This is a genomic window from Xanthobacter variabilis, from assembly GCF_043831965.2.
In the GTDB taxonomy this organism is placed as follows: Bacteria; Pseudomonadota; Alphaproteobacteria; order Rhizobiales; family Xanthobacteraceae; genus Xanthobacter.
The window spans coordinates 1473003-1526639 of record NZ_CM195533.1; the positions used below are offsets into that span (position 1 = coordinate 1473003).

Genomic DNA, 53637 nt, shown 5'->3' on the forward strand with positions numbered 1-53637 from the left:
CCGGGCGCGCGAACCTCAGCGATAGAGGCGGTTGGGGTGGACATCGAGGTCCGCGTGCAGCTCGCCGTTGCGGACCTGTGAGGGATACTCCACCAGCGTACACAGCCCGCCCACGGTGCACAGGCCGTTGGTGGAATCGAACACCCAGTCATGGGCGCGGCAGGTGAGGTGGCGGCCGTCGAAGCGCGCGTCCATCAGCAGATGGCCGGCATGGGGGCAGATGCCCTGCAGCGCGCGGGGTTCTCCGCCCAGGGGCCACACCGCCAGCACCAGCGTGTAGCCGATGCCCACCGGCAGCATGGCGCCCTCTTCCAGGTCCGCCAGATCACACAGCTTCACATACATCAGGGCCTCATTCGGGTCGGGCCATCACTCTCGGTCTTCGGCCGGCTGTCAATGGGCGGGCTCGAACCCCGCGCAGGGGGCGAAAGACTCACGGGCTCACGTCATAGGCTTTGGGCGTCACAGGGCGAAATGGGCGTTGAAGGCGCTCTGCTTTGCCGCCGTGTCGAGCCCGCCGGCGAGCGGCCAGCCTTGCTGGCTGAACAGCGCCTTCACCGCGCGCGTCAGCTCCCTGCCGTGCAGGTACCAGCGCTCGACCCCGTCGGGTGAGAGGAGGGCGGGGCCGTCGGCGCGATGCACCACCCCGTCCTCCAGCCACAGCTGGGTGTCGATGTAGAGGAAGATCCCGGCCTTGCGGGAGAGGTCGTCCCGGTTGGCGTCGTCCACCACCAGATGTTCGGCTTGTGGCATGGTGGGCTATCCTTGCTGCAGTGAATGGGCTTCGCCGGGCTCAGTTGAGCACGCGGGCGGCGGCGCCCAGATTGGCGGTGTTGTAGCCTTCCTCGCGCAGCACCTGCTGCACGGCACGCCGCTCCAGCAGCCGGCGATAATGGGCGGCGACGTTGGGGGGCAGGGGGATCTGGGTCTTGTCGGCCCAGAACTCCACATAGAACAAAAACGGGTCCGCCACCGAGAAGGTGTCGGCCACATAGTCCCGCCCCTCCAGCACCTTGTCGAGAATGCCGAAGCCCTGGGTGACGATGTCGCGCCCGAGCGCCTTCATGCGGTCCTGGTCGGTGGTGGTGCCAGCGAAGCTGGGGGTTGCAAAGATTCGGGCAAAGCCCTGGCCGTGCACGGTATTCACCACATAGGCCATGGTTTCGAGGGCGCGTGTTTCGGCCTCCAGGTCCGCCGGCCAAAGGGCGGCGCGCGGCTGGCTCTTGCCCAGCCAATAGCCGATGGCCACCATCTCCGTGAGCACGCTGCCGTCGCGCCGCATCAAAGTGGGAATGGTCGACTTGGGGTTGATGGCGACATAGTCCGGCTTGAAATGGTCCCCCGCCGGCAGGTTGACGATATGGGCCTCGAACACCTCCTCCAGCTCCTCGAGGATGATGTGGATCGCCGTCGAGCATGATCCGGGGGTCATGTAGAACTTCATATTCGCCATGGGGCCTGTCCTGCTTTCATCCGGGGGCGAAGGCGGCCGCGGCCGCCGCTCCTGTCCGGCGGCATGGTTCATGCAAATATCGGGTCAATTCGGAGTTTCCGCAGCTTGTCGGGATCACAACCCGACATCGCTGTTCCATTCACGACAAGATTGCCGCAGCCATCGCCACGGGATCGGGTGCGGAAGTTCTGTCTCGCGGACAAGAAGAACAGCAGGACGGGCACCATGTCGGCTGATGAAATCGAGGTCTATGCCATCTGCGAGGTCGAGGATATCGACCCGGGCGAGGCGAAAGCCTTCAACCTGTCCCGCGTGGGCGAGGATGGGGAGGCGCGGCCCTTCCGCATCGTGGTGGTGCGCACCGGCGCCAAGGAGGTGGTGGGCTATGTGAACGCATGCCCCCACCAGGGCACCTGGCTCAATGTCGGCAGCGGCGAATTCTTCAACAAGGATGGCACGATGCTGCGCTGCGGCCGGCACGGCGCCCTGTTCGACATCGAAAGCGGCGCCTGCGCCGAGGGGCCGTGCAAGGACCAGGCTCTGGAGCCGATCGCGCTGGTGGTGGTGGGCGACGATGTCTGCCTGTGCGGCGTGGCGCTGGTGGAGGAAGAGAACCGTCCCTTCCCCTATGACGAGCTGGACGACACCATGGAGATCATGATCTCGCCCGATTGAAGGCACCGCCCCCAAAGCGCGCGTTTTCAAAGTTCAACTGGCGATGCAGGTATTCATGACTTCACGCGACGCGACGGTGCCTGATGCGCCGGAGGAGACGGCGGGCGGCGAGCCCACCTGCCGCTATTTCATCACCTATACTGGCGTGAAGTTGCCCTTCAAGCTGGTGGAACCCATAGCCGAGGAGCATCTCACCCATCGCAACACTTTCATCCGCGCCTATTTTGATGCGGCGGGCCAGCTGAGCGGCTTCGACAAGATGGTGTATGGCGAGGTGGAGCTGGCGCACCGCTATGACTACCACCCCAATGGGGTCCTGCGCCGCGCCGAGGTGACGATGGACGAGGAGACGGTGATCCTCGCTTTCGACGAAGTGGGCGCGCCCCTCTCCGCCTGAGATGGAGGGGCGGCGGGACAAGCCAGGGAGTTGGCCATGACGGTTGCGCAGCTCATCGAGGCCCTGGCCAGGATGCCGGCCGAGGCGGTGGTGCTCATGGAGGCGGATGGAGGCCTCTCCCTCGTCAGTGCCCTGGATTTCGTGGACGGGCAGGGGCCGGGCGCGCCGGCGGAAGTGATCCTGCTGCCCAATATGGAAGAATAGAGCGCTTGCGCGTGAAAGAGGTTGCAAAATCAAAGCGATAGATTGTTTCGGCGTGCCCGCGAAAAGCTGAAACGGTCGAGACGCGGCCGCCCGCCGCTGCGTCGCCGGGCCGCTGGCGCCGGAGTTGCGCCGGAGTTGCGCCTTGGCGCGGGAGCTGGTTTCGTCATACCAACCGGGGCTGGTCCCCGCCCAAAGGTCGAGGAGCAAGATGTCCGAAGCTGTCGCGACCCCCACCATGTTCGAGCGCATCGGCGGCGCGGTCGCCATCGACCGCCTGGTGGAAGAATTCTACGCACGGATGGACCGGCTGCCCGAGGCCCGCGACATCCGCCGGCTGCACGCTCCGGACCTGGGTCCGCTGAAGGTGGACCTGAAGCAGTATCTCACCGAATGGACCGGCGGCCCCAAGCTGTATTCGCCCCACAAGGGCCACCCCCGCATGCGCCAGCGCCACATGCACATTCCCATCGGCAATGCCGAGCGTGATGCCTGGCTGCTGTGCATGCGCGGCGCGCTGGACGAGACGGTGGCCGACACGCGCGCGCGCGATGAACTGTACGGCGCCATTGCCAAGCTGGCCGACTGGATGCGGAACCAGGAAGGCAATCCGCACGACACCGTGGGCCACGCCGCGCATCCCTGACGCCGCGCCGGGATGGGGCGGGCCGGCGGCTGGGGCGTGCGCTACAGGGGCACGCCGAAGAAGTCCTCATCCTCGCCGCCCCAGGCCTTATGCAGCGCGAATGCCTCCTGCCACTTGGCCATTTCCGGCTCGGAGGCGCTGCGGTGGGTGATCTTGCCGTCGGGCTTCTCCGCGAGCAGGAAGGTTCGGCCGTTCTTGATGAAGCGGTTGAGGGCCTTCATGTCGTTGGGGCGCACGACGCACCGGGGCGCTTCGTCGATGAGAATGGTCGTCGGGAGCATCGATCACCTCTGTGCTGGGCGGCTTTCGCCGCGTGAAGGGCGCAAGCGGGGCTGATCCGCTGCATCTCCTCCATTGTGCCGTGCCTCCCGGTGCGAAGCTTTCGCTGGCGCCGACCGGGAGGCGGATACTGTCACGCGCCGCTTTCAGGCGCGCGGGCTTCGGGAAGCGGAATTCCGTTTCGCCCGCAAGGGGCTAGAATCCATCCTCGCGCTTGCCCCAGGGGTGCGAGCCGGGCACCAGAGTGGCGCGGATGCCGGCCTTCTCCACATCGCCCAGGCTCTTGTAGAAGGTGGCTTCGTGCACCAGCGTGCCGGTCTTGGTGGTGATGGCCACATAGCGGGCCACGGTGTCTGTTTCGCACAGATAGCCGCCGCCCGGGTCCACGGTGCTGCGGACATTGCCGTCCCAATCCACAAAGAAGCCTTCCGGGTTCGACATGCACCTTCTCCAGAAAAATGCCCGCACCCGCGGGCCGGATCTGCGGAGCGGAGCAAGGTTCTTGCCACATGCGGGCACGGAGAGGGTGAGGCGCGGTTCATTTCGTCACAGGTGGAAAGTCTACATCAAACCTTTTGATTTGCGACAAATCAAATTTTTTATCTTGAAAGAGCGTGGCCTGCGGCTTAGCTTGCGTGCATTATTTTTGGAATTGTTGGGAGCGCGTGATGGCTGAATTGACTCAGCGCATGGCATGCCTCGCCGATGTGAATGGCATTTGGGGCCTGCTGCGCCAAGTCTGCCAGGACGTTCCCTTCGCCGCCGACAATGAGGGCGAGCAGGAGAGCATCCTGTCGGAGCTGATGGCGTGTTGCACGTCGGGGCTTTCGCCCATCGCCATCGACAATGAGAGGGGGATCGTCGGCGCGCTGCTGGCGCGGCGGGACGATCTGGAATGGGGGCTGCGTAACAGCCCCGCGATCCACGTGGCCTATGCCGCCATGGCGCCGAGCTTCCGGCAAACGGACCTTTTCGCCCGCCTGCTTGGCGAGGTGAAGGGGCGGCGCGTGCCGGTCTTCGCCAGCGTGAAGGCGGGGGAGCAGCAGGGCTTTGCCGCGGCGCTGGGCGAGCAGGGCTTCACCCACGAAATCACAGCCTTGAGCGGCTGGGGCGACCTTTATCAATGGACGCCGTCGGCCGCGAAGGACACCGCACAATGAGCGCTGTGGCGATGACCGCGCGCCGGGTTCGGGCGGTGGCCGGCCGGCTCCGCCTCGCCGGCGGACGACGGGATGTGTTTGTGGCGTAGCCGGATGTCGCGCGGCTCCGGTTCGCCGGAGTTCTGTTCATCCAATGCCTGGGCGGGGGTGCCGTCCAGGTGGCGCGCACCTCGCGGCGCGGAGCTCTCGATCGCGCTCCGCGCCGCCTTTTTATTCGGACCATGGGCCCTGGTCCTCGACCGGTTCCATGGGGGTGCTCGAACGCCGGGCGGGTTTCACCAACCTCCGATGCGTCCAGCGGAGCGGGGCTCAGACGTTCTCCTCATCCGTGCCGGAGAATTGGCTGTGCGCCTCCTCGACGAGTGCCATGGCGGCCTTCAGGCGCCGGTATTCATCCGCATCGACGGTGATGGTTTTGCCGCTCGGGGTTTCACCCGGGGCGGGGCGGCCCGCCAAGACAGCTTCAAAGAGGGCCTTTTCCAGCTGGAAGATGCGCTCGCTCGCCCGCTCCAGATAAGGCAGCGGATTGGCCTGCACATTGGCCTCGTGCAGGGCATCGAGGCTCAGAAGCTGGCGGAACCGCCGCGTGGTGCGGCGCTTGTCGGCGCCGAAGTCATGCGTGATCACACTCATGTCAGGCCTCGCTGAAGCGCATCCAATGAAACGCGGCACGCAACAACTGCCCGGCGCCGGGAATGCGGGCACCAGTTCTTGTGCGTTGCACGCCCGACACGGTAAAATCGCGTTCCGCCGAAATCAAGCCGGCCAATGATGAGTGCGACCGCGTGGCCAAAAGGGCCGCCGCGGGCTTCGTGCATCCGAAAGCCCCTCCCCGAGGGGGCGGAGAGGGGCGGGTTGTCCCGGGCTCGCCGTCAGGACTCCGGCGGGCCGAGATCCTCCCCGGTGCCTTTCTTGGCCTTGCGTTCTGTTTTCGACTGGGCATAGGCCCCGGCATTCTTCAGCTGCACCGGCGGCTGGCCCACCACGTGCTGGGAAATCCAGAACAGAGTGCGCTCCTGGGCGAGCTGGGCGGCATCGGCATCATAAGCCGGGCCGAAGAAGAAGCCGTGGGCGGTGCCGGGATAAAGATAGGTGGACACATCCGGCCGCGCCGCGCGGAACTGGTCGATGTCGCCTTCCGGAAGCAGGGCGTCCTTTTCCGCGAAGTGCAGCAGCGTCGGCACCCGCCGCTTCTCTCGGGAGCCATCCAGCACGCCGTCCGCATAATAGCCGATGGCGCAGGCCACGCCCTTCACCCGGTTCGCGCAGTGATAGGCGAGATAGCCGCCCCAGGAATAGCCCACCACAGCCACCTTGCCGGCGGCTGTCGCCGCGTCGACCGCGGCCTGGATGGCGCTCAGCGACCAGTCGGTGCCCACCTGCGCGGCGAGGGCGCGGCCATCGTTTTCTTGCGCGGGGGAAAGGGTGGTGTCGGCCTTCACCTTGTCGAACAAAGCAGGCGCGATGGCCACATAGCCGGCGGCCGCGAGGTCATCGGCAATCTTGCGGATGTGGTCGTCCACGCCGAACACGTCATGAAGAACAATGACGGCACCCTTGGGCGACCCGGCTGGGTCGGCGCGATAGGCGGAGAAGCTCTCGTCTCCGGCGGAGAGTTGGATCATGGCATCCTCGTTTCTCGAGCGGAATCGGGAAAGGGGCAGGTCCGCTCGGTCTGCCATTCAGCACTGATGTGCCGATGCAGAGACGATGCCAAAGCAAGACGGGAGCGCCGACAGGGCGCTCCTGTGAAGATGTGGTTACGTATTCAGATATGTCAGACGGAAAATATCTTCTCTTTCTGCATGAAACGTCTGGAATAGCTACGCTTCAGCCTGCGGGGCATCCAGCCGCAGGCGGGCCAGCTCCGCGATCTCGGGGACGGGATCCTTGCTGAGGTGTTCGAGATCCGCGTTGCCGGCACGCTCCGCGACGGCGAAGCGCACGCGCATGTCGGGATCATCACGCAGCAGATGCAGGCGAGCGGGCGCCAGCCGCTCGGCCACGATCACGCGCACCATGGGGTCCTCGTCCGCAGCCATGCGGGAAAGCGAGGGCTCTTCCACGCGGCGGGCGATCTCGCGGCGCACCTCCGTTTCCGGATCGCGCAGCGAGAAGGTCAACGCGTCCAGCGGCGCGCGCTGAGCGGCGGCCATGCGGACCCGGTAGTCCTCATCGGAGAGGAACGGCACCAGGGCCGCGCCCTCCAGCCGGTGGGCCACAGCGATGCGCACGGCGGGATCGGGGTCGGCCTTCAGGGGCGCGATGCGGGCCACCGGCAGGCGGCTTGCCGCCATGGCGCGCACATCAGGCTCGGTGTCGCCGAGAAGCGCGGGCAGGGCAAAGACACTGGCATGCTTGGCCGCTAGCACCCGCACCTCGAAATAGGGGTGGGTCAGATAGCGGGCGGCTAATTCGTTGTTGCGGCGGAAGAAATTGTCGATGCGCTTGTGGCGCCGATCCGCCACGCACACCACGCCCAGGTCGCATCGTCCCTCGGCGCGAATATCCTCATGGGGGCAATCCTGGCACCGCAAGGGCCGCCCTTGCCAATCCAGGGCCTCGACCTGCATTTCGCTGCTGGCCACCATCGCCGGAACCTCCTCCGTCACTCCGGAGGGCCGCCTTCTGCGAGCGACCGCATCCGGGCCTCCTCACAGCAAAGCTAGTCACGGTTTCGTCAAAGCGCCAGGGTTGCCGGCTCAGCATGTGATCGCAAAAGCGTGACGGGGCGGTGGTGGTGGGCTTCGCCCCACGCCTGGGGCGGGGCGAAGCCTACGTAGTTGTCCGGATTGTTTCGGCTAAGGGGGTGCCGTAACAACGGAGCGTGCTCTCACGCGGCCTTCGAGTCGAAGGGGGACTTGAATTCCGCAAGCTGCGCCGGATCCAGGCGGAACACGCCACGGCCACCGGCCAGGGCCTGATAGCTCAGGGCAGCGTGCTCGGAGAGGTAGTTGAACCAATCCTGCGGCGAGAGAGCCTCGGGGCGCTCGCTGATCTCGATGACGACGCCGCTCGGGTTGAAGCGGGCGTGGATGATGACCTTCTGATTGTCCATGTGTCGTCTCCGTGGTGGTGGTTCGACGGGTGTAGACTTTGGTACAGCCTCCGGTACGGAGGTGTGTTTTGTCTCGATGCGGCCAAGGCCTTGTCAGGTTTCGGCGCTTTCCAAAAAGCGCCGGCTCGGAAGCCTCCGGGGTTCAGATGGGCCGGCGGGTGCAAGCATCCCGGTGACGGTCCGCGGTCTTAAAATATGCGTGGCGCGGCTGCGGGGGTTGCGCCTCCTGAACGTCTCAGGTTCTTGACGCGAAGCAAGTTCCTGACGCGAAGGGCGCTGAAGCAAAACGCTCTCGACCTTCGTTTCACTCGTGAAGCGGCAATGCGACGGCCCGTAGGGACGGGCAGCGGTCGGTCCCGCAGAAGAATTCCAAGCAAAATCGAGACCAGGGCGATGGCGGCGAAGCTGAATGCGCGCCGACGTTTGTCCGGGGGCGGCTCGACACCGGATCTGGTCCGGCGCCAGGAGCTTGGGCCCCCATAGGAGTCCCGCTCCTGGATACCGGGCGCCTGCGGCGCAAGGCGGTCATGTCAAGTAGCGTGCGGCCCCGATCGGGAGCCATCCGGCTCAGCCGGGGGCGCTTTCGGCGTCCGCCGGCTGGCCTGTCGGAGAGCCGGACTCAAAGGCCGGCGTAGTCGAAGCCGAGCAGCTCCACCGTGACATTCTCGGTGCCGAGCACGGTGATCATCGAGGCGAGGCGAGACTTGGAGCCGACGCCAACGATGGTGTCCAGCTTCTCATTCTCTTCGCGGCTGGTCTTCGAGAGGCCCTTGCGGCCCTCCTGAACGAAGACGTGAGAATAGCTGCCGTCCTTGTCATCCTTCTGGCGGTCGAGCAGGCGCGGCTCGACCGTGGCGAGGATCTCGAACAGGTTCGCGCCTTCGGTGGCTTCGACCGTCTTTCCGAGGGGCATAACCTTAATGCTCACGCTGGACATCAACGACTCCTGTCATTTCCAAATATTATTGGGTGCGTGTTGTTGGTGCCTAGTAGATGGCGGATCCCGCCCCTACGTTGATTGAGGCATCCTTCATCGTTGCGACGATGAACTCGATTTCGTCCTCGGTGAGGTGGGTGTGGAACGGCAGCGCGATGGCGCGGTCCGCGACCTTTTCCGTGACGAGAAAGTCACCCCGGCGATAGCCGAGATCGAAATAGTGGCGCTGGAGGTGCAGCGGGTTGGAATAAGCCGCGGATTCCACCTTCTCGACCTTCAGGTCGTCGACGATGGCGTCGCGGCTGGACTTGGAAAAGCGCGTTCCCAGGTGCACCAGGAACAGGAACCAATGCACCTCGGTCACCTCGGGGGCGGTAAAGGGCGGCTTGATGCCCTCGAAAGACTGCACATACTTGTAGTAGAGGTGCTCCACATAGCGCCGTCGCTCCAGAATTTCTTCCAGGCGCTCGAGCTGGGCCAGGCCGAGGGCGGCGGTGATGTTGCTCATGGGCGCCTGGTAGGGCGCCGTCATGCTCACCACCACCGAGGAGCGCTCGTCGAGGCGGTGCGAGCGATAGCGCCGCAGGGCCACCGCCACGTCGATGTCGTCGGTGACCACCATTCCGCCTTCGCCGCAGATGAGGGGCGAGGGCTGGGAGAAATCGAACACCGACGTGTCGCCGAACGTGCCCACCAGCGCGTCCTTGTAGCGCGAGCCGATGGCCTCCGTGGAATCCTCGATCAGGATGAGATGGTTGGCCCTGGCGAGCTCCTTCAGCCCGTCCCACGCGGCAGGATGACCGTTATTGTTGGAGGCGACGATCGCCTTGGTCTTCTCGGTGATCCGCGCCGCGGCCTTTTCAGGAACCAGGGTGCCGGCCCAGTAGTCGATGTCGGCGAACACGGGCCGCGCGCCGGCGAGGCTGATGGCGTGGGTGGTCTCGCGGAAGGAATAGGGCGAGGCGATCACCTCGTCGCCGGGGCCGATGCCATAGGCGTGCAGGGTCAGCAGGAGGCCCATGGTGCCGCTGGGCACGGCCACCGCATATTTGCGGCCGAGATAGGAGGAAAATGCGTGCTCGAAAGCCTCGACCGTGGGGCCGGACGACAGGCGCGGGGCCTGCAGCGCGAGATTGACCGCCTCCAGCTCGCTAACGGTGATGTCGGGGTCCGACAGGGGAATGGCAGCGGCTTCCGCGCCGCTCTCCTCGGTGTCGTCCGTCAGGTCTGCGACAAGATCGTCGTCCATGTCCATCATCGCACCGGGCTCCTTTGTCCGTTTTTATTGTCAGTTCTTCTTGGCCAGGATGACGCCGGTGGCGCGGCTGGGATCGGTGGTGAGCACCACGCAATGGTCGGCGGTGTCGATGAGGTGGATGTCGTAGACCGGGAAGCTGCGGAACGGCTCCTCGGTCACGTCGGTGGCGTCGCAGCGGGTCCAGGAGAGCTTCGGCAGGCGCTGGCGCAGCTCGGAGAAGGCGGACGCGGTGAGCTCCTCCGCCGTCAGCACCTTTTCGATTTCCGACAAATCGGTGTCGCTCACTGCCATGTCCCAACACTCCGCTGTGGCGGGGAAGCCGCCGGATGGCAACAGGCGGCGCGCCTATTGCCAGAACTTGCGCTCACGATCTTCGTTCAGGAGCTGGAGCAGCTCGATGAGCCGCGCATGGGTGCTGTCGAGTTCCCAACTCTTGCTTTGGTGGTTCTTGCGAAAAAGATGCCAAGTGCCGTTGTCGGCATCGAAGCGGAGCAGGGCGATGTCCACGACACCGCCCTCCGGGTCCACGTTGCGCGAGCAGCAGGCGCTCTCGATGCGGTAGCCCTCGGCCACGGCGAGCACCCGCGGTTCCACATAGCGGTAGCGCTTGCGGCCCTGGATCGTCCGCTCGATCCTCCGGCGATCGAAATCGTTGGGATGAGGGGACTGCGTCATGGCCGCACTCTCGCGCCTCTCTCGCGGTGCGCTTAAGGGGATCGGCCGCTCACGCCGGCTCGATCTCTTCCTCAAGGCAGCCGATCACCATGTTCTCGTTGAACTCCACCAGGTAGATGGGTGTGTTGGTTTCCGTATGGTTGCCCACCTGGACGATCTCGCCCACGGAGCCAAGGCCCACCAGCAGCGCATCCGCCGGAGCATCCGGGAAGGAACCGTCATTGCGCAGCTCAATGAGGGTTTTGACCTTCATGCCCCAGTCATATTTGGGAAGGCGGGTGTCGAACATCATGCGCTGGGTACTCCGGGCAGGGGAATGTCTTCTTCATCCCGCGGGGTGGTGGGCTCAAGCTCTTTGCGCTTCATGCCGACGCGGTTGCCGCTCTCGGTGAATTCGACGCCGTAAATGTAGAACTGCTGGAGAAATGTGCCGATGGAGACGATATAGCCAATCTCGCCCTTGCGGGCGAGGACTTCGCCGATCTCCTTGCCGGCATAAGTGCCGTCGTTGCGGATCACTCGCTTGGCCTTCACCTTCTCTCCGAAGGAGAAATAAGGCGGCTCGGAAATCTCCACAACGTCGCTGTCGCGAACAATATTGCTCATCGTGGCATCTCCTTCATCAGTGGCTGCCCGCCGGCCTGGCGCGTGCGGGCCACTTCACGAACGAAATCGTCGGGGTCTTCCAGGAGCGGCTCGATGTGGTCGAGGCCGATGCGGTTGGCCACCTCATGACGCACCCGCCAATCGGGGTCGCGGATCAGCCCGGAGAGAAGGTCCGCCGGCAGGCGCTGGGCTACCTCCAGACGGACCATGGGATTGGGGTCCGTCATCATGTTCGGCAGCCACTCGGCCGGGAGGCGCTGGGCGACCACCTTGCGCACCTGCTCCTCTTCGTCATTGATGAGGCGCGAGAGCAGAGGCGGGGCGACGCGGCGGGCCACGACCAGGCGCACATAGTAATCCGGATCCGCCAGCATGGGGATCAGCTCGGAATCCTCCAGCAGCGAGACTAGGCGAATGCGCACCTCGCGGTGCGGATCGTTGCGCAGGCGCAGGATCAGGCGCTTGGGCAGACGTCGCGCGGCGTTCCAGCGCACCGTCTCCTCGGGGTCGTCCAGCAAGGGCGGCAGCACGAACACGTCCGCGTGCTTGGCGGAAATGGCGCGCACCTCGAAATGCTCATGCCGGACATAGCCGTTGGCGAGCTCGGGGTTCCAGTTGAAGAAGCGGTCGATGCGCCGGGCGTAGCGATCATTGACGCAGGCGTGCTTCAGGCGGCACTTGCCCGTGGCCAGCATGTCCACATGGGCGCAGCGCGCGCAGTCGATGTCGTCACCGAGCCAGTTCTTGGCCTCGTCGATGTCGTCAGTCATCGTCCTGCTCCGCTCGGGCGGCTTCGGCCCGGTTCAGCACGTCGATCAACAGGCGGGCCCCGATCTTGTCGGAAGGGTCGAGTTCCAGGAGCTTCTCGGCCGCCGCGCGGCCTTCCTCCAGCTCACCCAGGCGCATGTTGAGGTAGGCGTAGCCCTTCAACGTGAACATGAAGAAGCGCGGCATCAGCCGGTCATACCGGTTGAACTCCGCGTCCGTCGGCCGAATGTCGCGCCAGTCGGCCGGCAGGTTGGTTTCGCGCTGAGCCTTGGCAAGGCATTGGCGGGCGACGCCAAGGCACTCCTGCAGCCGGCCCTTGTAGAAATAGAAGCGGTAGAGCCCGATGAGCACCGCCGCATGATCCGGGGCGATGTCCTGCGCCGCCTTCAGATGGCGCAGTGCCACCTCGGACTGCTGGTAGGAGAGCCCGGCCTGTTCCAGGTGCTCCTGCGCCGCGGCGGGCAGACCCCCACCCATCACGGCGCTGGCCAGCAGCGCCTCGGGGGTGAGGGCGTCCGGATCGTCGTCCAATTCGGCCGCCTTCATCCCCATCCTCGTCGATCCGCTGATCCCGCCGCGCTCAGTGCGCGTGCGAGGAGCAGGTGCCGGTGGCCTTCGGGTCGTGGAACACGAGGCCGGTCTTGGCGGGGGTGTCGGTGAAGTCCACCGTCACGCCGTCCAGCAGCAGCCGGCTTTCAGCCGGCAGGAAGAATTTGAGGCCTTCGCGCTCCACCACGGCGTCGCCCGGGGTGGGTTCCGGCAGCACCGCGATCTCGGCATTGAGGCCCGAGCATCCGCCCGGCGACACCGCCATGCGGAACCCGGCGCCGGGGCCGCCGTCGCTCATGATCATGAGGCGGATGAAGCGCTTGGCGGCGGGCGTGAGAGAGAAGTTCATCGGCGCGGGTCCTATGCGGGCGGCTGATAGCGGGGGTAGGAATTGTCGATGATGCAGGTGTCGTCCACGGGGCACACCGCGGCGCACTGGGGCGCGTCATAGTGGCCGATGCACTCGGTGCACTTCGCGGGATCGATCACGAACGTGCCGTTCTTCTCGAAGATGGCCACGTTGGGGCATTCCGGCTCGCAGGCCGAGCAGCTGGTGCATTGCGAGGCGACGATCTTCAGCGCCATGGCTTGGTCCTCTGTTGGCTTTGCGCTGGAGCCGGGGCATTCGCGCGGAATGCCCCGGTCCGATCCGATGGGAAGCTTCAGGCGGCGCTGATGAGGGCGCCCTGGCGGATTTCGGCGTCACCGCGCACGGTGTGCTCGATCTCGCCGCTCTTCACCTTGGCCAGGTAGTCCTTGAACCAGGTGATGGCCGACTTCTCGATGAACTCGTGGGCGAACTGGTCCACGGGCTCGATGCCGGCCTTGATGAGGTCCGCCTTCGGGCAGCCGCCGATCTTCGCCACGAACACCGCGTGACAGTCGTTGATGGCGCGGATGATGGTTTCCAGCGAGTCTTCCTCGCCGTAGCCGCCCTGGCAGTAGAGGTCCACGCGGCGGTGGCCGACGAACTTGGCACCGGCGGTGGAGAGCTCCCACACCTGGAACTCCTTGGCGTGGCCGAAGTGCTCGTTCACCAGGCCCGAGCCCTTGGTGGCGACCGCGACCAGGAGCTTGATGTCGCTCTGCTCGCCGGCGAGGCTCTCAAGCTCCTGCTGCTTGGCGGCCACTTTGGCGACGCGCTCTTCCTCCACCAGGGCCTGGTAGGCCTGGCGGCTCTCAAGGTCGTAATTGACCTCCATGGCCATGATCTTGTCGGTGGTGAACTCGGCCGAGCGGTCCTCGCCCAGGAGGCCCACGGCGTCGGCGCGGCACTGGCGGCAGTGACGCATCATGTTCATCTCGCCCTCGCACCGGTCCTGGAGCGCCTTCAGCTCTTGGGCGGTCGGGCCGCGCTGGCCGTTGAGGCCGAACACCGTGCCGTGCTCGGGCGAGGAGATGAGGGGCATGATGTTGTGCAGGAAGGCGCCGCGCGACTTCACGGCCCGGTTCACTTCAACCAGGTGGTTGTCGTTGATGCCGGGGATCATGACCGAGTTGATCTTGCACAGGATGCCACGCTCGGTGAGCATTTCCAGGCCCTGAAGCTGGCGATCGGTGAGGATCTTGGCCGCCTCGTAGCCGGTATAGCGCTTGTGCTTCCAGAACACCCACGGATAGATCTTCGCGCCGACTTCCGGGTCCACCATGTTGATGGTGATGGTCACGTGGTCGACGTTGAAACCGGCGATGGTCTCCACATGGTCGGGCAGGGCCAGGCCGTTGGTGGACAGGCACAGCTTGATGTCCGGAGCGGTCTTGTTGATCAGCTCGAAGGTCTTGAAGGTCTTTTCCGGGTTGGCGAGCGGGTCGCCCGGGCCGGCGATGCCGAGCACGGTCATCTGCGGAATGGTGGAGGCCACGGCCAGCACCTTCTTGGCGGCCTGCTCGGGGGTCAGCTTCTCGGAGACGACGCCGGGGCGGCTCTCATTGGCGCAGTCATACTTGCGATTGCAGTAGTTGCACTGGATGTTGCAGGCGGGGGCCACGGCAACGTGCATGCGGGCGTAGTGATGGTGCGCCTCTTCCGAGTAGCAGGGATGGTTCTTCACCTTCTCCCAGATCTCGGTGGGCAGGTCGCCCTGGCCGGCGGACGAGCCGCAGCTGGCCTTGCCCGAACCACCGGAGGTGCCGCACCCCTGGTGCTCGGCCTTCGACTGCATGATCTCCGCGAGCTTGTCGGACATGCCAATGGCATCGCCCTCGTGCTGTGTCGTCGCGTCCATGGTTCTGCTCCTTGCTCTCAGCAGGATCCCAAAAACTTATCCTGGGCCTTGTGGAGCAACTCGCGTGCCAGCTTGGACGGCGGAGAATTCGTCTAAATTGTCAGTGGGTTATGTTAAGGCGGCTCTGTCGCGTTCCAAACAGCGGGACAGGGCGGTCATGACATGTTGGAAAAGTTACACGTGCGTCGGAAGTGAACGGAGCGCACGACACTGCACCCTCTACTTCATCGCAAGGCCCGCCGCCATTCCGGGAAAATACGGAGGCGGCCGGCGGGGCCCGAAGGGCGGGCGCCAAAAGAAAGCGGGGCCCGTCTGCGCAGACGGGCCCCGCCATGGAAGCTTCGCGTTCAGACCTTGGCGTTTTCGATGATGATCTCGATGGCGCGGGGCGTGGGAACGGCGATGGGCGTAATGGCGTACTCCAGAAGGAACTTCAATTCGTTCTTGGTGAGCTCATCCGGGTTCACCAGCGCGAAGTGAGGCGTGCGCGAGCGCTTGGAAATCTGCCGCGCATAGTTGCGCAGCATCTGGTCGTGGAAGCGACAGCCAAGGAACAGGAAGGTCCGTTCCGTGCGGCGGTGCTTGATGATGTCGGGGATCGGCGTCTGGATGTCGATCTCGGTCAGAACTTCCACATAGTCCGCGTCGGAGATGAGGTAGTTCTTGGCGGGCGCGACGCTGCCGTGGGGCGTGTAGAGAATGGTGCTCCAGCTCTCGGCGGCATCGCGGTTGGATTCGGCGCCGGCCGCATCGTAGAAGCGATACCAGCGGTCCTCGCCGATGCCGGCGCGGCTGATGCCCTGCACCTCACCCCAGTCCGAGCGCTCGGCGAGCGCCGTGCGCATGGTCCCGTCATACCAGGTGTCCACGATGACAGGCAGCGGAAGCGACGCGAGAAGGCGATGGAGCGCGGTGGGCTCCACCTTCGGCGTGAAGGCTTCCGTCATCAAGGCGACCACGGTGGCCCGGAGCTTCGTGCCCTCGATGTGCTGCGCCGAGGCCCAGGGGTTGCCCTTGGCGCGCTTCGGCAGAGCCACCTTGGTGGCGAAGAAGGCCGCGAGGGCGTCCGGAGTCATGGGGACGGCCGGATTGACGCCCTCGCTGATGGCGGGTCCGAGATAGGGGACGATGTTGCCCGAAGGCAGCTCGCGCGCCACGTCCGCGAGAACCGCTTCCGCATCGGCGAGCTTGAGGATGTCCCCGGGGGGGAGGGGCAGGTTCATGGTGCTTACTCGTCTTCGCCGCGTTTGCGGGCGTTCACGGTGATCGGCAGGGAGGTGTCAGCCGCCATCTCGGGCAGCTCCAGCACCCAGCCGTTGGCGATCTTGATCCAGCCGCCCCACAGGGTTTCGTGCTCGCTCTCCACGATCGGCTCCTCGAGGTCCTTCTTCGGGACATAGATCGACAGACCCATCTCCGGGGAACGGCGAATCATGATTTTCATACGTTGGGCTCCTGGATCGAGTTCAACTCGCCGCTGCGACCATGGCCGGAGCGCGCGGCGCGCCCCTGGCGGTCATTCCGGAAGCGCGCGGTGCCCGTGGAGGCAGGGCCGCGCGCGAAGGGGAAAAGGGGATCAGGCATGGGAGGAGGCAGGCTCGCCCTGCCGGTTCTTCCATGCCGGGGACATGTCCCGAAGCTTGGTGATGATGTCCGGCAGCACCTCCAGCACGCGGTCCACATCCTCCCCCGAATTCTCGCGCGACAGCGAGAAGCGGATGGCGCCGTGGAGCGCGGTGGCGGGCAGATCCATGGCCCGCAGCACATGGGAAGGCTCGGTCGAGCCGGAGGTGCAGGCGGAGCCGGTGGAGGTGGCGATGCCGGCCCGGTTGAGATGGGTGAGGACCGCTTCGCCATCCAGATATTCAAAGGCGATATTGGCGGTGTTGGGCAGGCGGTTGCCGGCTTCGCCATTGAGCAAAGTGTGCGGAATCTGCTGCAGCACGCCCTGTTCCAGCCGGTCGCGCAGGGCCTTCACCCGGGTGGATTCTTCCTCCAAGTGCGCCAGCGCCAGTTCCGCCGCGGCGCCGAGGCCGATGATGCCCGGCACGTTCTCCGTGCCGCCGCGCCGGCCGCGTTCCTGATGTCCGCCGCGGATGAGCGGCTTGAACTTCACGCCCTTCTTCACATAGAGCGCGCCGATGCCCTTGGGACCATGCAGCTTGTGTCCGGAGAGCGACAGCATGTCGATCTCCATGGACTTGAGGTCCATGGGCACCTTGCCCACGGCCTGCACGGCGTCAGTGTGGAACAGTGCCCCCGCCGCATGGGCCATCTGGGCCAGCTCGTTCACGGGGAAGAGGGTGCCGGTCTCGTTGTTCGCCCACATCACCGAGGCAAGGGCTGTGCGCGGGCCGAGGGCGGCCGCATAGGCGTCCATGTCCAGCCGGCCCTGGCGGTCCACGCCGATCTGGTGGACCTTGATGCCGCGCGTCTTCTCCAGGTGCGCCACCACGGCGAGGATGGCCTGGTGCTCCACCTTGGTGGTCACGATCTCGTCGCGCCCCTCCTGACCCTCAAGAGCGGAGAGGAGGGCTGCATTGTCGGATTCCGTGCCGCCCGAGGTGAAGATGATCTCGTGATCATAGGCGGCGCCGAGCAGGGCCTGCAGCTGCTTGCGCGCGGCCCGCAGCGCCTCGCCCACCTTCTCGCCGAAGACGTGGGTGGAGGAGGCGTTGCCGAAATGCTCCGAAAAGAACGGCAGCATGGCCTGCACCACCGCCGGATCGGTCCGGGTCGTCGCATTGTTGTCGAGATAGACGGGCGACACGGCAACTCCCCTCATGATCCTGCGGTGGACGGCCCGGCGCTCACTGCGCCGGGGTCGGGGCCGGGGTGGGGGCCTTCAGGTTCACCAGCGGCTTGTTCAGGCTGCCGGCCACCGGGATGAGGCGCACCAGCTCACCCAGGCGCTCCACGATCTTCGACTGGATGCCCTCGATGGTCTCACTGGCCAGCTTGCAGAAGACACAGGCGCCGGTCATCTTGACCATGACCTTGTTGCCGTCGATCTCGACCAGCTCGCAGTCGCCGCCATCGCGCTTCAGGTTCGGGCGAACCTCTTCGATGACGGCGCGGATGATCGCCTCGCGCTCGGCCTGACGGTCGGACTTGGTCTTGTGCTCTTCGGTCTTGAGCGCCTCGGTCTCGGCCAACATCGCACGGTCCTCTTCGTAAGGGGTTCGTTTCGTTCAGGCTCTGGTGGACGCGCCCGGCGGGGCCGGGCGGCCGGTTCGGGCTCAGCCGAAAGACTTGCCGCAGGAGCAGCTGGAGGTGGCGTTCGGGTTTTCGAAGGTGAAGCCCGAGCCTTCCAGGGCCACCACGAAGTCGATGGTGGTGCCGGCCAGGAGGTCGTGACTGTTCATGTCCACGAACACCTTCACGCCTTCGCGCTCGATCACGGTGTCGTCGGGCTCTCCGTCATTGACGAGGCCCATCATGTACTTGTATCCGGCACATCCGCCCGCCTCGACCATGATGCGCAGACCACCCATGGGTTCTGGGGCGCTGCTGATGGCCTCGCGGACGGCATGCAGTGCGCTGTCGGTCAAATTGATCATCGGCTCGACCTTCGGTGCTTGGTACGCTTTGGGTTGAGGTCAAGCAATCCGCGTGCCATTCGCCAATGAACTGATTTATATCAATTTTTTGGAACACAGCTGTTGCGTTTCCGACGCGTGTTGGGTTTCGGACAGCTCCGGGATGATGCGGCGCGGCGTCCGTGCGAGGCGCGATGTCGCAGCTCGTGCGCGGACGGCGGCGGACCCGAAACCGCGAGCCGGCAAGGGGTTGGCCGCGTGGTGCCGTGTCGTCGGCGGGATTGAGGGGGTGCCCGGTGCGAGTGGGCGGCGTTTTCGTCTTTGCGACATTCGGCTTCGGCAAAGCACTTGCATGAGGATCGCGCTTGCGTCCGCGCAGGCCGTGCGCCGCGCCACCTGTGCCAAGAAGCGTCGTGCGTGACAACTCGGAGACCAGACATGACCGCGATCGACGAAACCCCCCTCGGCCGGCTGGAAAAGGAAGGCCGCCTGCTCAACGCCGTGCTGAAGCAGCAGACGAAGCCGGGCCGTTTCGGCTTCCGTGGGGACATCGCCCTGAAGTTCCAGGCCCAGCTCGCCGATGAGAAGCGCCCGCCGGAAACCGTCATGGAGCAGGTGATCACCGTGGGCGAGGAAGGCAAGGACACCATTCCGGTGCTTGCCGGCTACGTGCAGAACTTCGCCTTCCTGAAGGACGTGGCCGATGTGCTCGGCGACGCGCTCGGCCCCGACGGCAAGTACTTCATCTTCGCCAACAACATCGACCTTCTGAAGAAGTATCTCGTTTCCGTCGGCGACAAGAAGTTTTATGTGCTGCCGTGCGATGAATCCACGGTGTGGAAGGAGATGACCGATCTCCTCAGCATCGACAAGAACGACACCAAGAAGCTCGACACCGCCGGCAAGACCGAGGTGGTGCTGGCCGCCGCGCAGGCCTGGAGCGACAATTTCGAGCCCATCACCTATGAGCAGGGCCTCGCGGTGATGGAGCCGGTGAAGAACCGCAACGAGAACCGGCCGGTCTGAACCACGCCGAAAGCGGTCTCCGACGCGGACGACGGGGGTGCCTGGCACCCCCGTTTCGTTTTAGGCGGCGTGTCGCGAAGGGGGGAAAGAGGGGCGTGCTGTCGGCCGCGGCCGCACCGGAAGTGACGCTGCCTCTGCCGCCGTCATGCCGGCCGGCCTTAGGCCATTCGCGCCTGATATCACATTGACCGCGGACGCTTCCGAGCGAGGTGGGAACCGACGCGCCGGGAATGAAGTGCGGTAAAAAGTCAACGGTTTCAGTATTCATAGAAACGCTGAAACAGCCTGGACGGCCTCGCCGAGGCCTTCGATCCGGACGAGCGCGGCCCATCCGGATCCGGTTCGCGCGGGCGGGCTCAGACGCCGCCGCCCTCATCCGAGCAGGAGGTGATTTCCTCCTCATCGTCGTCATCCACGTCCTCCGCAAGGGGGATGCCGACCACGCAGATGTCGTTGTCGAGCACCGCCAGCGGCACGGGGGTCAGGCCCTCGCCCTTGCAGGGGCCGTCGAGGCAGGTGCCGGTGCCGATCTCGAACAGGGCGCCGTGCTTGCCGCACATGAGGCGGATGCCGTTCGGATCCATGAACTGGTTTCGCTCCCAGTCCAGGTTCACCTGCTGGTGGGGGCAGATGTTCTCATAGCCGAACACCTGCTTGCCCCAGCGCACCACGACGATGTTGAACGGCTGCTCCTGGCCGTTCTCGTCGAGGCGCACCAGTTGAAACCCCCGCGCCCTCTGGCTCGGGATGTCGCTCATGCTGCAGATGGCGTAGGCGACGACTTCGCCCGTGGCTTCGTTCTGTGCGACTTCGGTTTCCATTGCGTCCTCGTTCACGGCTCCGATCCTGTGCGGCTGTGCTGGCGCGTGGGGGTCACGATGCCAGCTCCGGCCGCGCCGCCTGTTCCGTCCGTCCCATTTCGGCCTTGGCCAGCAGGCGGCGATTGGCGGCGAGGGAGAAATCCCGCCATGCGGCGGCGATATCCCTCAAGATTGTCTGCATGTACTCCTTCGACAAGTGGTGCTCGTCCGGGAAATTGGACAGGGCGCAGGAGGTGCGGTTGAACGCCACCACATCGTCGATGAGGGTCTGGATGAAATCGCGGAACGGCTGCTGCACGTCCGGCATCAGCGCCGAGCGGCCCTTGTCCACGCTCACCTCGCGCATGTCGAGGGGCAGGGTGTCCAGCATGTCGAGGGCGCGGTCGTAAATGTCCTCGACCGCGCCGAGGATGGCGCGCTGGGCCAGCTGGTCGCGCTCCTGCGCCGCCAGCGCCCGGTTGAGGCGGACGCGATAGGCGTCGAAGGCGGCATCGTTCTGGCCCGCCACCCAGGCGGCGAACCGGGCGAGGCTGACCGCATTGACGGAGCCGCCGACGGTCGGCAATCCGTCATCCTCCGCTTCCGCGGCGCGCAGGCGCGACAATGAGCGCTCGATCCGCCGGGCGGCCTCGATCGCCCCTTCCAGATAGCCGGCGCCCTGGGTCGCCGTTTCCGATCCGCCGAGCAGCAGCCGGCCGTCCCACAGGGGGCGCCGCAGCAGGGGATTGGAGAAAGCCACGTGCTCGCCCGCCGGCTCGGCCCGGTCGCGGGCGCTGCAGGTGAAGGGCTCGCGCGCCCAGTCCTGGAAGTGCAGCTCGCCGTCGCCGTCGAGGGCGCTGCCGAACACCTGTACCATCTGGCTCTTCATGAGCAGGGGCAGGCCCACGGCGAAGGTCTCGCGCAGCTCCGGGGGGAAAGAGAGGAAGCCGCCGAGGGCGGCCTTGGTGCCGCTGGCATCGCAGGCGTCGAAGATCTCGCCCACCACGGCCTGGTCATGGGTGACGAAGGCGTTGCCCGATTGGCCCGCCTCGCGCCAATGGGGCTTGTTATAGGCGATGGCCACCTTGGCCTGGGCGGCCATCCAGGTGGGGGCGGCGCCCATGGCGTCGCGGGTGGCGGCATCGAGCTCGGGCTCGAAGCGCACGGTTTCCGCCACCAGCCGCGGCGGCAGGGCGATCACCACATGGCGCGCCTCCACCACCATCAGCACGTCGTTGGCACGGAAGGTGAGCTTCACATGGTCGCCGGCATCGGCCACCGCCACCAGCACATGCGAAAGGTGGATGGCCTCTTCGGGCAGGTCCTCCGCCAGGGTGGCAATGAGCCGGCTCACGCCGCCCTCAACGCGCCGGGCGCCGCCATGGACGTTCGGCGTGGCGAGCGGCTGGGCGGCCTTGTCGGCCTCGGCCAGGTGCAGCACCGCGCCCTCGTCATGCTGGGCGAAGGTGGGCAGGCCCAGGTCCGAGAGGAAGGCGGTGATAAGGGGCTGGGTGTCCGGCCAGAACCAGGTGGGGCCGAGATCGAGCGCCTCGCCCGTGGTGGCGGAAACCACGGTGAGGATGCGACCGCCAAGGCGGGGGCGCGCCTCGTAAATGGCGAAATCGCGGTTCTGCCGCTTCAGGTGCCGGGCCAGGGCCAGGCCGCAAAGTCCGCCGCCGATGATCGCTGTGTCGAGCATGGACTGTCCTTCGCATTGCGTCCTTGGAAGCCTTGCAAGATTCGCGCTCACCCGCGCCGGCGGCCGGACAATCGGCGCAAAGCCTTCGCCCGAAAGGGAAACAGGTCCGCCTCCGGTGAGCGCTCCTGACAATGTGGGCGCCGAGGGGCGACAAGCGGACACGGACAACGTCGTATTCTTACGGATTGCGGCGGCTTCCCGACATGGGTCCGGCGCCCGGCGCGGCGCCCGCGCCATGGGGCTGCCGGGCGATGGCCCCGGGTCGCGCCTCGTCCACTCCTGTCGGTGCAAGGGCTCGCGATGGTTCGGCCTCGGTGGGCATGAGGGGCGACGGCGAACTGGCATGGAATTTGATCGTCTGAAGGCGAACCGTTTGCCTTTGGAGAGCAAGATGAACGTCGCGTCCCAATTCGCCCAGAAGTCGCTGGACGAGATCAAGGAGCTGCTGGCTGGCGGCACCTTGACGGTCTATTCCGTGGCCCGCCCCGTCTCCGCCGACATGGCGGTGGACCGTAGCGGCAAGCTCGCCACCTTCACCTTTGCCACTCCGGCGTTCAACACCCCCTCCGAGGATGGCTCCGAGGTTCCCAGCTTTGTCGCCAACCCGGTTCCGGGCCATGACGTGGGCACCCCCGGCTTCGCCCGCGCCACCACCGCCGACGGCACCGTGGTGGCCGATTTCTCCTGTGGCCCGGGCCCGCGCGAGATCAAGTTCACCGAGGTGTCCGTCTCCACCAACGCGCCGGTGAAGGTGGTGAGCTTCAAGTTCAACCCCGAAGGCGGCTGGCCGGAGCGCGCCGATTACTATGACAGCCATCCGCGTCCCGGCTTTGAGATGCCGAAGGTTCGCTGAGGCCAAGGCCCCGCGCCGCTCCTTTCCGGGGGCGGCGCAGCCGCAGTCGTGATCTCCGGCGCGCGCGAAGGGCGCGGTGCCGGCCCGCCGAGAAGGAGCCCGTGATCTCATGACCACCACACTTCCCGGGGCCCTGGTCAGCACTGAATGGCTGACCGAGCATCTTTCGGACCCGGATCTCAAGATTCTCGACTGCACCTGGCACCACGAGAGCACCAATCTCGACGGCCGCACCCAATATCGCGGCCGCCACTTGCCGGGCGCCGTTCATTTCGACATCGACCATGTGGCCGACAAGTCCACGGGCCTGCCGCATATGCTGCCCTCTGCCGCCGACTTCGCCAAGAAGGTGGGGCTGCTGGGCATCGGCGACGGTGACACCGTGGTGGTCTATGACCGCAATTGCGGTGGTTCGGCCGCGGCGCGCGTGTGGTGGATGTTCCGCGTGTTCGGCTACGATAAGGTGGCCGTACTCGATGGCGGCTATGGCAAGTGGACCGCCGAGAAGCGGGCCACCGAAATGTCGCCGGTGCGGCCGGAGCCCAAGAGCTTCAGCGCCACCTTCTCGCCGGAGCTGGTGCGTACCATCGCGCAGATGCGCGCGAACCTTGCCTCCGGAACCGAGCAGGTGGTGGACGCGCGCGGCCCCGCCAAGTTCGATGGTAGCCAGGAAGATCTCTTCCCGGCCAAGAAGCACGGCCACATTCCCAATGCCGTGAATCTGCCATGGGGCGACCTCATCGTACCCGAGACCGGGGAGCTGGTGTCGCCGCAGGCCATTGCGGCGCGGTTCGCGGCGGCGGGCCTCGATGTGGCAAAGCCTATCGTCGTCACCTGCGCCTCGGCGACCGTGTCGTGCGTGCTGGCGCTCGCTCTGTACGTGACCGGGTGCAAGGCGGCGGCGGTCTATGACGGCTCCTGGGCCGAATGGGGCCTGGCCGAGGACACGCCGGCGGCCGCTTGAGGGCGCCGGCAACGGAAGACGCGATCCAAGCCAGCGATGGGCAAGCCGGGAGCGCTGAGATGAGTGGCGAGCAAGGTGATGCTTTGGAGCAGGTTTGCGAAGGGGAGGAGTATTCCCTTCAGGCCAGCGCCGACGGAGCACATTATGTGCTTCGCTTTAAGGCCGAGCAGATGACTGCGGCCATCGAGGGCGAGGACGCGGAACGTTTTCGTTCGGATTTTGATGCCGTGAAGGCGCAATATCCAGATTGGACCTGTGACCAGATGCTGGCTCAGCTCTGGGACCAGGGGGGCTATAGCTGGCTGGCCATTCAAGACGGGTGATCACCATGGCGACTACATTGATCAAGACCACTGCGGATGGACGCAAGCTCGAGGTCGTCGGCCTCGCCATCATGCTGGATGGAACCCTGGAAGCCTTCGACCTCATGGAGGTGAAGCTGCATCCCAATCGCCGCAAGATCTGGGACGTCTCGCCGGACGCCACCCACATGGCCGGCCGGGTGACGCTGACCCAGGAAGAGGCGGACAAGGTGAAGGCGGCTTTCGATCTGGCGGAAGCCGAGATTCTGGCGAGCCCCGCCGCCATCAATGAACGCTTCCGCATCGCCATGATGTGGCGCGCCCGCTCCGAAGGCATCGAGTGAGGCCAGCTGGCGGCGGAGTGCGCTGAGCCGGGCCGCCGTCGCTGACGCGCACGGGCATGGGGCCTTCAGGCGGGGATTGCATCAGCAAAGAGCTGCGATGACTTTGTCGTCGCAGCTCTTTGCATTTCCGTGTCTCGTTTGTCGCGGTGTCGGCGGGCGGAAGGCGCCGACGGTCGAGCGCGGAACATCACCTTGGCCAGGTTTTCAGCGTGGTCTTTGGTCTCGCCTTGGGCGTCGCATTTGGCGTCGCCTGGGGGGCAAAAAAATCAGCCGCACCCGGCGAGGTGCCCGGTGCGGCTGAGACAATGCATGAACGTTTCAATGCAATTCAAATGATCCGCTGCGGTTTGAGACTGAAATAACGGCGTCTCACCGTGATGAGCGGATCGGGCAACTCGACGCCACGCCGCACATTTCAATGGTGCGCGGCGTGGTCTGGCAATGGTGGGGGGCTGGCCGTGTCGGGCTCAGCCAAACTTGAACAGAACGCCGTAGCCACCGCGCGGATAGTTCCACTCGATGTCGCCCGAGGGCTCGCCGATGATGCGGCAGGTGCCGCATTCCACGCAGCCGTCGGCGGTGATCTCCACCTGGCCCTTGTCGTTCAGCTCGTAGCAGCGGGCCGGGCAGGCGGTCAGAAGCGCCTTCAGGGCCGGGGTCGGCTCGGTGTGGGACCGAACCTTGATGTGGGCGCGTCCGGCGTCCACCAGATAGCGGTTCTGGAAGAGTTTGTCCTCGACGCGGACCGCGGGTTCCGTGCTTGCCATGTCCATCTCCCCTAAAGCGTTTTCAAGCGAAGTGGATACCGGTTCGCGAGAAGAAAACGCGTCGTCACAACTGCTGGAGCCGCCGGCGTGAACCGGTTTGAGCGCCGGCTGTTCCAGCTCGTCCGCGCCGGAGGGTTTCGCCCGACGCGGACAGGTTTACCGATCAGCCCCGCCTCAGCGCCACGCCCGGGCGAGCTTGAAGGCATCGCCAAACAGGCCCGCCCAAGACCGCGCGGAGGTGAACGACTTCATCGTCAGCTTCTCCTTCTCCTTCTTCGGCGTGCCGTCGACGCGCACGAAGTTCTGCATCGCCTTGTTGACGAGCTGAGGATATGTGAGGAAGAAGTTCTGCGACTGGACATGCAGAAGCTGCGGCATGTCCTTGTACTTCTTGAGGTCCTTCATGACAAAGGACTCTTCCAGCATCTTCTTGTACAGCGAGAGGTTCGCCGCGGTCATAGGGTCCTTGCGGGACTTGACCTGGAAAATGGCCTCGGCGGCGATGCGGCCGGACGTCATGGCGAGGTTCGAGCCCTCGCGGTGGATGGCGTTGTTGAGCTGGGCCGCGTCGCCAACCACCACCCAGCCGTCGCCGAACAGCTGCGGGATCGCCTTGTAGCCGCCCTCGGGAATGAGGTGGGCGGCATATTCCTTCACCTCGGAGCCCTCAATCAGGGGCGCCACCGAGGGGTGTTTCTTGAACTTCTCCAGCAGGGTATAGGGGCTTTCGCCGCCCTTCTGGAAGTCCGACACCAGGCAGCCGATGCCGAGCGAGATGCACTCCCGGTTGGTGTAGATGAAGCCCATGCCGGTCATCCCCTTGGAGATGGTGCCGGCGGCCTCGATGACCGCGCCTTCATTACCCTTGATGTTGAAGCGCTCCTCGATGACTTCCTGCGGCAGGAAGTGCATCTCCTTCACCGCGAGCGCCACATCGGTGGGCTTGGGGATCTTGCGCAGGCCGGCGCGGGTGCCGAGCAGGCCGCTCACGCCTTCGGCCAGCACCACCACGTCGGCATGGATCTGGCCGCCGCCGCGATCGGTCTTGACGCCGATCACCTTGCCGTAGGCGTCCTGCACCAGCTCGGTGACGGTGGTCTCGCACACCACCAGGGCGCCGGCTTCGCGGACCTTGGAGGAGAACCACTTGTCGAACTGGGCGCGGATGATGGTGTAGCGGTTCGGCTTTTCTTCGTTGAACTCATCGGAACGATAGTGCAGCCCCACATGGGAGGTGTCGCCCATCATCCAGAAGCGCTGCTCGATGAGGTGGCGCTCCAGGGGCGCATCCTCGCGGAAGTCCGGCACGATCTTCTCGAGCATGTCGGCGTAGAGAATGGCGCCCTGCACGTTCTTGGAGCCGGAATACTCCCCGCGCTCCAGTTGAAGCACCTTGAGGCCGCGCTTGGCCAAGGTGTACGCGGCGGCGTTGCCGGCCATGCCGGCGCCAACCACGATCGCGTCGAATTTTTCGTCGATCATTGGAGTATCCTCAGCTGGCCAGCTTGTCACGGGAGTGCGCCGAAAGGCGCTTGCGGAAGGCTTCGGTCAACGCCGGCAGGAAGCGGATGGCGTCGGTCACGATGCCCACATGGGCGAAGTCGAAAATCGGAGCGTTCTTGTCGGTGTTGATGGCGACGATCAGGTCCGCGCCTTCGACACCCACGCGATGCTGGATGGCGCCCGAAATGCCGGCGGCGATGTAGAGCCGCGGGCGAATGGTCTTGCCGGTCTGGCCGATCTGGCGGTCGGATGTCACCCAGCCCTTCTGCACCAGCGGGCGGGAGCAGCCATATTCGGCGCCCATGGCCTGCGCCAGCTGGCGCACCAGCTGGAAGTTCTCGGGCGAGCCGAGGCCCATGCCGCCGGCCACCACCACGTCCGCATAAGCGAGGTTGGACTTGGAGGACTCACGATCGGGGATGAAGTTCAGCACCTTGGTGACGATGTCGGCCTCGGTGATGCCGAGCGGCAGCTCGATCACCTTGCCCATCGGCTTCTCGACGCGATCGGGCATGGGCATCACGCGCGGGCGCACGGTGGCCATCTGCGGGCGATAGTTCAGGGTGTAGATGGTGCAGAGCAGGGAGCCGCCGAAGGTGGGGCGAGTGGCGGCCAGCGAGCCGTCGGCGTCCACGTCCAGCTCGGTCGAGTCGGCGGTGAGGCCTGTGAGGAGCGTCGTGGCCACGGCGCCGGCGAGGTCGCGGCCGAGGGTGGTGGCGCCCAGCAGCAGGATTTCCGGCTTGTAGGTGTTGACCAGATTGGTCATCGCGGCCGTATAGGCCTCGTTGCGATAGTCCGTGAGAGCCGGGTCGGCGCACACATAAGCGAGGTCGGCGCCGTAGCAGAAGGATTCGGCCACCGCATTGCGGATGGTCTCGCCTTCAGCACCCACCACGACGGCGGCGAGCTCGACGCCGAGCTTGTCGGCGAGCCGGCGGCCGGCGCCCATCAGCTCCCAGGACACGGGATGGACCTGGCCGCGTTCCTGCTCCACGAACACCCAGACGTGCTTATACGCCTTGAAGTGTTCCGGCAGCTCCTTTTTGGTGGCTGCGCGTCCGCCAGCGGCGGGGGCGGGGGTTTTCTTCGGCTCACTCATGGGTGCTTCTTTCTTTTTGATGCCTCGTGGTGTCCCGGAACCTCAGAACCCGCGTGCGAGCTCTGTCAGGTCGGCCTCGAGAGCGGGCTGACGGGTGAAGATCTCTTCGATCAAGGCGTCGGGCAGCGAAGCGCCCTCGGCGACCTCGATGAACTTGGCTTTCTCGGCGCGCGGGCTCGGCGCGAACACGCGCTTCACGATGGTGGGGGAGCCCTTGAGGCCGCACTTGGTGAGGTCCTCGACGCCGGCGTCCTTGGCGCTCCACTTGATGATCTCGGCGCGGGCGCCGCGCAGGGCGTCGGCCATGGTGCCGCGACGGATCTCGTTGGTGCCTTCCAGCATGGCGACGAGGCACGGCAGCTTGCTCTTCAGCACCTGCGTGCCACCTTCGGCGCGCCGCTCCAGGGTCACCGTGCCTTCGGCGCCGTCATACTCGGCGACCTTGGCGACGTAGGTGACCTGCATCAGGCCGAGCCGCTTGGCGATGCCGGGGCCGACCTGGGCGGTGTCGCCGTCGATGGTCTGCTTGCCGGTGAAGACCAGTTCGGGCTTGCCCCACGTCTCGCCGATCTTCTTGATGGCGGTGGCGAGGGCGAACGAGGTCGCCAGCGTGTCGGAGCCCGCGAAGAAGCGGTCCGTGAGCAGCACCGCCCGATCGGCGCCGAAGGTGAGCGCCTTGCGCAGCGAGTCTTCCGCGGAGGGCGGGCCCATGGTCAGCACGGTCACTTCGCCGCCGAACTTGTCGCGCAGGCGCATGGCTTCTTCGAGGGCGAAGAGATCGTACGGATTGATGATCGTCGGCACGCCTTGCCGCATGATCGTGTTGGTGACGGGATGGACGCGGATCTGCGCCGAATCCGGGACTTGTTTGATGCAGACGACGATGTGCATGAGATTGCTCCGAGCCCTTCCCTTGGCTCCGCACAGCAATCAGCAAGCACCGTGCCAATGTGGTGTCGCGTCGGATTCTGGAAATAAAACAATGAACTGATAGGCGCTTTGAAGGATCTTCCATTCCCCAGGGCCACGGGCGCGCACAGGGCATGTCGGGAACGCGACAGATTCGCAGAAGCCCTGTCGCATGGCCGCGGAAGAGCGCGGCAAGTCGTGGTTGGCGGCCCGGCACAGAAGATGAGGGGCAGGGGCGCCACCATGGCCGTGGATGTGCGCCGGCGGAAGGATCCGTGTCGCGAAGTCTTCACATGGAATGAGGTCGACACGCTCGGGCGCGTCCAATGCTTTGTCGTGTCGCGGCGGGCACTGACATTTCGATGCCGCGGCCCTGTCGAGGGGGACCGGGACCGCACCGTGCAATGGCGGGGTAGGGGCGATGTCGTGGAGACGACGCAGGGCGGGAAAAAGCCCATCGCCGCAGCTGCGCGTGTCGCGGCAGAGGGGGTGACCCGAAACGCCCTGATCAAAAAACGTCCCCCGCCTCGCGGCGGGGGACCAGGGATCAATCTGGGGTCGGATGAAAAGGCGAAATAAGTCTTGAAGAATTTTGGAACAGTCCGGCCAGCCGAGTAACGGGGAAAAGAATATCAGGGGCCGGTTGAAATAAGCGTCCCGGCCGGGTCGCGGAGCGTCCCGGCCGGCGTCATCACACTCAGGCGGTGAGCTCGGCAGCGGTCTTGCCGACCTGGCTCTCGTCGACGGCCTTCATGATGCCGTGCTCCATGAGCAGGTCCTCGAGCTCGTCCATGGTGATCGGGGTCGGGATGATGCCGTTGCCGGCATTGCCGTGCACGCGGGTCGCCAGGTTGCGGTAATGCTGGGCCTGGGCGCTTTCGGGCGCATACTCGATCACGGTCATGCGGCGCAGCTCGGCGTGCTGCACGATGTTGTCGCGCGGCACGAAGTAGATCAGCTGGGTGCCGAGCTTCTTCGCCAGGGACTCCGCCAGCTCCAGCTCCTTGTCGGTCTGGCGCTCGTTGCACACCAGGCCGCCCAGGCGCACGCCGCCGGAGTTCGCATACTTCAGAATGCCCTTGGAGATGTTGTTGGCCGCATACATGGCCATCATCTCACCGGACATGACGATGTAGATTTCCTGGGCCTTGTTCTCGCGGATGGGCATGGCGAAGCCGCCGCACACCACGTCGCCCAGCACGTCGTAGGACACGTAGTCGATGTCCTCATACGCGCCGTTCTCTTCCAGGAAGTTGATGGAGGTGATCACGCCGCGGCCGGCGCAGCCCACGCCCGGCTCCGGACCACCGGACTCCACGCAGCGGATGTCCTGGTAGCCGACCTTCATCACGTCCTCGAGCTCGAGGTCTTCCACCGAGCCGGCGTTCGCCGCCAGCGACAGGATGGTGTCCTGGGCCTTGGCGTGCAGGATCAGGCGGGTGGAGTCGGCCTTCGGGTCGCAGCCCACGATGAGGATCTTGTGGCCCATCTCCGCCAGAGCGGCCAGGGTGTTCTGGGAGGTCGTCGACTTGCCGATACCACCCTTGCCGTAAAACGCGATCTGTCGCAGCGACATCTTGCTCTCCTTCGAACCTATTTGCAGAAGACCAGCGCGCGCGTGGCGCGAGGCCGTTTCTCACGTCATCAGAAATTTCGTCGGAAACGCCCCGCGGGTTACGGGAAGGAGCGCATCGCTGGTCCTGGGTCCATCGCTGGTCCTGACCTAGGCGTGCACTCAGCCCTCACTCGCCGTTGCGGGATGGAGTGGAGCAACCAGCGTGCCAAGTGCGCTCGGGCCGCGAAAAGTCGCTGCGAAGGCCTGAAAAGTCTTGATGTACATCAAATCGTGTCGGCCGCCGGAGGCGTGTCGGGGCTGTGTCGAACCCGACAGCGACATGAGACTCTGTCGCAATCAAAACAACGTTGGCACCGTTGGGGCGCATTCTTCATTCGTCTTGCGCGGCGCGCGGCGAGGCTCCGTGGGCGGAATGAATATTGCTTGATGGGAAGGGCAGCTCTGCCCGCGCGCGGACGGGCGATCCTGCGGCTTTGAGGATCCTGCGGCTTTGAGGATGGAGCGAGGAGCGACATGCAGATCGGCGTTGAAACTTCCAAGGCTGTCGACCAGCGGCGCGTCTTCGTCGTGGACGAGGATGAGATCACCCGGGCGGCGCTGCAGTTCATGCTGCACGACGAGATCGAGACCCACGAGCTCGCCACCCCGGAAGAAGCCTATGAGAAGGGCACCGGCTGGCTGCAGCCTCACGTGGTCTTGCTGGGTGTCGGATACATCAAGAGTCGGGGCAACGACATCATCACCGAGATGAAGGAGAAGTTCCCCGACGTGCGCATCCTCATTGTCTGCGACAAGGCGGACGAGGCGGTGGCGGTGGGCGCCCTGAAGGCGGGCGCGGCGGGTGCCGTGGTGAAGCCGCTCACCCTCGAAGGCGTGCGCAAGAAGGTGGATACGGTGCTTGGCCGTGGCGGCGCGGTGCCGCTGGTCCAGCTCTCCATCATGAAATAGGGGCGGGGTGTGGCGAGCGTCGTCTTCTACGAAAAGCCCGGCTGCGGCACCAATGCACGGCAGAAGCTGATGCTGGCCAATGCCGGGCACACGCTGGAGGTCAAGAGCCTCCTGACCGAGCCCTGGACCCGCGAGCGGCTGAAATCCTTCTTCGGCGAGACGCCGGTGGCGAGCTGGTTCAATCCGGCCGCCCCCGCGGTGAAGTCGGGCGCCGTCGACCCCTCCGCCATGGAGGGGGAGGCGGCGCTGGCGCTGATGGTGGAGCAGCCCATTCTCATTCGTCGTCCGCTGGTGGAGGTGGACGGGCAGCGCTGCGCCGGCTTCGATCGCGAGCCCGTGTTGTCGCTGCTGGGTGAGGGCGTGACGCCGGTGGAAGGCTGTTCGCGCCCGGCCGACGGGCCCTCCTGTCCCGACCCGACGGCGGCGCGCGCCCCGTCCGTTCAGCCATGAACGTCGCGGCGGCCCCGGCCGCGACCCCGACGGAACTGGCCATCGCCTATCACGAGCGCACAAAGCACAGCCTGAAGCGCTACGCGGCCGGCCCCGAGACCCTGGATTGGGACGGTCAGCCCAATCCCTTCCGTACCTTCGAGGGCGCCGATGCCACGGCGCTGCCGCTGCTGGCGGACCAGCTCGAAACGCCGTTCGCGGACCTGTTCACGCCCAACCGGGTGGCGCCGGCGCCGCTGACCCTCGGCTCGGTTGCGACGCTGCTGGAACTGGCCATGGGCCTCACCGCCTGGAAGGAGCTCGGTCCGGACCGCTGGGCGGTGCGCGCCAATCCCTCCAGCGGCAATCTTCATCCCACCGAAACCTATGTCATCGCCCAGAACGTGCCGGCGCTGGAAAGCGGCCTGCACCATTATGTGAGCCGCGACCATCTCCTGGAGCTGCGCTGCGCCAGCGCCGAGAAGGAGACCGCGACCGTCGGGCGGCTGTGGATCGGCCTCAGCTCCATCGCGTGGCGTGAGGCGTGGAAGTATGGCGAGCGGGCCTTCCGCTATTGCCAGCTCGATACCGGCCATGCCCTGGGGGCCTTTCGCTATGCGGCGGCGGCCCTGGGCTGGCGGGTGCGCTGGGTCCCCACCCTCGACAGCGCGGCGCTGGCCGCGCTCATGGGGCTCGACCGCGAGGCGGATTTCGGCGGGGCCGAGCGGGAGGAGCCAGAGCTTCTCCTGGCCATCGACACCGAGCCGGACCTGGAACTCGACGCCGGGGCACTGCCGGCGCTCGATCCCGCGCGATGGGCGGGCAAGGCGAACGTGCTCGATCGCCATCCCATGTATCGCTGGCCGGTGATCGGCGAGGTGGAGCGCGCCACCCGCATCACCGGTGCGCCCACGCTTGAGTCGGCACCGGAGCTGGACCTGCCGCCGCGCGTTTCCAGCGCGACGGGGCGGGCGGCGGACATCATCCTCAACCGGCGCAGCGCGCAGCGGTTCGAGGCCCGGTTCCACATGCCGCGCGAGACCTTCTGGTCGATGCTGGATGCGCTGCTGCCGCGCCGGACGACACCGTTCGACGTGTGGGACATCGCGCCCGCGCTCCATCCCATCGTGTTCGTGCACAAGGTGGAGGGGCTCGACAGCGGCGTTTACGCCCTGCCGCGCCTGCCGGAGGTGGGCGAGAGGCTGCGCGCCGCCGTGCGCGACGATTTCGAATGGACCCGGCCGGAGGGCTGCCCGGACCATCTGCCTTTCTACCGCCTCGCCCGCACCGATGCGCGGGGCATCATCCGCACCCTGAGCTGTCATCAGGCCATCGCCGGCGACAGCTGCTTCTCCCTTGGCATGCTGGCGACCTTCGACGCGGCGCTGGGGCAGGGGGCGTGGCGCTATCGCCAATTGTTCTGGGAGGCGGGCCTGCTCGGCCAGGCGCTCTACCTGGAGGCGGAAGCGGCGGGCCTGCGCGGCACCGGCATCGGCTGCTACTTCGATGACGACTTGCACCAGCTGCTCGGCTTCGACGGGCGGCAGTTCCAGTCCATGTACCATTTCACGGTGGGGCGGCCCATGAGCGACGCCCGCATCGTCTCGTCCCCGGCCTATCCGGGCAGAAAGGCTTGAGGAGATTGAGATGGCCGAACGCGTTCCATTCCGCTGCATCGGCGTCAGGGAAGCCGATGCCCTGCTGAGGGACCCCCGCACCGTGACCCTCGATGTGCGCGACGCCGGCGCCTATGGCGCGGCCCATGTGGCGGGCGCGCGCAACATCACCTTTTCGGGCCTGTCCGAGCTCATCATGGGCACGCCCAAGGCGGTGCCGATCCTGATCTATTGCTATCACGGCCATGCCAGCCGCGAATTCGCGCAGACGCTGTCGGATTTCGGCTTCAAGGACGTCTACAGCCTGGATGGCGGCTATGAGGCCTGGCAGAGCTGGGAGCACGCCAACGCCCCCACCGGCACGCCGGACGCGACACTGTCCGGCTGGCTCACCGGGCTCGGCTTTCCGGCGGATGGCGTCAACGCCACCGTCGAGAATGGCATGACGCCGCTGATGAAGGCGGCGCGCGAGGGGCTGGGCGACATTGTCGGGCAGCTCGTCGCCCTCGGCGCGGTGCTGGATGCGCGCAATGCCGACGGCAATACCGCGCTGTGGCTCGCCTGCGTGGGCAACCATCTCGACATCATCACCGCGCTGGTGAAGGCGGGTATCGATATCGACAACCGCAACGACAATGGCGCCACGTCGCTGATGTACGCGGCGTCCGCCGGTAAGGCGGATGTGGTGGAACGCCTGCTGGAACTGGGCGCCGACCCGTTGCCGGAGACCCTCGATGGCTTCTCGGCCCTCGATCTCGCCTCCACCGAGGCCTGCCTGTGGCCGCTGCGCAAGGCCACCAAGGCGGCGAAGGCGGCGCTTGCTCCCGCCTGAACACTGCGCCTCCCGGCCGTGCCCCCGCAGCCGCCCGGGCGGCCACGAAGCGCGGGGGGGCCGGAAGCGCAAGCCGGCAGGGCGTGGCCCCGCGGCGCGCGCCCCTTTGTCCCGTCGACGCCTGGGGGCGAAGCTCCCATAGTCCGGCTGCTATATTCACCGGCATAGAGCGTCCCGCGGTCGCCGTCCGTTTGGCGGTCGCGGGACGCGGGCCGTTTTGCGGGAGCGCGGGATGATGAAGTGGTGGACCGAGGCCATGCTCGATGAGCTCCTGGGCGAGGACACGCCCCATGGCGATCTCACCACGGAGGCCATCGGCATCGCCGGAAAACGGGCGCGGCTTTTGATGTTCATGCGCGCGGAAGCCACGGTGTGCGGCATCGAGGTGGCGGAGGCGCTGTTCCGCAAGGTGGGGGTGGAGGTGGTGCGGCTCGTCTCCTCCGGCGCGCGCGTCGAGGCGGGCGCCGCCATTCTCTCCGCGGAAGGGGAGGCGGGGGGCGTGTTCGCCGCCTGGAAGGTGTCGCAGACGTTGGTGGAATATCTCTCCGGCATCGCCACCCTGACGGCGGACCTCATCGCCGCAGCGCGTGCGGTGGCGCCCGACGTGGCGGTGGTGACCACCCGCAAGACCCTGCCGGGCGCCAAGTCCCAGATGATCGCGGCGATCCGCGCGGGCGGCGCCTTCCCCCACCGGCTCGGCCTGTCGGAAACCCTCCTGGTGTTTCCCGAACATCGGGTGTTCCTGGATGATCCGGTGGCGCGCATCGCGGACCTGCGGCGCGCGATGCCGGAAAAGAAGGTGGTGGTGGAGGTGAAGACCCTGGAGGAGGTTGCCGCCATCCTGCCCGCGGGGCCGGACGTGCTCCAGTGCGAGAAGATGGCGCCCGAGGGTATCCGCGCGGTGGCGGATTTCGTTCAGGCCCAGGCCTCCGCCGCCATCGTGGCCGCGGCGGGCGGGGTGAACCTGCAGAATGCGGCGGCCTACGCAGCCGCCGGTGCGCGCATCCTCGTGACGTCGGCGCCCTATTGGGCGAGGCCGGCCGACGTGAAAGTGGTCATCGATCCCGCCTAGCTCTTGCGCGCCAGCGCGGGGCTGCTTGGGACCGGCGGGGTTGCCGCCGGTCCCTTATTCGGCTGCGTGCCGCGCTTACTTGCCCACCAGGATGCTGGACGACTTGATGAGCGCGGTGACCTCGTCGCCCACCTTCAGGCCCATTTCCTTCACCGACTGCTCGGTGATGTGGGCGAACAGGATGTTGCCGCCGCCAATGTCGATGCTCACGGTGCCGGAGATCGGCCCCTCATGCACCTCGACGATTTTCCCCTTCAGTTGATTGCGCGCGCTGATCTGCATGGATCTTTCTCCCCTGGACCGGCGGAGCTGCCGGGCGGGAAATATTATATCCTCACGGATACAGCATAGAACCTCCGTCGACGGCCTGTGGCTTCCGGAAAAATCCGGAGACCGGACAGAACCACTGTCGTGAACCCGCCGAAGCCCGTCCGCTGAAACTGCGCTGTCATCTTTGCGACAGGTGTGCGGCGTATTTTTCTGTTTAATATCAAGCTTCTAATAAATTGGTCCGCTGATTGCATGGGTGACTGCGAGGGGCCGTTCACCGGTTCGGTGGCTGGCTTCCAAGGCGCCATTTTGGGCGCTCAGGCAGGTGGATCGCGGCATGATCTCTCTTTCGACCAGCGCGGTTGAGGCGGTGAAGGTGGCCCTGTCGCTGGCCGCTCGCTCTGCCGAGGGCCTGCGCCTGGTGGCCGGTGAGGGGGCGCCGCACACTTTGCAGCTCATGATGCACCTGGACGTGGCGCGGAAAAACGACGTGGTGATCGAGCAAGGTGGCGTGAAGCTCTTTCTCGATGACCGCTCACGCGCCTTCGCCGATGGCCTGCATATCGATTTCGTCACCGCCCGCGGGGTGGAGGGCGGCGGATTCGTGGTGGAGCCGCACGCAGCCCGCCACGGTCGGCTCGGATGAGGCGCGCCATGCCGTCTCTCTCCTCACTCTTCATGGCTCCGGCGCGGCGCGGCATCACCGCTCGCGCGGGCGGCCTGTTGTTCCGTCTGACGCTGTCCGTACCGACGCATCGTCGCCGGTGCTTTTCAACGCCACTCGCCTGGTAGATTGGAAGGGACCCATGCTCGCGAAGTCACCATCGGCTGCCTCTGGTCGCTCGGGTCGTACAGCTCCGGAAGGGTTGGGGGGCGCCTCACGTGGGAAGCCGGCGCGCACCGTGTTCCTGAACGACACGACCCTGCGTGATGGCGAGCAGGCCCCGGGCGTCGCCTTCACCCGCCGCGAGAAAATCGAGATCGCCGAGGCCCTGGCCGCTGCCGGCGTGCCCGAGATCGAGGCCGGCACCCCCGCCATGGGGGATGAGGAGATCGAGACCCTGCGCTCCATCGCCTCCCTCAAGCTGCCCATGCGGGTGGTGGCTTGGTGCCGGATGAGCGAGCAGGACCTGTTCGCGGCGGTGGCGGCGGGCGTGACCGCGGTGAATCTGTCCATCCCGACGTCCGATCGCCAGCTGCAGGGCAAGCTGGGGCGTGACCGCGCCTGGGCGCTGGACGCGCTGCGCCATGTGGTGGGCCTCGCCCGCAAGATCGGCTTCACGGTGGCCGTGGGCTGCGAGGATGCCTCGCGGGCGGATCCTGACTTCCTGTGCCAGGTGGCGGAGGCGGCGCGCGATGTGGGCGCCTTCCGCCTCAGGTTGGCGGACACGCTGGGCGTGCTCGACCCGTTTTCGGCTTATGCCCTGGTGCGGCGGGTGGCCAATGCCACCGATCTCGAGATCGAGTTTCACGCCCATGACGACCTGGGCCTGGCCACCGCCAATTCCCTGGCGGCGGTGACGGGCGGTGCGCGCCACCTGTCGGTCACGGTGACCGGCCTCGGCGAGCGGGCCGGCAATGCGCCGCTGGAGGAAGTGGCCATCGCCCTGCGGCAGACGGCGCGGGAAGAGACGGGCATCGACCCGCGCGCCCTGCGCCCCCTGGCGCAACGGGTGATGGAGGCCGCCGGCCGTCCCATGCCGCGCACCAAGGCCATCGTCGGCGAGGATGTCTTCACCCACGAATCCGGAATTCACGTCTCCGGCCTGCTGAAGGACCGCGCCACCTATGAGGCGCTCAATCCCGATCTGCTCGGCCGCAAGCACACCTTGGTGCTGGGCAAGCATTCCGGTCTTTCCGCCATCTCCCATGCTCTGTCCGAGCAGGGCCTCTCCGTGGACGAGGCGCGGGGCCGCTCCATTCTGGAGCGTGTGCGCGAATACGCGACCCGCACCAAGGAGAACGTCTCCCCCGAAGTGCTGCGGCGCTTCTACGAGGAGAGCTACACCGAAGAGGCGCTGCGCCGCCGCCACCTGGCCGTGATGGGAGCCTGACCATGATCATGGGACGCCTGAAGGAACCCGCCACGCCCACGCAAGCTACGCCCACGCCGGGCAAGTCCACGCATGCTACCGGCGCAGAAGCGGCCGGCGCGCCGCCCGAATCGCTATGGGCGCTCATTCGCGAGGATATCGACTGCGTGAAGTCGCGCGATCCGGCCGCGCGCAACACGCTGGAGATCGTGCTGACCTACCCCGGCATCCACGCCATCATCTGGTACCGGCTGGCCAACCGGCTGTGGCTGCGGGGCGTGAAGTTTCCGGCCCGCTTCCTGTCATGGCTCGGCCGCTTCCTCACCAATGTGGACATCCATCCCGGCGCCACCATCGGCCATCGCTTCTTTATTGATCATGGCGCGGGCGTGGTGGTCGGCGAGACGGCGGAGGTGGGCAACGACGTGACCCTCTATCACGGCGTGACCCTGGGCGGCACCTCCTGGACCGCCGGCAAGCGCCATCCCACCTTGCGGGACGGGGTGCTGGTGGGGGCGGGCGCGAAGATCCTTGGGCCCATCACCGTGGGCGCGGGCTGCCGCGTGGGCGCCAATTCGGTGGTCATCGACGATGTGGCGGCAGGCATGACCGTGGTCGGCATTCCCGGCCGCGTGGTGAAGGCCACCGCCGATCGTCGCAAGCTGGGCGATGGCCGCATCGACCTGGAGCATCATTTGATGCCCGACCCGGTGGGCGAGGCCATCGTCTCCCTGCTGGATCGCATCGAGTTCCTGGAAGCGCGGGTCTCCCACCTTCAGTACGAGCTGCAGCGCAGCCGGACCGCCGCCGATGAGGCGGCCTGAGACGAAGACGATTTTCCCGCTCCGGAGCCGGAGCGGCTGGGGTGCGCCGAAGGGTTCCCACACGGGCCCGCTTCCCCGCGAGGGGCAACAGAAGAATGGAGCTTGGAATGTCGGTTCTCGATACGCTGAAGTCGCTGTCCAGCGCCGAAGAGTTCTTCACCACCCTCAAGGTGGATTATCAGCCTGAGGTGCTGCAGGTGCTGCGGCTGCACATCCTGCGCCGCATGGGTCAATATCTCGTCTCGGCCGATTTTGAAGGCAAGAGCGACGAGGAGATCTTCGCGGCCGCGCAGACCATGCTCGCCCAGGCCTATGAGGACTTCATCAAGTCGAACCCCATGGCGGAGCGCGTGTTCAAGGTGCTGAAGGAGCACGACCCGAACCGCGCCGTCGAGCCTGGTCCCAAACCCGCGTTCGTGCCCCTGACTTCGCTGACCACCGGCAGCTGAGCGAGGGCCGACGCCACTGCCGCGCCTTTGGCGCGGCTGGTCACCCTCCCTCCGCATGCGTGGTGTTTGAACAGGCATTGCGAAGTACCCCTTGTTTTTGATCGCGCGGATTGGTCGGCGCAGGCGGGGGGAGGGTGACAACTTCCATCACGGCTAACAGCCGCGGCGTTCCGGAAGGAGCGGCCGCGGCTTTGCCGTTTCTGCGCCCCGAGGGGTTCGGCAGGGAATGGGCGATCCCGTTGCGAAACCCTCTTGATCCTGGCCCGGGGTGGCGCTCACATCCGGCCGCGACGCGGCAGCCGCCGCCGCTCGGACGGATTCAGGAGCAGGGCATGGGCCACCGATCGGAGAATTCGCGGAACCACGGTAGCCACCGGCTGCTGGAAGCCGGCGCCAGCGGCGGCCACCAGCCCGAGGCCAAGGTGACCTGCGATGTGTGCGCCCGCAGCTTCCGGCGGCAGGACGTGGTGCCGGTGCAGGAGCTGCGCCCGGCCTTGGCCGCCTTCGCGCAGGAGAGCCATCCGGAGCTGAGCGAGGACGGCCATATCTGCAAGCAGGATCTGGCGCGGCTGCGCGCATCCTTCGTCGCCCGCCTGCTGGAGCGCGAACGCGGCGAGCTGGGTCAGCTCGAGATGGAGGTGGTGGAAAGCCTCGCCGCCAACGAGACCCTGGCGGAGGACGTGGAAAAGAGCTTCGAGCGGGAGCGTACGTTCGGCGATCGCATGGCCGACGCGCTGGCCACATTTGGCGGCAGCTGGGGCTTCATTGGATTCTTTGCCGGCTTTCTCGGCGCCTGGATCGTCTTCAACCTGGTCGTCATCGGGCGCGCGCAGTTCGATCCGTACCCCTTCATCCTACTCAATCTGGTGCTGTCGTGCCTGGCCGCCATCCAGGCTCCGGTCATCATGATGAGCCAGAAGCGGGTGGAGGTGCGCGACCGGATGCGGGCGGAGAACGACTTCAAGGTTAATCTGAAGGCGGAGCTGGAGATTCGCCACCTGCATGAAAAGCTCGACCACCTGCTGGGCCAGCAGTGGGACCGCCTGGCGCAGATTCAGGAAATTCAGCTGGATTTGCTGGAGGCCATGAGCGAGCGTCGCAAATAGGGAGCGAGCGTCGCAAATAGGCTGCTCGGCCTGCGGTTGCACCGCGTGGGGGAGGGCGATTTTGCTGCCTGTGTTACCGCCGGCGGCCATTGGGGCGTGTTGCGGCGCACAAGAAGCGGTCAATGGCGGTCATCTCCCACTATTTGTGCAAGCCCGCCGGCTTGAACGCCTTGCAAGATGGGAGTAGTCAAGCGCCGCTCGGCTCCTGCTCGATAGGCAGGCTCATTTCCGGGGAACAGGCATGGCCCGCAACAAGATCGCCCTCATCGGGGCCGGCCAGATCGGCGGAACGCTCGCCCTTCTGGCCGGGCTGAAGGATTTGGGCGACGTCGTCCTGTTCGACGTGGTCGAAGGGGTGCCCCAGGGCAAGGCCCTTGATCTGGCGCAGCTCGCGCCGGTTGCAGGCTTCGATTCCGTTTTCGCCGGCACCAATACCTATGACGCCATCGCTGGCGCCGACGTGGTGATCGTCACCGCCGGCGTGCCCCGCAAGCCGGGCATGAGCCGCGATGACCTGCTGTCTATCAACCTCAAGGTGATGGAGCAGGTGGGCGCGGGTATACGTAAGTACGCGCCGGAAGCCTTTGTTATTTGCATCACCAATCCGCTGGACGCGATGGTGTGGGCCTTGCAGCGCACGAGCGGCCTGCCTGCGACGAAAGTCGTGGGCATGGCGGGGGTGCTGGATTCCGCCCGCTTCAGATACTTCCTGGCCGATGAATTTGGTGTGTCGGTGGAGGATGTCACCGCCTTCGTGCTGGGTGGCCACGGCGACACCATGGTGCCGCTGGTGCGCTATTCCACGGTGGGCGGCATTCCGGTGCCGGACCTTATCCGCATGGGCTGGACCAGCGAGGCGCGCATCGCCGCCATCGTGGAGCGCACCCGCAATGGCGGGGCGGAAATCGTCAACCTGCTGAAGACCGGCTCGGCCTTCTATGCGCCCGCGGCGTCCGCCATCGCCATGGCCGAGAGCTATCTGAAGGACAAGAAGCGCCTTCTGCCGGCGGCCGTGCGCCTCGATGGCGCCTATGGCCTGAAGGATATCTATGTGGGCGTGCCGGTGGTCATCGGCGCGCGGGGCGTGGAGCGTATCGTGGAGGTCGAGCTCGACCACCAGGAGCGCGCCATGTTCGAAAAATCGGTCGCATCGGTCGAGGGACTGATGGAGGCCTGTCTGAAGGTCGCACCCGATCTTGGGAAGTGATCTCGGTCAAAGGCGGCTCTCCCACGGGAGCGCCGTCATCGTGCCGGCCTCAAGCCGGTGAGGTGAAGGAGACGAATGTTCCCCTCCTCGGGGCGCGGTTTTCCATCCGGGTCGTGTGACGCGGGCGGAAGTCGGGTCCCAGCACTGCACCAGCACTGCAATGGAGGCGGCTTTCGTTCGTTCGTGCCGAGGGCTCGGTGGGAGCGGTCGGGGCCGGTTCAGGGGGGAAGGGGCACTTCGCAACCCTTTAGGGGACGAAGAGATGAATATTCACGAGTACCAAGCCAAGGCGCTGCTGAAGACGTTCGGCGCGCCCGTGTCGCGCGGTGTGCCCGTGCTCAAGGTGGAAGACGCCGAGGCTGCAGCCAAGGAACTCGGCGGTCCGCTGTGGGTCGTGAAGTCCCAGATCCACGCCGGTGGCCGTGGCAAGGGCAAGTTCAAGGAAGCCGCTGCCGGCGAAAAGGGCGGCGTGCGCCTTGCGAAGTCGATCGAGGAAGTGAAGCAGTTTGCCGGCGAAATGCTGGGCAACACGCTCGTCACCGTGCAGACCGGCCCGGCCGGCAAGCAGGTGAACCGCCTCTATATCGAGGACGGCTCCGACATCGAGAAGGAATTCTACCTGTCGCTCCTGGTGGACCGCGCGACCTCCCGCGTCGCCTTCGTGGTTTCCACCGAAGGCGGCATGGACATCGAGGACGTGGCCCACAACTCCCCTGAGAAGATCGTGACCTTCTCGGTGGACCCGGCCACTGGCGTGCAGGCCTTCCATGGCCGCAAGGTGGCCGAGGCCCTGGGCCTTTCCGGCGACCTTTCCAAGCAGGCCGGCAAGCTGGTGAACGCGCTCTACACCGCGTTCGTCGAGAGCGACATGGCCATGCTCGAGATCAACCCGCTGATCGTCACCAAGGACGGCCAGCTGCGCGTGCTCGACGCCAAGGTGTCGTTCGATTCCAACGCTCTGTTCCGTCATCCCGAGCTCGCCGAGCTGCGCGACCTGACGGAAGAGGACGAGAAGGAAATCGAGGCGTCCAAGTACGACCTCGCTTACATCGCCCTCGACGGCACCATCGGCTGCATGGTGAATGGCGCGGGTCTGGCTATGGCCACCCTCGACATCATCCAGCTCTATGGCGAGAGCCCGGCCAACTTCCTCGACGTGGGCGGCGGCGCCAACGAGGAGAAGGTGACGGCGGCCTTCAAGATCATCACCGCGGATCCCAACGTGAAGGGCATCCTGGTGAACATCTTCGGCGGCATCATGAAGTGCGACGTCATCGCCAACGGCGTGCTGGCGGCGGTGAAGGCGGTGGGCCTCAAGGTGCCGCTGGTGGTGCGCCTCGAAGGCACCAATGTGGAAGAGGGCAAGAAGATCATCCGCGAGAGCGGCCTCAATGTGATCCCTGCCGACGACCTGGATGACGCCGCGCAGAAGATCGTGGCCGCTGTGAAGAAGGATGCCGCGTGATGTCCGTGCTGATCGACGCCAACACCAAGGTCATCACCCAGGGCTTCACCGGCAAGAACGGCACGTTCCACGCTGAGCAGGCCATCATGTACGGGACCAAGATGGTCGGCGGCACCAGCCCCGGCAAGGGCGGTTCCACCCATCTCGGCCTGCCTGTGTTCGACACCGTGATCGAGGCCAAGGAGAAGACCGGCGCCGACGCCTCGGTCATCTACGTGCCGCCGCCCGGCGCCGCTGACGCGATCCTGGAGGCCATCGACGCCGAGATCCCCCTCATCGTCTGCATCACCGAGGGTATCCCGGTGCTGGACATGGTGAAGGTGAAGCGCGCCCTTTCGGGTTCCAAGAGCCGCCTCATCGGCCCCAATTGCCCGGGCATCGTCACCGCCGGCCAGTCGAAGATCGGCATCATGCCGGCCAACATCTTCAAGCCCGGCTCGGTGGGCGTGGTCTCGCGCTCCGGCACGCTGACCTATGAAGCCGTGTTCCAGACCACCCAGGAAGGCCTCGGCCAGACCTCGGCGGTGGGCATCGGCGGCGACCCGGTGAAGGGCACCGAGTTCATCGACGTGCTGGAGATGTTCCTGGCGGATCCCAAGACTGAGTCGATCATCATGATCGGCGAGATCGGCGGTTCGGCCGAGGAAGAGGCCGCACAGTTCATCGCCGACGAGGCGAAGAAGGGCCGCAAGAAGCCGATGGTGGGCTTCATCGCCGGCCGCACGGCTCCTCCCGGCCGTCGCATGGGCCATGCCGGCGCCATCATCTCCGGTGGCAAGGGCGGCGCCGAGGACAAGATCGCGGCCATGGAAGCGGCGGGCATCAAGGTGTCCCCCTCTCCGGCCCGCCTCGGCAAGACCCTGGTGGACGTGCTGAAGGGCTGATGCCCGCTGGCCCCTCGGGGCTCCGATTGTCCCGGCGGCGGTTCATCCGCCTCCGGGGAACCCGGACGGCATGGCCGTCGGGGCGCCCAGGTTCGCGGGAGGTCAACGCCAGGGGGCGGCCGCGGGCAGGGCGCGATGAAGAAGAAGGGGAAGGGGGAAGCGCCGGCTCTGAATTTCGCCGTGTTTTCCGGCGAGGGGCGGAGCGGCTATGCGGCTGACGCGCGTCAGGCCGGCTTTTGCCGTGGGCCTGACGGGACTATGTAGGGCTGAAGAGCACCCCCATTCGTGGCTGCCACGAGCCGGGCGGGGGTGGAAAAGGCGGTCCGGTTTCGGCCGGAGCGTCATGTTTGTGGCAGATTTTTCGGTTTCGGGCTTGGTTTTCCGTGCGAAACGCGCACAAGGAGGACCGGCCCGAGGCCATCCGGGAAGACACCCATGTCGCGCGCGGAACAGAACGATATTTTCCTCAACACCTCCTTCCTCGACGGTGCCAATGCCGCCTGGATCGAGGATCTCTACGCCCGCTACGAGCAGAACCCCAATTCGGTCGACGCCGAGTGGCAGAACTTCTTCGCCGGCCTGAAGGACGATCCCGCCCAGGTGCTGGCGAACGCCCGCGGCGCCTCCTGGAAGCGCGCCAACTGGCCGGTGCACGCCAATGGCGAGCTGGTTTCCGCCATGGACGGCCAGTGGGTCGAGGTGGAGAAGAAGGCCGCCGACAAGGTGAAGGCCAAGGCCCAGGCGGCCGGCGTCGAATTGTCCGCCCAGGACGTGCAGCAGGCCACCCGCGACGCGGTGAAGGCCCTCATGATGATCCGCGCCTACCGCATGCGCGGCCACCTGCACGCCAATCTCGATCCGCTGGGCCTGACCCCGCCCAAGGACGCGCCGGAGCTCGATCCGGCCTCCTACGGCTTCTATGAGGCCGACCTCGACCGCAAGATCTTCATCGACCACGTGCTGGGCCTTGAGTTCGCGACCGTGCGCGAGATGCTGGCCATCCTGCGCCGTACCTATTGCGCGGACGTCGGCGTGGAATTCATGCACATCTCCTCCCCCGAGGAGAAGGCCTGGATCCAGGAGCGCATCGAGGGGCCCGACAAGGAGGTCACCTTCACCCGCGAGGGCAAGCGCGCCATCCTCAACAAGCTGGTGGAGGCCGAGGGCTTCGAGAAGTTCCTCGACGTGAAGTACACCGGCACCAAGCGCTTCGGCCTGGACGGCGGCGAGAGCCTGATCCCCGCCCTTGAGCAGATCATCAAGCGCGGCGGCAATCTGGGCCTCAAGGAGATCGTGTTCGGCATGGCCCATCGCGGCCGCCTGAACACCCTGACCCAGGTGATGGGCAAGCCCCACCGCGCGCTGTTCCACGAGTTCAAGGGCGGCTCCTGGGCCCCCGACGACGTGGAAGGCTCGGGCGACGTGAAGTACCACCTGGGTGCCTCCTCGGACCGCGAGTTCGACGGCAACAAGGTGCATCTGTCGCTGACCGCCAATCCCTCGCATCTGGAGATCGTCGATCCCGTGGTGCTCGGCAAGGCGCGCGCCAAGCAGGACCAGTTCGGCGACAGCGAGCGCACCATGGTGCTGCCGCTGCTGATCCACGGCGACGCGGCCTTCGCCGGCCAGGGCGTGGTGGCCGAGTGCCTGGGCCTGTCGGGCCTGAAGGGGCACCGCACCGGCGGCTCGCTGCACTTCATCATCAACAACCAGATCGGCTTCACCACCAATCCGCGCTACTCGCGCTCCTCGCCCTATCCGTCGGATGTGGCGAAGATGATCGAGGCGCCGATCCTGCACTGCAACGGCGACGATCCCGAGTCGGTGGTGTTCTGCGCCAAGGTGGCCATCGAGTTCCGCCAGCGCTTCCACAAGCCGGTGGTCATCGACATGTTCTGCTACCGCCGGTTCGGCCACAACGAGGGCGATGAGCCCGCGTTCACCCAGCCGAAGATGTACAAGGTCATCCGCCAGCACCCCACCGTGCTCGAGATCTACACCAAGAAGCTCGAGGCCGAGGGCGTGGTCACCGCCGGCGAGGTGGACACCATGCGCGCGGCGTGGCGCGAGCGCCTCGAAGCCGAGTATGAGGCCGGCCAGGCCTACAAGCCCAACAAGGCGGACTGGCTGGACGGCCGCTGGGCCGGCCTGAAGGCGGCCCAGGACAATGACGATCCGCGCCGCGGCGTCACCGGCGTCGCCGCGGACGAGCTCAAGCGGATCGGCGCGAAGATCACCGAGGTGCCCGAAGGCTTCAAGGTTCACCGCACCATCCAGCGCTTCCTCGACAATCGCCGCAAGGCGATCGAGGGCGGCGAGGGGATCGACTGGGCGACCGGCGAGGCGCTGGCCTTCTGCACCCTGCTGGAGGAAGGCCACCCGGTGCGCCTGTCCGGCCAGGACGTGGAGCGCGGCACCTTCTCCCAGCGCCATTCGGTGCTGCTCGACCAGGAGACCGAGGCCCGCTACAAGCCCTACAACCACCTGACCGACACCCAGTCCAAGTACGAGGTCATCAACTCGATGCTCTCGGAAGAGGCGGTGCTGGGCTTCGAGTATGGCTACTCGCTCTCCGAGCCCAATGCCCTGGTGCTGTGGGAGGCTCAGTTCGGCGACTTCGCCAACGGCGCCCAGGTGGTGTTCGATCAGTTCATCTCGGCGGGTGAGCGCAAGTGGCTGCGCATGAGCGGCCTCGTGTGCCTGCTGCCGCACGGCTATGAGGGCCAGGGGCCGGAGCACTCCTCCGCCCGCCTGGAGCGCTACCTCCAGCTGTGCGCCGAGGACAACATGCAGGTGGCGAACTGCACCACCCCGGCCAACTACTTCCACATCCTGCGCCGGCAGCTGAACCGTGAGTTCCGCAAGCCGCTCATCCTGATGACGCCCAAGTCCTTGCTGCGTCATAAGAAGGCGGTGTCTCGCCTGGAGGATCTGGCCGCCGGCAGCACCTTCCACCGGGTGCTGTGGGACGATGCCCAGTCGCATCCCGACGTGGCCGGCGTGACGCTGGTTCCGGACGAGAAGATCCGGCGCGTCGTGCTCTCCGCGGGCAAGGTCTATTATGACCTGCTGGAGGAGCGCGAGAAGCGGGGCGTCAATGACGTGTACCTGCTGCGCGTGGAGCAGCTCTATCCGTTCCCGCTGAAGACGCTGGTTCAGGAACTGTCCCGCTTCAAGAACGCCGAAGTGGTGTGGTGCCAGGAAGAGCCGAAGAACCAGGGCTCCTGGTTCTTCGTCCAGCCCTATCTGGAATGGGTGCTGGAGCAGGTGGGCGGCGTGTCCAAGCGGCCGCGTTATGCGGGGCGAGCGGCGTCGGCGGCCACCGCCACCGGCCTCATGTCCAAGCACATGGCCCAGCTCAAGGCCTTCCTCGAAGAAGCCCTGGGCTGAGGCGGACCCGTGCGGCAGACCCTGCTCCACCTTCCTCAACCGCGCACGTCGCTTCCCGGCGCCGCGCGCGGGGCTGAACCCGAGGTCGCCATCCGGTATGGCGGCCTGCGGGGCGGCGTGGGGCGGAGCCGGGGGACTGCCGCCGGAGCGTTCCCGCGGCGGAGCCGGGCGAGGGCCGTGATGGCCGCTCCCGGCTTTGATCGCCGGCGGATGCTCCTTTCGCTCAAGAGTTTCCGCCATGCCCCAGGCATGGCTACGTTTTCACACGTCCCCTGCCGGGCCCTGGGCCCGGCATAAGTTTCACATGACGTGCCGGGGTTCGCCCGGCACATGCCGACATTTGAGGGAGGCCCCCGAAGGGGGCGAACACCATGGCGACCGAGATCCGCGTACCCACCCTGGGCGAATCCGTGACGGAAGCGACCATCGGCAAGTGGTTCAAGAAGCCCGGCGAGGCCGTGAAGGCCGATGAGCCCATCGTGGAGCTGGAGACGGACAAGGTGACCGTCGAGGTGCCCGCTCCGGCCGCCGGCGTGCTGGCCGAGATCATCGCCAAGGACGGTGACACCGTGGGCGTGGGCGCGCTGCTCGGCTCCATCACCGAGGGCGCCGGCGCTGCCGCCGCCGCGCCTGCCGCCGCAGCCCCGGCTCCCGCTCCGGCCGCTGCCCCGGCTCCGGCCGTCGCCGCCGCTCCGGTGGCTGCCGGTTCCAATGGCCCGGCCGTGGCCCGCATCGCCGCCGAGACCGGCGTCAACCCGGCCGCCGTCGCCGGCACGGGCAAGGATGGCCGCGTGACCAAGGGCGACATTCTCGCCGCCGTTGCCTCTGGCGTGTCCGCGGCCCCGGTCGCTGCCCCGCGCGTCGCTTCCGCCCCGGTGGATGCCGCCCGCGAGGAGCGGGTGAAGATGACCAAGCTGCGGCAGACCATCGCCCGCCGCCTGAAGGACGCCCAGAACACCGCCGCCATGCTCACCACGTTCAACGACGTGGACATGTCCGGCGTGATGGCCCTGCGCGCCCAGTACAAGGACGCCTTCGAGAAGAAGCACGGCACCAAGCTCGGCTTCATGGGCTTCTTCACCAAGGCCGTGATCGCGGCCCTGAAGGACCTGCCGGCGGTCAATGCCGAGATCGATGGCACCGACCTCGTCTACAAGAATTACTACAATATCGGCATCGCGGTGGGCACCGAGAAGGGCCTCGTGGTTCCGGTGGTGCGCGACGCGGACCTGATGTCGATCTCCGATATCGAGAAGCAGATCGCCAATTTCGGCAAGCGTGCCCGTGACGGCAAGCTCGGCATCGACGAGATGCAGGGCGGCACCTTCACCATAACCAATGGCGGCATCTACGGCTCGCTGATGTCCACCCCCATCCTGAACGCGCCGCAGTCCGGCATTCTCGGCATGCACCGCATCGAGGAGCGTCCGGTGGTGGTGAAGGGGCAGATCGTCATCAAGCCGATGATGTACCTGGCGCTCTCCTACGATCACCGCATCGTCGACGGCCGCGAGGCCGTGACCTTCCTGGTGCGTGTGAAGGAGACCCTGGAGGATCCCGCGCGTCTCGTGCTGGACCTGTGATGTAGCAAGGCTTGGAGTGCCCGGGGCATCGGCTGCGATGCGCCGGGCCCCTGGGCCGGTGGGGGAAGCGCCTTCATGGTGAGCCACCTTTCCGAATATCTGACCCTGATGGCGGTGTTCGCGGTCGCGGCCGTCGCGCCGGGCCCGGATTTCGCGATGGTGGTGCGCCAGAGCGTGGTGCACGGCCGCCGTGCGGGGCTTTTCGCCAGCTTCGGCATCGGCACGGCCCTTCTGCTTCATGCCAGCTATACGCTGGCGGGGCTCGGCCTGCTGGTCTCCCACTCGTTGCTCGCCTTCAGTGTGCTCAAATGGGTGGGCGCGGCCTATCTGGTCTATGTCGGCTTCAAAACCTGGAGCGCGGCGGCCGGTGGGGCGCCCGAGGTGGCGGCGGCTTCGGCTCCCGGTTTATCGCCGGGGCGCAGCTTTGCCCTCGGCTTCCTCACCAATGCGTTGAATCCCAAGGCTGTGCTGTTCTTCCTGTCGCTGTTCGGCACCGTGGTGAGCGCTGAGACGCCGCTCGTCATCCAGGCGGGCTATGCGCTTTCCATGGCCGGGCTGCTGATCGGCTGGTACACGCTCGTCACCTTCTTCTTCACCGGGCGCGCCGTGCGTGACGGCCTCGCCCGCTTTGGCCGCTGGTTCAACCGGATCACCGGCGCGCTCCTGATCGGTCTTGGCATCCGGCTCGCTCTGCAAAGGGTCACGACGGTGCCCTGAGGCGGGCGCGGCGGCCTCTCACTTCGAGGAAATCTCATGTCCTACGATCTCATCATCATCGGCACCGGCCCCGGCGGCTATGTGGCGGCCATCCGCGCGGCCCAGCTCGGCCTGAAGGTGGCTGTGTGCGAGAAGCGCGGCACCCATGGCGGCACCTGCCTCAATGTGGGCTGCATCCCGTCCAAGGCTCTGCTCTATGCGTCCGAATTCTTCGAGGAAGCCGGCCACAAGTTCGGCGAGATGGGCATCGGCGTGTCCGCGCCCAAGCTCGACCTGAAGGCCATGCTCGCGTTCAAGGACAAGGGTGTGGACGGCAATGTGAAGGGCGTCGAGTTCCTGCTCAAGAAGAACAAGGTCGACGTCTATATGGGCGTGGCCAAGATCCTGGCCCCCGGCAAGGTTGAGGTGAAGCTCAACGCGGATGGCAAGGTCGAGACCCTCGAGACCAAGAACATCCTGATCGCCACCGGCTCGGACGTGGCGCCGCTGCCGGGCGTGACCATCGACGAGAAGCGCATCGTCTCCTCCACCGGCGCGCTGTCGCTGGACAAGGTGCCGGGCAAGCTCGTGGTGGTGGGTGCCGGCGTCATCGGCCTGGAGCTCGGCTCTGTGTGGCGGCGCCTGGGTGCTCAGGTCACCGTGGTGGAGTTCCTCGACCGCATCCTGCCCGGCATGGATGGCGAGGTGGCCCGCAACTTCCAGCGTCTGCTGGAGAAGCAGGGCTTTACCTTCAAGCTCGGCACCAAGGTGATGGGCGTCGACAGCTCGGGCAAGACCCTGAAGGTTTCGGTGGAGCCCGCCGCCGGTGGCGCCGCCGAGGTGCTGGAAGCGGATGTGGTGCTGGTGGCCATCGGCCGCATTCCCTACACCGCGGGCCTCGGCCTGGAAGAGGTGGGCGTGGCCAAGGATCCGAAGGGCCGCATCGTCACCGATGCGCACTATGCCTCCTCGGTCCCCGGCATCTATGCCATCGGCGACGTCATTGCCGGCCCCATGCTGGCCCACAAGGCCGAGGACGAGGGCGTGGCCTGCGCCGAACTGCTGGCGGGCAAGGCCGGCCACGTGAACTATGACGTCATCCCCGGCGTCGTCTACACGTTCCCGGAGGTCGCTTCCGTCGGCAAGACCGAGGAAGAGCTGAAGGCGGCCGGCATCGCCTACAAGGTGGGCAAGTTCCCCTTCACCGCCAACGGCCGCACCAAGGTGAACAACACCACCGACGGCTTCGTGAAGATCCTGGCCGACGCCGCTACCGACCGCGTGCTGGGTGCCCACATCATCGGCCCTGAGGCCGGCGAGATGATCCACGAATGTGCGGTGCTGATGGAGTTCGCCGGCTCGTCCGAGGATCTCGCGCGCACCTGCCACGCCCACCCCACCCGCTCGGAAGCGGTGAAGGAGGCGGCGATGGCCGTGGAGAAGCGCGCCATCCACATGTGAGCGCGGCCCTGTCGCGGGCGCGTGGGGTTTCCCCGCGCGGCCTGCCACCGAGCTCGCCTGTCCCCCGGTTCGCAACCGGGGGACTGCACAAGAACCAAGGGCCGGCCGAGGAAAGCTCGGGCCGGCCCGTTGTTCTTGTGCGCAAAAAAAGACCCCTCGGGACGGGTGTCCGGAGGGGTTGGAAGGAGGTCACTTGGTCTTTCGGCAACGCCGATCGATAGGGTGAAGATGGAGTGGTTTGGCTAATAAAGGGTTTCTGCCAAACCTGATGTCCCCAGAGCCGCGGCGGCTTTCGGCTTCCTACTGCGCGGAGTAGGTGACCGCCTCGATGCGCCAGCCGTCCGGATCCTTGATGAAGGCGGCATAATAGGTTTCGCCATATTGCGGGCGTGGGCCCGGGCCGCCATTGTCGGTGCCGCCATTGGCGAGGCCGGCGGCGTGGAAGGCGTGGACGGCCGCGCGGTCAGGCGCGCAGAAGCACAGGTGGAAGCCGGGCGGGCACTCGATGGGGCCCGGGCGCAGTTCCACCCAGAAGGGCGCGGAACCCGGGGGGCTGTCAGGCGCGGGCAGGGCGCCGGCGGGGCCCCAGCAGGCGGAAGTGCCCCCATCATCGGAATAATCCGCCACCTTCACCAAGCCGAGCGGCGCCAGCACCGCGTCATAGAAGGCGATGGCTCTTTTCAGGTCGGTGGTGCCCAGGGACATGTGCTCGATGACGGGACGCACGGGCGTCATGGAAGGCCTCGTTGTGTTGGGCGGCGACGCATGCCGCGGCGCAATTACAGCATTTTCCTCACAATATTCCATACTTCCTGTGAGGAAAATTTGGCCTTCACTGCCCATCCCGCGGGCAGCGCCACAAAATGCCTCGCGCCCGCTCACGCCCGCGGGTGGGCCGCACGATAGGCGGCCATGAGTGAGGCGGCGTCCACGTCGGTGTAGATCTGAGTGGTGGCGAGGGAGGCGTGCCCCAGCAGTTCCTGGATGGCACGCAGATCCCCACCGCGCGACAGCAGGTGCGTGGCGAAGGAGTGGCGCAGGGCGTGGGGCGTGGCGCTCTCCGGCAGCGCGAGGGCGCCGCGCATGCGCTCAATGGCGAGCTGCACGATGCGCGGGGAAAGCGGCCCGCCTTTGACACCCCGGAACAGGGGGCGGTCCGGCGCCAGCACATGCGGGCACAGCGCCTTATATTCCGCGATGGCCTGCGCGACGGGCGCGATGATCGGCACCATTCGCGTCTTGTTGCCCTTGCCAGTCACCGTGATCTGGTCGGTTCCCGCCGTCACCATTCCCGCCGAAAGGCCCAGCGCCTCGGAAATGCGGAGCCCCGCGCCGTAGAGCAGCGCAATCACGGCGGCATCGCGCGCGAGCACCCAGGGCTCACGCGCCTCGCCGGCTCGCGTCGCGGGGTCGGCGAGGGCCCGGGCGGCTGCGATGGAAACGGGCTTGGGCAGGCTTTTGGGCACCTTGGGCGCGCGCACCGCGGCTAGCGCCCCCACCTTGCCCTGTCCCTCCCGCTCCAGATGGCGGGCGAAGGAGCGGGCGGCGGCGAGCAGGCGCACCAGGGTCCGCGGCGCCACCCCCTCCGCCCGCCGCGCGGCCAGAACCGCACGCACGTCCGCCGGCCGCAGGGCCGCGAGAGCCGGAAGGTCCGGTCGCTCACCCAGATGGACCGTGAGGTGGTGCAGCACGGTGGCGAGGTCGCGCGCATAGGCCTCCAGCGTTTTTTGCGAAAGGCGGCGCTCGTGGGCCAGGCGTGCCAGCCAGGCCTCGGCGGCCCGCCCCACATCGGGCGTGGCGGCGGACATGAGGCCGTGGGCGGCGCGCGCGGCGCGGTCCCGATCGGTCATGGCCATGGCGAGCTCTCCTGCATATGGTCGGGCTGGACGTAAGCCCGCGCGTGCGACACTGCCCCGCCGACCATTGCCATTTTGCTGACGCGGATCCGGCGCGACCGCACCGGGGCGCGGCGGGCGGCCCTGAACTTGCTTGCTCAGGGTATCGCATGCGGGGGATCATTGTCCCCCGTGGCGGCTCGCAGCATCTCACTCCCGCTGAGACGCCTTTGGCGCAAGTCTTATAACTCTTTGTTTTAAATCAGTGTTCGTCGCGTGCCAGGGCCGTTTCCACTGCGCCCCGCGCGGTGCGGATCGCGACAGGTGCGCGGGGTGTCGGGTTGCCCCCAACTGCGCCGGGATGCACCACCATCGTGAGACAGGAGCCCATGCCCGTCGATTTCAGCCACCCGCTGCGCCAGTGGTTGCCGACCGCCACTTACGAGGCCTTTCATCCGGCTTTGCCCCAGATGGTGCTGGGGCGATTGCCCGAGCCGGTCTCCATCGCGGTGGGGCGCGCCTACAAGGGGTGGATCGTGGAGACGCCGCAGGAGCGCCGCGCCCTCGAGGCCGCATTCGAGCGCCCCATTCCCCAGCCCGAGCCGGGGCGGCTGAACTTCAAGTCCGGGCCCGACGCGGCCTGTTCCTCGCCGTCCCAAGGCGCGCCCTTCGTCGCACTTTATGAGCCGCCGTCCGCCGGCTGGCCCTTCCTGGTGCTCTCCGCCTGGCCCGAGGATCGCGAGCGGCGCACGCGCATCCAGCGCGACCGATACATCTGGGAGACGTTTCCGACCGCCGCCGCCGCGCAGGCGGAGCTGGACCGCTTGTCCCCGCTTCTGCCCGGCGCGCCGGTGCTTGTGGCGCGGGGATAGGCGCAATGCTTCCCGCAAGCCGCCGCGACAGGGAGCAGGGGCGCGCGGTTCGCCGCGAGGGGCGGCCACGCAGGGGCACCAGCCCAAGCGTGTCGGCCAAGGTACGGTGGCGCGCAGCTTCAGTAGGCGGTGGGGGGAGCGCAGGTCGCTCCGGGGCGGCGGATGAATGGTGTTCGCGAGGCGCGGGTTGGGGGAGCGCGCACGCCCTCCGGGCTTGGCTGGTGAGCGAAGGGCCCGAGCCGCGACGGCCAAACGGAAGGCGCCCGCAATTGTATCTGCCCGGCGCGCTGGTTTTTGCCGCGTGAGGATAAGGCGATCGCCTCCCGCAAGCCGCGGGGACAGGACGCAGGGGCGCGGTTCGCGGCGAGGGGCGGGCCATGCTGGGGGCACCAGCGAG

Annotated in this window: 63 protein-coding genes; 28 read left to right on the forward strand and 35 right to left on the reverse strand. The window is 66.3% G+C overall.

The genetic code is table 11. The features are described 5' to 3' along the window. Window positions 1–15: 15 nt before the first annotated feature. The 3 genes from V5F26_RS06385 to V5F26_RS06395 all read right to left on the reverse strand — a co-directional run bounded on the left by V5F26_RS06385 (window position 16) and on the right by V5F26_RS06395 (window position 1444). Window positions 16–345: a Rieske 2Fe-2S domain-containing protein gene (locus V5F26_RS06385; protein WP_234053833.1), complete on the reverse strand. Its 330-nt coding sequence runs from the start codon at window positions 343–345 to the stop codon at window positions 16–18. A 117-nt stretch (window positions 346–462) separates the two neighbouring features. After that, complete coding sequence (locus tag V5F26_RS06390) at window positions 463–753, reverse strand: aldehyde dehydrogenase (protein ID WP_394058685.1); 291 nt, start codon at window positions 751–753, stop codon at window positions 463–465. Window positions 754–793: 40 nt separating this feature from the next. Continuing rightward, window positions 794–1444 (reverse strand): glutathione S-transferase family protein, encoded by a 651-nt coding sequence (locus tag V5F26_RS06395; RefSeq protein WP_394058794.1) that lies wholly within the window; start codon window positions 1442–1444, stop codon window positions 794–796. A gap of 234 nt (window positions 1445–1678) precedes the next feature. Here V5F26_RS06395 and V5F26_RS06400 point away from each other — a divergent pair, with 234 nt between their 5' ends. From V5F26_RS06400 to V5F26_RS06415, 4 genes are all read left to right on the forward strand, one after another. Further along, window positions 1679–2128 carry a Rieske (2Fe-2S) protein gene (locus V5F26_RS06400; protein WP_394946956.1) on the forward strand — a complete coding sequence of 150 codons (450 nt, stop codon included), beginning with the start codon at window positions 1679–1681 and terminating at the stop codon, window positions 2126–2128. Window positions 2129–2183: 55 nt separating this feature from the next. Then, a complete protein-coding gene (locus V5F26_RS06405) occupies window positions 2184–2525 on the forward strand; it encodes a DUF6156 family protein (protein WP_394946957.1) in 342 nt (113 codons plus the stop codon). A 36-nt stretch (window positions 2526–2561) separates the two neighbouring features. Beyond that, window positions 2562–2729 (forward strand): hypothetical protein, encoded by a 168-nt coding sequence (locus tag V5F26_RS06410; protein WP_234053828.1) that lies wholly within the window; start codon window positions 2562–2564, stop codon window positions 2727–2729. 208 nt (window positions 2730–2937) lie between these two features. Further along, window positions 2938–3372: a group II truncated hemoglobin gene (locus V5F26_RS06415; RefSeq protein ID WP_234053827.1), complete on the forward strand. Its 435-nt coding sequence runs from the start codon at window positions 2938–2940 to the stop codon at window positions 3370–3372. 41 nt (window positions 3373–3413) lie between these two features. On the opposite strand, the gene V5F26_RS06420 is transcribed toward V5F26_RS06415, so the two are convergent. After that, the gene (locus V5F26_RS06420; protein ID WP_234053826.1) at window positions 3414–3653 is read right to left on the reverse strand and encodes a hypothetical protein; all 240 of its coding nucleotides are present in this window, start codon (window positions 3651–3653) and stop codon (window positions 3414–3416) included. Between the two features lie 193 nt (window positions 3654–3846). Continuing rightward, window positions 3847–4092, reverse strand: coding sequence for a hypothetical protein (locus V5F26_RS06425; RefSeq protein WP_234053825.1), 246 nt, complete (start codon window positions 4090–4092; stop codon window positions 3847–3849). Between the two features lie 227 nt (window positions 4093–4319). Between V5F26_RS06425 and V5F26_RS06430 the strand changes: the two genes are divergently transcribed. Beyond that, window positions 4320–4811, forward strand: coding sequence for a hypothetical protein (locus V5F26_RS06430; RefSeq protein ID WP_234053824.1), 492 nt, complete (start codon window positions 4320–4322; stop codon window positions 4809–4811). A 309-nt stretch (window positions 4812–5120) separates the two neighbouring features. On the opposite strand, the gene V5F26_RS06435 is transcribed toward V5F26_RS06430, so the two are convergent. The 20 genes from V5F26_RS06435 to V5F26_RS06530 all read right to left on the reverse strand — a co-directional run bounded on the left by V5F26_RS06435 (window position 5121) and on the right by V5F26_RS06530 (window position 18447). Next, complete coding sequence (locus tag V5F26_RS06435) at window positions 5121–5444, reverse strand: hypothetical protein (protein ID WP_394058680.1); 324 nt, start codon at window positions 5442–5444, stop codon at window positions 5121–5123. 239 nt (window positions 5445–5683) lie between these two features. Then, entirely contained in the window at window positions 5684–6436 is a 753-nt protein-coding gene (locus V5F26_RS06440; protein WP_394058679.1) for a dienelactone hydrolase family protein, read from the reverse strand. Window positions 6437–6634: 198 nt separating this feature from the next. After that, window positions 6635–7402, reverse strand: a complete 768-nt coding sequence (locus V5F26_RS06445; RefSeq protein ID WP_234053821.1) for a 4Fe4S-binding leucine-rich repeat protein — start codon at window positions 7400–7402, stop codon at window positions 6635–6637. A 242-nt stretch (window positions 7403–7644) separates the two neighbouring features. After that, window positions 7645–7869 carry a hypothetical protein gene (locus V5F26_RS06450; RefSeq protein WP_234053820.1) on the reverse strand — a complete coding sequence of 75 codons (225 nt, stop codon included), beginning with the start codon at window positions 7867–7869 and terminating at the stop codon, window positions 7645–7647. Between the two features lie 619 nt (window positions 7870–8488). After that, entirely contained in the window at window positions 8489–8806 is a 318-nt protein-coding gene (locus V5F26_RS06455; protein WP_234053819.1) for a ferredoxin, read from the reverse strand. Window positions 8807–8855: 49 nt separating this feature from the next. Then, window positions 8856–10061: a DegT/DnrJ/EryC1/StrS family aminotransferase gene (locus V5F26_RS06460; protein ID WP_394947095.1), complete on the reverse strand. Its 1206-nt coding sequence runs from the start codon at window positions 10059–10061 to the stop codon at window positions 8856–8858. A gap of 33 nt (window positions 10062–10094) precedes the next feature. After that, window positions 10095–10355 (reverse strand): DUF6129 family protein, encoded by a 261-nt coding sequence (locus V5F26_RS06465; protein ID WP_234053817.1) that lies wholly within the window; start codon window positions 10353–10355, stop codon window positions 10095–10097. Window positions 10356–10409: 54 nt separating this feature from the next. After that, window positions 10410–10739 carry a DUF3024 domain-containing protein gene (locus tag V5F26_RS06470; protein ID WP_234053816.1) on the reverse strand — a complete coding sequence of 110 codons (330 nt, stop codon included), beginning with the start codon at window positions 10737–10739 and terminating at the stop codon, window positions 10410–10412. Window positions 10740–10788: 49 nt separating this feature from the next. Then, on the reverse strand, window positions 10789–11028 hold the full coding sequence (locus V5F26_RS06475) for a nitrogen fixation protein NifZ (RefSeq protein WP_394947096.1): 240 nt from the start codon (window positions 11026–11028) through the stop codon (window positions 10789–10791). Continuing rightward, on the reverse strand, window positions 11028–11345 hold the full coding sequence (locus tag V5F26_RS06480; protein WP_394058676.1) for a nitrogen fixation protein NifZ: 318 nt from the start codon (window positions 11343–11345) through the stop codon (window positions 11028–11030). Before V5F26_RS06480 ends, V5F26_RS06475 begins: the two co-directional genes overlap by 1 nt. After that, window positions 11342–12115, reverse strand: a complete 774-nt coding sequence (locus V5F26_RS06485) for a 4Fe4S-binding leucine-rich repeat protein (protein WP_394946958.1) — start codon at window positions 12113–12115, stop codon at window positions 11342–11344. The genes V5F26_RS06480 and V5F26_RS06485 overlap by 4 nt, the downstream gene beginning before the upstream one ends. After that, a complete protein-coding gene (locus V5F26_RS06490) occupies window positions 12108–12659 on the reverse strand; it encodes a hypothetical protein (protein ID WP_394058672.1) in 552 nt (183 codons plus the stop codon). The genes V5F26_RS06485 and V5F26_RS06490 overlap by 8 nt, the downstream gene beginning before the upstream one ends. Window positions 12660–12693: 34 nt before the next feature. After that, the gene (locus V5F26_RS06495) at window positions 12694–13011 is read right to left on the reverse strand and encodes a HesB/IscA family protein (protein ID WP_234053812.1); all 318 of its coding nucleotides are present in this window, start codon (window positions 13009–13011) and stop codon (window positions 12694–12696) included. Between the two features lie 11 nt (window positions 13012–13022). Then, the gene (locus V5F26_RS06500; protein ID WP_234053811.1) at window positions 13023–13247 is read right to left on the reverse strand and encodes a 4Fe-4S binding protein; all 225 of its coding nucleotides are present in this window, start codon (window positions 13245–13247) and stop codon (window positions 13023–13025) included. 77 nt (window positions 13248–13324) lie between these two features. Then, entirely contained in the window at window positions 13325–14887 is a 1563-nt protein-coding gene (nifB, locus tag V5F26_RS06505; protein WP_234053810.1) for a nitrogenase cofactor biosynthesis protein NifB, read from the reverse strand. Window positions 14888–15234: 347 nt separating this feature from the next. After that, on the reverse strand, window positions 15235–16110 hold the full coding sequence (locus tag V5F26_RS06510; RefSeq protein WP_394946959.1) for an SIR2 family NAD-dependent protein deacylase: 876 nt from the start codon (window positions 16108–16110) through the stop codon (window positions 15235–15237). A gap of 5 nt (window positions 16111–16115) precedes the next feature. After that, entirely contained in the window at window positions 16116–16331 is a 216-nt protein-coding gene (nifT, locus tag V5F26_RS06515; RefSeq protein WP_234053808.1) for a putative nitrogen fixation protein NifT, read from the reverse strand. Window positions 16332–16463: 132 nt separating this feature from the next. Next, window positions 16464–17657 (reverse strand): cysteine desulfurase NifS, encoded by a 1194-nt coding sequence (nifS, locus tag V5F26_RS06520; RefSeq protein WP_394058790.1) that lies wholly within the window; start codon window positions 17655–17657, stop codon window positions 16464–16466. Window positions 17658–17697: 40 nt separating this feature from the next. Next, complete coding sequence (locus V5F26_RS06525) at window positions 17698–18045, reverse strand: NifU family protein (RefSeq protein WP_394058669.1); 348 nt, start codon at window positions 18043–18045, stop codon at window positions 17698–17700. An 81-nt stretch (window positions 18046–18126) separates the two neighbouring features. Then, the gene (locus V5F26_RS06530; protein WP_234053805.1) at window positions 18127–18447 is read right to left on the reverse strand and encodes a HesB/IscA family protein; all 321 of its coding nucleotides are present in this window, start codon (window positions 18445–18447) and stop codon (window positions 18127–18129) included. Window positions 18448–18864: 417 nt separating this feature from the next. Between V5F26_RS06530 and V5F26_RS06535 the strand changes: the two genes are divergently transcribed. Beyond that, entirely contained in the window at window positions 18865–19452 is a 588-nt protein-coding gene (locus V5F26_RS06535; RefSeq protein ID WP_394058667.1) for a hypothetical protein, read from the forward strand. A gap of 356 nt (window positions 19453–19808) precedes the next feature. On the opposite strand, the gene V5F26_RS06540 is transcribed toward V5F26_RS06535, so the two are convergent. Beyond that, complete coding sequence (locus V5F26_RS06540; protein WP_234053937.1) at window positions 19809–20273, reverse strand: Rieske (2Fe-2S) protein; 465 nt, start codon at window positions 20271–20273, stop codon at window positions 19809–19811. 52 nt (window positions 20274–20325) lie between these two features. Next, a complete protein-coding gene (locus V5F26_RS06545) occupies window positions 20326–21951 on the reverse strand; it encodes a flavin monoamine oxidase family protein (protein ID WP_394946960.1) in 1626 nt (541 codons plus the stop codon). Window positions 21952–22342: 391 nt separating this feature from the next. Here V5F26_RS06545 and V5F26_RS06550 point away from each other — a divergent pair, with 391 nt between their 5' ends. The 4 genes from V5F26_RS06550 to V5F26_RS06565 all read left to right on the forward strand — a co-directional run bounded on the left by V5F26_RS06550 (window position 22343) and on the right by V5F26_RS06565 (window position 24414). Continuing rightward, entirely contained in the window at window positions 22343–22804 is a 462-nt protein-coding gene (locus V5F26_RS06550; protein ID WP_370640792.1) for a hypothetical protein, read from the forward strand. Between the two features lie 109 nt (window positions 22805–22913). Beyond that, the gene (locus tag V5F26_RS06555; RefSeq protein WP_394946961.1) at window positions 22914–23768 is read left to right on the forward strand and encodes a sulfurtransferase; all 855 of its coding nucleotides are present in this window, start codon (window positions 22914–22916) and stop codon (window positions 23766–23768) included. Between the two features lie 59 nt (window positions 23769–23827). Continuing rightward, window positions 23828–24091 (forward strand): hypothetical protein, encoded by a 264-nt coding sequence (locus V5F26_RS06560; protein ID WP_394058662.1) that lies wholly within the window; start codon window positions 23828–23830, stop codon window positions 24089–24091. 5 nt (window positions 24092–24096) lie between these two features. Beyond that, window positions 24097–24414, forward strand: coding sequence for a hypothetical protein (locus V5F26_RS06565; protein WP_234053799.1), 318 nt, complete (start codon window positions 24097–24099; stop codon window positions 24412–24414). Between the two features lie 467 nt (window positions 24415–24881). Here V5F26_RS06565 and V5F26_RS06570 read toward each other — a convergent pair whose 3' ends face one another. The 5 genes from V5F26_RS06570 to nifH form a co-directional block, all read right to left on the reverse strand. Beyond that, complete coding sequence (locus V5F26_RS06570) at window positions 24882–25181, reverse strand: ferredoxin family protein (RefSeq protein ID WP_234053798.1); 300 nt, start codon at window positions 25179–25181, stop codon at window positions 24882–24884. Window positions 25182–25355: 174 nt separating this feature from the next. Beyond that, window positions 25356–26663: an FAD-dependent oxidoreductase gene (locus V5F26_RS06575; RefSeq protein ID WP_234053797.1), complete on the reverse strand. Its 1308-nt coding sequence runs from the start codon at window positions 26661–26663 to the stop codon at window positions 25356–25358. A 10-nt stretch (window positions 26664–26673) separates the two neighbouring features. Next, window positions 26674–27783, reverse strand: coding sequence for an electron transfer flavoprotein subunit alpha/FixB family protein (locus V5F26_RS06580; RefSeq protein ID WP_394946962.1), 1110 nt, complete (start codon window positions 27781–27783; stop codon window positions 26674–26676). A gap of 42 nt (window positions 27784–27825) precedes the next feature. Continuing rightward, on the reverse strand, window positions 27826–28674 hold the full coding sequence (locus tag V5F26_RS06585) for an electron transfer flavoprotein subunit beta/FixA family protein (protein ID WP_234053795.1): 849 nt from the start codon (window positions 28672–28674) through the stop codon (window positions 27826–27828). A gap of 715 nt (window positions 28675–29389) precedes the next feature. Next, window positions 29390–30268, reverse strand: coding sequence for a nitrogenase iron protein (gene nifH, locus V5F26_RS06590; protein WP_394946922.1), 879 nt, complete (start codon window positions 30266–30268; stop codon window positions 29390–29392). Window positions 30269–30781: 513 nt separating this feature from the next. Between nifH and V5F26_RS06595 the strand changes: the two genes are divergently transcribed. The 5 genes from V5F26_RS06595 (at window position 30782) to modD (ending at window position 35165) form a co-directional block, all read left to right on the forward strand. Beyond that, complete coding sequence (locus tag V5F26_RS06595; protein WP_394058966.1) at window positions 30782–31216, forward strand: response regulator; 435 nt, start codon at window positions 30782–30784, stop codon at window positions 31214–31216. 9 nt (window positions 31217–31225) lie between these two features. After that, entirely contained in the window at window positions 31226–31666 is a 441-nt protein-coding gene (locus V5F26_RS06600) for an ArsC/Spx/MgsR family protein (RefSeq protein WP_234054071.1), read from the forward strand. Next, window positions 31663–33282, forward strand: a complete 1620-nt coding sequence (locus V5F26_RS06605; RefSeq protein ID WP_394946963.1) for a SagB/ThcOx family dehydrogenase — start codon at window positions 31663–31665, stop codon at window positions 33280–33282. The genes V5F26_RS06600 and V5F26_RS06605 overlap by 4 nt, the downstream gene beginning before the upstream one ends. A 10-nt stretch (window positions 33283–33292) precedes the next feature. Then, window positions 33293–34093, forward strand: a complete 801-nt coding sequence (locus tag V5F26_RS06610) for an ankyrin repeat domain-containing protein (RefSeq protein WP_394946964.1) — start codon at window positions 33293–33295, stop codon at window positions 34091–34093. A gap of 232 nt (window positions 34094–34325) precedes the next feature. Next, window positions 34326–35165 (forward strand): ModD protein, encoded by an 840-nt coding sequence (gene modD / locus V5F26_RS06615; protein ID WP_394946965.1) that lies wholly within the window; start codon window positions 34326–34328, stop codon window positions 35163–35165. A 75-nt stretch (window positions 35166–35240) separates the two neighbouring features. Here modD and V5F26_RS06620 read toward each other — a convergent pair whose 3' ends face one another. Continuing rightward, window positions 35241–35447, reverse strand: coding sequence for a TOBE domain-containing protein (locus tag V5F26_RS06620; RefSeq protein WP_234054074.1), 207 nt, complete (start codon window positions 35445–35447; stop codon window positions 35241–35243). 325 nt (window positions 35448–35772) lie between these two features. Here V5F26_RS06620 and V5F26_RS06625 point away from each other — a divergent pair, with 325 nt between their 5' ends. The 12 genes from V5F26_RS06625 (at window position 35773) to lpdA (ending at window position 50533) form a co-directional block, all read left to right on the forward strand. After that, window positions 35773–36081 carry a HesB/IscA family protein gene (locus tag V5F26_RS06625; protein ID WP_394946966.1) on the forward strand — a complete coding sequence of 103 codons (309 nt, stop codon included), beginning with the start codon at window positions 35773–35775 and terminating at the stop codon, window positions 36079–36081. Window positions 36082–36337: 256 nt separating this feature from the next. Beyond that, on the forward strand, window positions 36338–37489 hold the full coding sequence (gene nifV / locus V5F26_RS06630; protein WP_234054076.1) for a homocitrate synthase: 1152 nt from the start codon (window positions 36338–36340) through the stop codon (window positions 37487–37489). Window positions 37490–37491: 2 nt separating this feature from the next. After that, the gene (gene cysE, locus V5F26_RS06635; protein ID WP_394946967.1) at window positions 37492–38292 is read left to right on the forward strand and encodes a serine O-acetyltransferase; all 801 of its coding nucleotides are present in this window, start codon (window positions 37492–37494) and stop codon (window positions 38290–38292) included. Between the two features lie 107 nt (window positions 38293–38399). Further along, window positions 38400–38741 (forward strand): nitrogenase stabilizing/protective protein NifW, encoded by a 342-nt coding sequence (gene nifW / locus V5F26_RS06640; RefSeq protein ID WP_394058978.1) that lies wholly within the window; start codon window positions 38400–38402, stop codon window positions 38739–38741. Between the two features lie 332 nt (window positions 38742–39073). Further along, window positions 39074–39847: a DUF1003 domain-containing protein gene (locus tag V5F26_RS06645; protein WP_234054078.1), complete on the forward strand. Its 774-nt coding sequence runs from the start codon at window positions 39074–39076 to the stop codon at window positions 39845–39847. 241 nt (window positions 39848–40088) lie between these two features. Then, window positions 40089–41054, forward strand: a complete 966-nt coding sequence (mdh, locus tag V5F26_RS06650) for a malate dehydrogenase (protein ID WP_234054079.1) — start codon at window positions 40089–40091, stop codon at window positions 41052–41054. 262 nt (window positions 41055–41316) lie between these two features. Beyond that, complete coding sequence (sucC, locus tag V5F26_RS06655; protein ID WP_234054080.1) at window positions 41317–42519, forward strand: ADP-forming succinate--CoA ligase subunit beta; 1203 nt, start codon at window positions 41317–41319, stop codon at window positions 42517–42519. Then, window positions 42519–43403, forward strand: coding sequence for a succinate--CoA ligase subunit alpha (sucD, locus tag V5F26_RS06660; RefSeq protein WP_394058981.1), 885 nt, complete (start codon window positions 42519–42521; stop codon window positions 43401–43403). Before sucC ends, sucD begins: the two co-directional genes overlap by 1 nt. Window positions 43404–43838: 435 nt before the next feature. Beyond that, window positions 43839–46793 carry a 2-oxoglutarate dehydrogenase E1 component gene (locus V5F26_RS06665; protein WP_394946968.1) on the forward strand — a complete coding sequence of 985 codons (2955 nt, stop codon included), beginning with the start codon at window positions 43839–43841 and terminating at the stop codon, window positions 46791–46793. A 371-nt stretch (window positions 46794–47164) separates the two neighbouring features. Then, entirely contained in the window at window positions 47165–48376 is a 1212-nt protein-coding gene (odhB, locus tag V5F26_RS06670; protein WP_394058985.1) for a 2-oxoglutarate dehydrogenase complex dihydrolipoyllysine-residue succinyltransferase, read from the forward strand. A 78-nt stretch (window positions 48377–48454) separates the two neighbouring features. Beyond that, a complete protein-coding gene (locus V5F26_RS06675; protein WP_394059088.1) occupies window positions 48455–49093 on the forward strand; it encodes a LysE family translocator in 639 nt (212 codons plus the stop codon). Window positions 49094–49129: 36 nt separating this feature from the next. Then, on the forward strand, window positions 49130–50533 hold the full coding sequence (lpdA, locus tag V5F26_RS06680; protein WP_234054084.1) for a dihydrolipoyl dehydrogenase: 1404 nt from the start codon (window positions 49130–49132) through the stop codon (window positions 50531–50533). Between the two features lie 300 nt (window positions 50534–50833). On the opposite strand, the gene V5F26_RS06685 is transcribed toward lpdA, so the two are convergent. Together V5F26_RS06685 and V5F26_RS06690 are read right to left on the reverse strand one after the other, a co-directional pair. Next, the gene (locus V5F26_RS06685; protein WP_394058988.1) at window positions 50834–51268 is read right to left on the reverse strand and encodes a VOC family protein; all 435 of its coding nucleotides are present in this window, start codon (window positions 51266–51268) and stop codon (window positions 50834–50836) included. 143 nt (window positions 51269–51411) lie between these two features. After that, the gene (locus tag V5F26_RS06690; RefSeq protein ID WP_394947097.1) at window positions 51412–52341 is read right to left on the reverse strand and encodes a tyrosine recombinase XerC; all 930 of its coding nucleotides are present in this window, start codon (window positions 52339–52341) and stop codon (window positions 51412–51414) included. Window positions 52342–52757: 416 nt separating this feature from the next. On the opposite strand from V5F26_RS06690, the gene V5F26_RS06695 reads away from it, so the two are divergent. After that, a complete protein-coding gene (locus tag V5F26_RS06695; protein WP_394946969.1) occupies window positions 52758–53240 on the forward strand; it encodes a hypothetical protein in 483 nt (160 codons plus the stop codon). The last annotated feature ends 397 nt before the right edge of the window (window positions 53241–53637 follow it).

What these genes read in the sequence shown, in the direction of transcription:
- V5F26_RS06385 (WP_234053833.1), bottom strand. Translation starts at nt 345, where the DNA reads ATGTATGTGAAGCTGTGTGATCTGGCGGACCTGGAAGAGGGCGCCATG.
- V5F26_RS06390 (WP_394058685.1), bottom strand. Translation starts at nt 753, where the DNA reads ATGCCACAAGCCGAACATCTGGTGGTGGACGACGCCAACCGGGACGAC.
- V5F26_RS06395 (WP_394058794.1), bottom strand. Translation starts at nt 1,444, where the DNA reads ATGAAGTTCTACATGACCCCCGGATCATGCTCGACGGCGATCCACATC.
- V5F26_RS06400 (WP_394946956.1), top strand. Translation starts at nt 1,679, where the DNA reads ATGTCGGCTGATGAAATCGAGGTCTATGCCATCTGCGAGGTCGAGGAT.
- V5F26_RS06405 (WP_394946957.1), top strand. Translation starts at nt 2,184, where the DNA reads ATGACTTCACGCGACGCGACGGTGCCTGATGCGCCGGAGGAGACGGCG.
- V5F26_RS06410 (WP_234053828.1), top strand. Translation starts at nt 2,562, where the DNA reads ATGACGGTTGCGCAGCTCATCGAGGCCCTGGCCAGGATGCCGGCCGAG.
- V5F26_RS06415 (WP_234053827.1), top strand. Translation starts at nt 2,938, where the DNA reads ATGTCCGAAGCTGTCGCGACCCCCACCATGTTCGAGCGCATCGGCGGC.
- V5F26_RS06420 (WP_234053826.1), bottom strand. Translation starts at nt 3,653, where the DNA reads ATGCTCCCGACGACCATTCTCATCGACGAAGCGCCCCGGTGCGTCGTG.
- V5F26_RS06425 (WP_234053825.1), bottom strand. Translation starts at nt 4,092, where the DNA reads ATGTCGAACCCGGAAGGCTTCTTTGTGGATTGGGACGGCAATGTCCGC.
- V5F26_RS06430 (WP_234053824.1), top strand. Translation starts at nt 4,320, where the DNA reads ATGGCTGAATTGACTCAGCGCATGGCATGCCTCGCCGATGTGAATGGC.
- V5F26_RS06435 (WP_394058680.1), bottom strand. Translation starts at nt 5,444, where the DNA reads ATGAGTGTGATCACGCATGACTTCGGCGCCGACAAGCGCCGCACCACG.
- V5F26_RS06440 (WP_394058679.1), bottom strand. Translation starts at nt 6,436, where the DNA reads ATGATCCAACTCTCCGCCGGAGACGAGAGCTTCTCCGCCTATCGCGCC.
- V5F26_RS06445 (WP_234053821.1), bottom strand. Translation starts at nt 7,402, where the DNA reads ATGGTGGCCAGCAGCGAAATGCAGGTCGAGGCCCTGGATTGGCAAGGG.
- V5F26_RS06450 (WP_234053820.1), bottom strand. Translation starts at nt 7,869, where the DNA reads ATGGACAATCAGAAGGTCATCATCCACGCCCGCTTCAACCCGAGCGGC.
- V5F26_RS06455 (WP_234053819.1), bottom strand. Translation starts at nt 8,806, where the DNA reads ATGTCCAGCGTGAGCATTAAGGTTATGCCCCTCGGAAAGACGGTCGAA.
- V5F26_RS06460 (WP_394947095.1), bottom strand. Translation starts at nt 10,061, where the DNA reads ATGGACATGGACGACGATCTTGTCGCAGACCTGACGGACGACACCGAG.
- V5F26_RS06465 (WP_234053817.1), bottom strand. Translation starts at nt 10,355, where the DNA reads ATGGCAGTGAGCGACACCGATTTGTCGGAAATCGAAAAGGTGCTGACG.
- V5F26_RS06470 (WP_234053816.1), bottom strand. Translation starts at nt 10,739, where the DNA reads ATGACGCAGTCCCCTCATCCCAACGATTTCGATCGCCGGAGGATCGAG.
- V5F26_RS06475 (WP_394947096.1), bottom strand. Translation starts at nt 11,028, where the DNA reads ATGTTCGACACCCGCCTTCCCAAATATGACTGGGGCATGAAGGTCAAA.
- V5F26_RS06480 (WP_394058676.1), bottom strand. Translation starts at nt 11,345, where the DNA reads ATGAGCAATATTGTTCGCGACAGCGACGTTGTGGAGATTTCCGAGCCG.
- V5F26_RS06485 (WP_394946958.1), bottom strand. Translation starts at nt 12,115, where the DNA reads ATGACTGACGACATCGACGAGGCCAAGAACTGGCTCGGTGACGACATC.
- V5F26_RS06490 (WP_394058672.1), bottom strand. Translation starts at nt 12,659, where the DNA reads ATGAAGGCGGCCGAATTGGACGACGATCCGGACGCCCTCACCCCCGAG.
- V5F26_RS06495 (WP_234053812.1), bottom strand. Translation starts at nt 13,011, where the DNA reads ATGAACTTCTCTCTCACGCCCGCCGCCAAGCGCTTCATCCGCCTCATG.
- V5F26_RS06500 (WP_234053811.1), bottom strand. Translation starts at nt 13,247, where the DNA reads ATGGCGCTGAAGATCGTCGCCTCGCAATGCACCAGCTGCTCGGCCTGC.
- nifB (WP_234053810.1), bottom strand. Translation starts at nt 14,887, where the DNA reads ATGGACGCGACGACACAGCACGAGGGCGATGCCATTGGCATGTCCGAC.
- V5F26_RS06510 (WP_394946959.1), bottom strand. Translation starts at nt 16,110, where the DNA reads ATGAACCTGCCCCTCCCCCCCGGGGACATCCTCAAGCTCGCCGATGCG.
- nifT (WP_234053808.1), bottom strand. Translation starts at nt 16,331, where the DNA reads ATGAAAATCATGATTCGCCGTTCCCCGGAGATGGGTCTGTCGATCTAT.
- V5F26_RS06525 (WP_394058669.1), bottom strand. Translation starts at nt 18,045, where the DNA reads ATGTTGGCCGAGACCGAGGCGCTCAAGACCGAAGAGCACAAGACCAAG.
- V5F26_RS06530 (WP_234053805.1), bottom strand. Translation starts at nt 18,447, where the DNA reads ATGATCAATTTGACCGACAGCGCACTGCATGCCGTCCGCGAGGCCATC.
- V5F26_RS06535 (WP_394058667.1), top strand. Translation starts at nt 18,865, where the DNA reads ATGACCGCGATCGACGAAACCCCCCTCGGCCGGCTGGAAAAGGAAGGC.
- V5F26_RS06540 (WP_234053937.1), bottom strand. Translation starts at nt 20,273, where the DNA reads ATGGAAACCGAAGTCGCACAGAACGAAGCCACGGGCGAAGTCGTCGCC.
- V5F26_RS06545 (WP_394946960.1), bottom strand. Translation starts at nt 21,951, where the DNA reads ATGCTCGACACAGCGATCATCGGCGGCGGACTTTGCGGCCTGGCCCTG.
- V5F26_RS06550 (WP_370640792.1), top strand. Translation starts at nt 22,343, where the DNA reads ATGAACGTCGCGTCCCAATTCGCCCAGAAGTCGCTGGACGAGATCAAG.
- V5F26_RS06555 (WP_394946961.1), top strand. Translation starts at nt 22,914, where the DNA reads ATGACCACCACACTTCCCGGGGCCCTGGTCAGCACTGAATGGCTGACC.
- V5F26_RS06560 (WP_394058662.1), top strand. Translation starts at nt 23,828, where the DNA reads ATGAGTGGCGAGCAAGGTGATGCTTTGGAGCAGGTTTGCGAAGGGGAG.
- V5F26_RS06565 (WP_234053799.1), top strand. Translation starts at nt 24,097, where the DNA reads ATGGCGACTACATTGATCAAGACCACTGCGGATGGACGCAAGCTCGAG.
- V5F26_RS06570 (WP_234053798.1), bottom strand. Translation starts at nt 25,181, where the DNA reads ATGGCAAGCACGGAACCCGCGGTCCGCGTCGAGGACAAACTCTTCCAG.
- V5F26_RS06575 (WP_234053797.1), bottom strand. Translation starts at nt 26,663, where the DNA reads ATGATCGACGAAAAATTCGACGCGATCGTGGTTGGCGCCGGCATGGCC.
- V5F26_RS06580 (WP_394946962.1), bottom strand. Translation starts at nt 27,783, where the DNA reads ATGAGTGAGCCGAAGAAAACCCCCGCCCCCGCCGCTGGCGGACGCGCA.
- V5F26_RS06585 (WP_234053795.1), bottom strand. Translation starts at nt 28,674, where the DNA reads ATGCACATCGTCGTCTGCATCAAACAAGTCCCGGATTCGGCGCAGATC.
- nifH (WP_394946922.1), bottom strand. Translation starts at nt 30,268, where the DNA reads ATGTCGCTGCGACAGATCGCGTTTTACGGCAAGGGTGGTATCGGCAAG.
- V5F26_RS06595 (WP_394058966.1), top strand. Translation starts at nt 30,782, where the DNA reads ATGCAGATCGGCGTTGAAACTTCCAAGGCTGTCGACCAGCGGCGCGTC.
- V5F26_RS06605 (WP_394946963.1), top strand. Translation starts at nt 31,663, where the DNA reads ATGAACGTCGCGGCGGCCCCGGCCGCGACCCCGACGGAACTGGCCATC.
- V5F26_RS06610 (WP_394946964.1), top strand. Translation starts at nt 33,293, where the DNA reads ATGGCCGAACGCGTTCCATTCCGCTGCATCGGCGTCAGGGAAGCCGAT.
- modD (WP_394946965.1), top strand. Translation starts at nt 34,326, where the DNA reads ATGATGAAGTGGTGGACCGAGGCCATGCTCGATGAGCTCCTGGGCGAG.
- V5F26_RS06620 (WP_234054074.1), bottom strand. Translation starts at nt 35,447, where the DNA reads ATGCAGATCAGCGCGCGCAATCAACTGAAGGGGAAAATCGTCGAGGTG.
- V5F26_RS06625 (WP_394946966.1), top strand. Translation starts at nt 35,773, where the DNA reads ATGATCTCTCTTTCGACCAGCGCGGTTGAGGCGGTGAAGGTGGCCCTG.
- cysE (WP_394946967.1), top strand. Translation starts at nt 37,492, where the DNA reads ATGATCATGGGACGCCTGAAGGAACCCGCCACGCCCACGCAAGCTACG.
- nifW (WP_394058978.1), top strand. Translation starts at nt 38,400, where the DNA reads ATGTCGGTTCTCGATACGCTGAAGTCGCTGTCCAGCGCCGAAGAGTTC.
- V5F26_RS06645 (WP_234054078.1), top strand. Translation starts at nt 39,074, where the DNA reads ATGGGCCACCGATCGGAGAATTCGCGGAACCACGGTAGCCACCGGCTG.
- mdh (WP_234054079.1), top strand. Translation starts at nt 40,089, where the DNA reads ATGGCCCGCAACAAGATCGCCCTCATCGGGGCCGGCCAGATCGGCGGA.
- sucC (WP_234054080.1), top strand. Translation starts at nt 41,317, where the DNA reads ATGAATATTCACGAGTACCAAGCCAAGGCGCTGCTGAAGACGTTCGGC.
- sucD (WP_394058981.1), top strand. Translation starts at nt 42,519, where the DNA reads ATGTCCGTGCTGATCGACGCCAACACCAAGGTCATCACCCAGGGCTTC.
- V5F26_RS06665 (WP_394946968.1), top strand. Translation starts at nt 43,839, where the DNA reads ATGTCGCGCGCGGAACAGAACGATATTTTCCTCAACACCTCCTTCCTC.
- odhB (WP_394058985.1), top strand. Translation starts at nt 47,165, where the DNA reads ATGGCGACCGAGATCCGCGTACCCACCCTGGGCGAATCCGTGACGGAA.
- lpdA (WP_234054084.1), top strand. Translation starts at nt 49,130, where the DNA reads ATGTCCTACGATCTCATCATCATCGGCACCGGCCCCGGCGGCTATGTG.
- V5F26_RS06685 (WP_394058988.1), bottom strand. Translation starts at nt 51,268, where the DNA reads ATGACGCCCGTGCGTCCCGTCATCGAGCACATGTCCCTGGGCACCACC.
- V5F26_RS06690 (WP_394947097.1), bottom strand. Translation starts at nt 52,341, where the DNA reads ATGTCCGCCGCCACGCCCGATGTGGGGCGGGCCGCCGAGGCCTGGCTG.
- V5F26_RS06695 (WP_394946969.1), top strand. Translation starts at nt 52,758, where the DNA reads ATGCCCGTCGATTTCAGCCACCCGCTGCGCCAGTGGTTGCCGACCGCC.